Genomic DNA, 56,526 nt, shown 5'->3' on the forward strand with positions numbered 1-56,526 from the left:
CCCCCCCCCACCCCCCCCCGGCGCCCCACACAAACACAACCGCCTGATGGTAAAAGTTCTTATTCCATCTGGTGCCCTGGGGTTAAATTACGACCCCATCGCATTACAGCGCGGGATCGCGGCGCGCCCAGATATCATCGCAATAGACGGTGGCTCAACGGACAGCGGGCCCTCTTATCTAGGGCGCGGCGTTTCCAAATACGCACGCGCCTCGACCAAGCTCGAATGGGCGAGGCTCATGGCCGCACGTACCCAAGCAAACGTCCCACTGGTAATCGGAACCGCCGGAACCTGCGGCACCGATACCGCCGTCGATTGGATGTTCGAAATCACCCGTGAAATCGCAATCGAACAAGGTATACTCGTCAAGGTCGCGCTTTTGCGCAGCTCTCAAACCCCGGTCGACATCGCCGACCAATATGATGCCGGACAGGTCACCCCCTTGGCAGGCGCACCGGGCATCACATCAAATGATATCCGCACATGTTCGAATATTGTCGCGCTGGCCGGCGCCGAACACATCGCAGCGGCGCTTGAAACTGGGGCAGATATCGTCATCGCCGGGCGCGCCACCGACACCGCCATCATCGCCGCCCTGCCTTTGATGCACGGATGCCACGCAGGGGCCGCATGGCACGGCGCCAAAATAGGTGAATGCGGGGCGCTCTGTGCGACCAACCCGCAATCCGGGGTCGTCATGATCGATTTCGACACATCGGGGTTTACCGTCGCGCCGCTCGCAGATGGGGCGCACGCCACACCGCACACCGTTTCGGCGCATATGCTCTATGAAAACTCCGACCCCTTTATCCTGTATGAACCCGGCGGGCATCTTGACGTAACAGGTGCAACCTACACAGCGCTCGATGACACATCCGTACGGGTCGAAGGGTCAACATGGGTCCCGTCAGACAGCTATACCGTCAAGCTCGAAGGCGCGCGCCCGGTTGGTGCGCGGACGGTCGTGATGGCGTTGCTCCGTGATCCGCGTTACGTCGCACAGGCCGATGCATGGGCCCAAGATATCGTCGCGAAATGCACGGCCAAAATCATCGACCGTTTGGGGCTGGCGGCACAGGACTTCACGCTCGAACTTCGGTTGATCGGGCACTCCGCCAGTTTTGGCGCGCTTGAGACGAAAACAGCACAGCCCGTAGAGATTGGGGTGATTGGGATCATCACCGCCCCGACCCAAGATCAAGCCGCCGAAATCGGCAAGCTGCTGAACCCCTATTTGTTGCACCATCCTTTGACCCAAGAAGAAGAGCAACCCACCTTTGCCTTTCTGTTTTCGCCGCCCGAAATGCACCACGGCACGATCTACGAATTCACGCTGAACCACGTGCTGCATCTTGATGATCCGATGCAGGCGTTCCAGCTCGAGGTGATCGATGTCGGTTGAATTGCGCACCCTCGTCACCAAGGTCCGCTGCAAAAATGCGGGCCCGTTCTGGCTAACGGTCGATATCTTCTGCGGCACGCCCCAAGCATATGCCCGCGTGGTCCGTGGCCTGCACACCGCCCGGATCGCCACCGCGTTTGATGTCGAGGCGTGCACCATCAAGCGGTTCGATATCGCTGAGCTGAACGTCGTGAAATTCTCGCTGCCACGGCCAACTGTGCAAGGCGCCAAAAATGACCGCGATATGCATGGGGCCTCGTGGGCTGCACTTGTTGGTGAAATCCCAATATAACAGTTTTTTCACCATTTATGTGGTAATTTACCGGCTCACTGTTTCCCGGTTTGGGTGGACGTCGCCATGGTTCGGCCGCTCTGCCCCCCCGACCATCACCGGGATAGCAAGACACGGGGCTGCAGCATGCATTTATCCATCGTTGTTCCATGCATGAACGAAGAAGGCGCGATTGCACCCTTGGTCGACCGCCTGTGCGCTGTGATCGCCCCCTGGGCCCACAAGGCAGAAATCATCCTGGTCGATGACGGATCCACCGATGGAACCTGGGAAGCCATCGAGGACGTGCGCCTGTTTCACAAAATCGTCGTTGGGGTGCGGCTGTCCACCAATCGCGGTCATCAGATCGCATTGACCGCTGGCCTGCATGCCGCTCAAGGCGCGCGCATTCTGATGCTGGACGCTGACCTGCAAGACCCGCCAGAGCTGCTGGCCGACATGATGCATATGATGGATCAGGGGTACGATGTCGTCTACGGCCGCCGCATCGAACGTCAGGGCGAAACCTTGTTCAAACGCGCGACAGCGGCAATATTTTACCGCCTGCTCAACGCCCTGTCTGATGTCGATATCCCCCACAACACGGGTGATTTTCGTCTGGTGAACCGCACGACGCTTGATGCAGTTCTGGCGATGCCGGAACGCGCACGGTTCATTCGGGGTATGTTTGCGTGGGTCGGCTTCCGCCAAATCGGGATCGAATACACCCGTGCCCCCCGCACCAACGGCGAAACCAAATACCCCCTGCGCAAAATGTTGCGATTTGCCATGGACGCCATGACATCGTTTTCCACCAAACCGCTGCGATTGGCGACGCGCCTGTCATTTGCAAGCTTGGGCGTTGCGGGTTTGATGGCCGCGTATGTCGTGCGGTCGTTGATCTTGTTTCAGACGGTGCCGGGGTGGGCGTCGGTGGTACTCGCGGTGAGCTTCTTTTCCGGGGTGCAACTTTTGACCTTGGGCATTTTGGGCGAATACATCGGTAGACTGTATATGGAGGCCAAGAACCGCCCGCTGTATTTTGTCCAAGACGAACTGCGCGAGACCCCGCCCGCCAAATTGCGCGAATCAGCGTGACCCGTCTGTTGCGGTTTGCAGTCATCGGGGTCTGCACGGCCATACTGTATTCCGGGCTATACGTGGGTTTTCTGTCGCTTGGCATAACGCGCGGGCCCGCCAATGCTTTGGCCTTTGGGCTGGCTGTCTGCGCACAATATACCGGCCACGCCACCCTGACATTTCGCACGCCCCTGCGCGATACCCGGCAAATGGCCCGTTTCGGGATCACCGTCAGCTTTGGGTTTGTGACCTCTGCTATCATCACCGGTTGGCTGGGCCCCCGCCTTGGCATACCCGATTGGGCCGCAGTGGGCATCGCCGCCATAATACTACCGATCCAAAACTATATGTTCATGACCTTGTGGGTTTTCACCAGATCATTTTCAAAAGGCCCGCTATCGTGACCCACATCTACAACGATTCATTTTTTAACTACATAGATCACAGCGCCCGCCGTTCCGCACAGGTGCTCACCGCGCTGCTGTTTCCGCTTCTGCGGCCTGCCAGTGTGGTCGACATGGGGTGCGGGCGTGGCATTTGGCTGGATGCTTGGCAGCGCGCGGGCGCGGATACCATCCTTGGTGTCGATGGCGATTATGTCGACCCAAGCACGCTCGCCATAGCGCCCACCGCCTTTGTACCGTCCGATCTGACGATGCCGCTAGAGACCAGGCGCCGCTTTGATCTCGCACAAAGCCTTGAGGTTGGCGAACATCTGCCCGCTACAGCCGCCGCAACCTTGGTTGATAGCCTCACGCGCGCCTCTGATCGGGTCTTGTTTTCCGCAGCCGTCGTGGGCCAAGGCGGTGAACACCATATCAACGAACGCCCCCTTTCTTATTGGCAGGCCCTCTTCAAAGACCGCGGCTACAGCGCCTACGATTACCTACGCCCCCAATTGCGCCACAGACGAGACGTTGCGCCGTGGTATCGCTATAACACACTCCTTTACCTCAATGACGCCGGGCGCGCGGGAGTGTCCGCAGACGTTCTACGCCGAAATGTCCCCCCGGGGCATCAGGTGCCAAACGGCGGCGATGTGTTGTGGCGTCTACGTTGTGCTGTCGTGTCCCACCTGCCCCGCGCAACCGTGACCCGCATCGCGCAAATACGAGCCACCGCATTGGCCACCCGCTTTCGCGACCGTCCCGGCCCGGATGCGGCTTGACCCTTTGGAGATCACCGGCCGATCCTCATTTTCCTACGGGCGTCAGTGGCGCCTCCATCCTGCGTTTTGGGTCGCTTTGGCTGTGGCCACCGCGATGTGCCTGCCAAACCTCATAGATCCAATGATCCGCCATGATGACTATCCCGCGCTGTTGGGCCGGGCGGAGGATTTCTGGTCCAAGACCCTCCACGAAGGACGCTGGCTCAACTACCTCTGGCATCTGCGCAAGGTGCTCACCCCGGCATGGGTGAACCACGCCGTGTATCAAATTTGCTGGGTCATTTTCGCCAGCGTGCTGGCCATCGCAGCGGCACCCCCAGGGCGGCATCCGCTCATCGCGGCGCCCATGGCCGCCCTGATCGTCGTGGCCCCGCCCGCCGCACTAATATCATTGTGGTTCAACACGTTATTGCCGGGCTTAGCCCTCGTCGCGGTCTATGCGTTGGTCGTCCACCACGTATCCCAACGCACAGCACGATGGCTGCTGCCCGTGTTCATTCTGCCCACCTTCATGGCCTACACGACCTACCCCATCCTGTTGTTGGCCCTGTGTCTGGCGCGTACCGGCACCCGGTCGCTGCGTGATCTTGCAGGGCTACTTTGCGTTTTTACCATCAGTTTCGCGGCGGCTATTCTCGCGACGTACACGTTAAACTGGCACGTGCACGGCGTCTTTGGCATACCTCTGGCCGACTGGCGCAATGCGTCGCCCGCCCATGATCTAGGTGGCCTGTTGCACAACCTCAGCGCCGTGCGGGCGACTTTTGTCGACTTTGCCACCAAAATCAGCGTTGGGTCCCATAGCCTGATGGTCACCCATCTGGTGTGCTTTACCGGGGCCATAACCCTACTGGCCCGGCACGCGCGGCTGGAACTGGCCTATCTTGGCGCCGGGCTGCTGGTTGGCGTCGCGCTGACCATCCTGCAAGCTGCCAAACTAGGTGTTTTAGTGCCGACGCGCGCGCTATTGTTCATCTGGGTATTTTACGCGCTGATCATGATGCGTGGTGCTCAAATATTGATGCGCCGGGACGGTCCAATCCGCTATCTTGGCCTCATGGTCACGATCACGCTCGTCGTGATCTATGCAGGGATCAACCATGTCCGTTATGCTCAGTTTCATGAATGGCAAGCCCAGACACACAAGACCGCCGCACACCTAGCGACGCTTCCGGGGCCTGTGCATGTCCAAGGCAGCGCCACGCGCAACACCGTCGGGCAAAGCGCGGGAATACAGTCAGATTGGGCGCTATATTTCCGGCTGTTTCAGTTGGCAGGCCGCGACGTCGTATTGTGCCAAGAACACAACGCTGATTGCAACGGAGCGCCGGGGCCATCCCCCCGTACCGACTGGCACATCACCCAAACGGCAGGGAAAACTTGGCTGGTCATCCCTGATACAGACGCCCCCAACCCTTAGAAACGCAAACAAACGCCCCTGATAGGAGTGTTTGTCAAAGCTACATCTTCAAGGCGGTCAACGGGTTATCCTTTGCCCTTCCACGGCACCAAAATCCGCTCGGCCCATCGCATCAACATATCGATGCCAAAGCCAATCACGCCGATCAGGATGATCCCCATAATCACGATATCGGTGTTCTGGAATTTGGACGCAGTCATGATCATCATACCCGCGCCTTGTTCTGCCGCGACCAGTTCGGCGGCAACCACAGTGCCCCAGCACACCCCCATAGCAACCCGTGCACCGGTAAAGATTTCGGGCAGCGAATTCGGCACGATCACATGACGCATGATTTGCCACTTGCTCGCCCCTAGTGAATAGGCCGCGTGTACCTTGGATATTTTCACCCCGGACACACCAGACCGCGCGGCAATCGCCATGATCCACAGCGCCGCCAGAAACAGCAGGATAATCTTGCCCGCCTCGCCGATACCCGCCCAAATGATCACCAGCGGGATCAACGCAAGCGGCGGCACCGGTCGCATAAATTCAACAATCGGGTCAAACCATCCACGGAACCAATCGCTGAGCCCCATGGCATAGCCCAACGGAATACCCACCGCAGCACCAAGCAAAAAGCCCAGAACAACGCGGAACAACGAGTATCCCAAATGCTCGATCAGGGTGAAATTACGGAACCCTGAATCGACGATCTCAAGGCTGCGGGACCAGACGGCTTCGGGGGCAGGCAGGTACAGCGGTTCCATTTGCCAGCCACGCGTCGGCGCAAAATTTGGCGTGCCGCGATCACTGAGCGTGACCGACCCGCCATCGACCTTGACCCGGTCACCCGGTGCAATGCTTTGACCGTTGATCGCCACCACTTTCACACCGTCATCGCGCCCCAGTTCATCGTTGCGATCCACCCGGATCAACCCGGTGCGCCATTGCGCAATCGCCGCGCTGTCGTTTTTGGCAAACCCGTCGCCCGGATCGACCTGCGGGGCGTCGGTGTCTGTGTCGCGGGGGTGCACCACCACGGTGACCGTCGCGTCGTCGGCGTCTTGGCCGTCAGCCTGCGCGGTATATGTAAAGGTCGTGGTGCCCTCAAACGGCCCCGGCGCGTGCAAAAACCCCGGCAATAACGCGGAGCCCGTGAAGATCCCCCACATCAGGAAAATCGTGAGGATCGAAATCACCCCCGCTGCCCGGTTGGGCCGCACAGCGCTTTCATCGCCAAAGGTCACGGTTTTAAGCGAGGTATAATCAGAAGATCCCGCGCGTTGCACCACTTTGGTGACAATGAAAAAGGCCGCAATAAAGATGCCCACATAGATCAATAAGGGGATCATGCCGCGTCCTCCTTACCGCCCATAATTTCTTCTTCCATATCCCAGATCATATTCAGGATCTCTTCGCGTTTTGGCCCGAAATCGGGGTGTTTCTTGACCTCGCGCAAATCGGCATCGACGCCCAGATCTGCAAACGGCAAACGGTATTCTGTGTGAATGCGACCGGGACGCGGCGCCATGACGATCAGGCGTTCGCCCAGCAACAATGCCTCTTCGACCGAATGCGTGATCAGGATGATCGTCTTGCCGGTCTCTTTCCATAGCTTGAGCACCAGAGATTGCATCTTTTCGCGGGTCAATGCGTCCAACGCGCCCAAGGGTTCGTCCATCAAGATGACATCCGGATCGTTGGCCAAACACCGGGCCAGAGCCACGCGTTGCTGCATCCCGCCGGACAATTCGTACACGGCTTTTTCTTTGAAATCCTGTAGGCCGACCACGTCCAAAAGGTGGTTCACGATCTCGTCTTTTTCGGCCTTGGGCATGCCCTTCATCGACGGGCCAAAGCCTACGTTTTCGCGCACTGACATCCATTCAAACAACGCGCCCTGTTGGAACACCATGCCGCGTTCGGCATCAGGCCCGGTGACCTTGTTTCCATTCAACACCAGCTCGCCTGCGGTGGGCGCCAAAAAACCTGCAACAATGTTCAGCAACGTGGTTTTGCCGCATCCTGACGGGCCCAAAACGCTCAGTAACTCGCCCGCTTTGAGGTCAAGCGACACGTCCTGCAACGCCTGAACATGGTCCCCATTGGGCAGTTCAAAGCGCATCGATAAACCATGTATGGATAATCCGGTCATAAAATCCCCACCTGTTGTCCGCATATTGCGGGTGGATGGGCAGGGTTGGCCCCGCCTCGTGTCCTAAAACGTAAAACGGCGCGAGGGATCCCCGCGCCGTTTGTTACCGTCAGGAACCGCCTGCTGCGGTTTCGAGCGGGCCGATATTTACGGCGTCTTCGTAGCTGTCGAGCGCGCCGTCAATCGAGCCCGCTTCGACGAACACATCCGCCACGCCTTTCATGAAGGACGCCGCATTGCCACCCAGCCATGCATCAGAAAGCTGCTCTTCCACCGACGGGAATTCGAAGGTCGAAATCGACCCGCGCGCGGCTTCGATATCCATGCCCGACTGCTCTGCGATCACGGCCAGCATTTCTTCGCTTTCGTTGGCTTTCCATTCCGCGTTTGCAGCTGCGGTCACGGCCGCGAATTTGGCAACCGTGTCGCCATGTTCTGCAATATAGGACGCAGGGGCAGATGTGACGTCAAACACCAAAATGCCCAGCTCTTGCTTTTCCGCGCCGGTCAAAAGGATGTTGCCGTATTCTTTCATCCGCGACAGACCACCGCCCCAACCACAGGCGAAATCAACCGCGCCTTGGCTCAATGCTGCGGCACCTTCTGGTGGCGCCATGTCGACAACCTGCAGGGTGCTCAGATCAACGCCGAAGTGGTCCATTTGGCGCAAAAATCCGTAATGCGCGGCGGTTCCCAGTGGCACGGCCACTTTTTTGCCCGCCAATTCGCCTGCAGTCTCTTTATCGATTTCCAGATCGCCATGGACCACGCAGTTGTCATTGTCAGAATACGAAACAGCCACATCCAACACCTGAATGTCCTGCCCGCCGGACGTCGCGACCACGAAGGGTGGCACGCCTTGGCTGACAGAAATCTGCACGTCGCCGCTGGCCATGGCCGCCGACATCGCTGTCCCGGTTTCAAACGACACCCAGTTGACCTTCATGCCAAGCGCGTCATCATAGGCGCCCGATGCTTTGGCCGCGAGAAATGGCATTGGCCATTCCAAAAAATAGCCCACGGTGATTTCGCCGTGGCCATCGGCAGATACGCTCTGTGCACCCATCGCCATCACGGCGGCTGCTACAAAAGCACATGTTGTTGTCTTGATCATAATATTCTCCCGTTGATCATACGCTGACCTGTTTCAGGCCAGCCTTCTTTTGGTGCGCAACAGCTTATCGCTGTTTTTTAATCGCGGTGCACCTCAATACCCAATGTCAGTTTTGACACGCCTGCAAGTGCATTATTGATACAAAATCGCCATCCCGGTGAAACTGCACGAAATTACACCACAGGTTTGAGGTATCATTTCCCGATGACAAAAAGCTCATAAATCCAATCGCAGGTCGCTACATTCAGAAACGCCCCATGCGCTCTGTCCCTCGACCATAGAGATGCCCTTTTCCGAAAATCAAAGGTCCAGTTAGCGCAGCCCGATAAGTCCAAATAACCGCCAAACACGTGATTTTTGCGCCCCTTCGCCTCTAAGCTAGGGGAATCCGTCAAAAAACCAACATCTACCGAATATTGCACCCAATACCTGGCCTCACAAAAACCCGCATGAATGCTCACTTATATGGCACATGAAATTACCCATGATTTTAACGATTCACCGCGGAAGAATCTGGGAATATCCATAGTTTCATGGCGCTTCGGCAGATGTCGCCTGAAAAGGTAAACAGATTGGCATTATCTTTGTGTCAAAACTGGCCCTACTTTCAGTGCCCAAAATTCAGTCATGTCACCAAAACACGGCACGCTTTGCGTCCGGTTGCATCTGATTCTACGCCAACAGAAAGGCCAGACCTATGGACGGCAATTTCAACGACAACGACCTGAACCGCGTCATCGAAGCGGACCGCGCGCACATCTGGCATCACCTGACCCAGCACAAACCCCTTTTTAACGGCGCAGACCCCAAGATCATCATCGAGGGCAAAGGCATGCGTGTCTGGGACCAGCATGGCACCGAACATATCGATGCGGTGTCGGGCGGTGTCTGGACGGTCAATGTTGGCTATGGCCGCGAAACCATGGGCGACGCAGTGCGCGACGCTATTGTTAAGATGAACTTCTTTGGCGGTACGGTCGGCTCAATCCCCGGCGCGCTTTTCGCAGAAAAACTGCTGTCGAAGATGCCCGGTTTGGACCGCATTTATTATGCCAACTCCGGGTCAGAGGCGAACGAGAAGGCCTTCAAGATGGTCCGTCAGATCGCGCACAAACGCTATGGCGGCAAAAAGCACAAGATCCTGTACCGGGATCGCGACTACCACGGCACGACCATCGCCTGCCTGTCGGCTGGTGGCCAAGACGAACGCAACGCGCAATACGGGCCCTTTACGCCGGGCTTCATCCCCGTGCCGCACTGCCTAGAATATCGCAAACATGAACAAGACGGCGCGCCTGAGCAAAACTACGGCGAATGGGCCGCTAACCAGATCGAAGAAATCATCCTGCGCGAAGGCCCGGATACTGTCGGGGCGCTGTGCCTTGAACCGGTGACGGCAGGCGGTGGTGTGATTGTGCCGCCCGAAGGGTACTGGCCGCGTGTCGCAGAGATCTGCAAAAAATACGACATTTTGCTGCACATCGACGAGGTCGTATGTGGGGTGGGCCGTACTGGCGAATGGTTTGGATATCAACACTACGGCATCCAGCCCGACATGGTCAGCATGGCCAAAGGTGTGGCGTCCGGCTATGCGGCGATCTCGTGCTTGGCCACCACAAACGAAGTGTTCGACATGTTTATGGACGACACGTCAGACACCCTGAACTACTTCCGCGATATCTCGACGTTTGGCGGGTGCACCGCGGGGCCGGCCGCCGCGCTGGAAAACATGCGGATCATCGAAGACGAAAACCTGCTGGAAAATACCAACGCCATGGGCGCGTATATGCTGGACCAACTGCACGCGCTGCAGGATCGTCACAGCGTGATCGGGGATGTGCGCGGCAAAGGCCTGTTCTTGGGCGCCGAACTTGTCTCGGATCGTATGACCCGCGACCCTGCCGCCGAAAAAATGGTGCAGGCGGTTGTCGCCGATTGCATGAAACAGGCGGTGATCATCGGCGCGACCAACCGGTCGTTGGCGGGGAAAAACAACACTCTGTGCTTCTCGCCTGCGCTGATCGCGACCAAAGACGACATCGACCAAATTTTGAGCGCTGTTGACGGCGCGCTCACCCGCGTATTTGGCTAAGTTACCCATAAATTCAGGCGGGCCCTCATAGTATCTGAGGGCCCGTTGGGCGGGTCAGCCCGCAGGTGTCAGGACACAGGGGCAGTGATGCATATTTAGTGCGCACAACACCCCATCACGCGCGGTGCGCATACCTTCAGCCCCCCACACGGCCTTTCGTTACAGGTTTCTTTCTGCGATGGTGCGCATATCGCGGCGCCCACGCCCCCAAGCGAGGTGCAAACCAGCCCGTGCTGCGCACAGATCGGCACAGGTGTTTTCAGCGATAGCGCGGCCAGTACCGCGTGGCTTGCTTGTCAAAGCCAATAGCTAATGATACTGCCAGTTCCATTAATCGCCAAAAAACCGTAACGGACTGCGTAGATTGGACGAATGGATTTCGCAAATTTGCGGAAACCTAATGCCAGATTGCCATCGGTCTATATCCAGTTTAGGCTCACTGCATGGCATTGCCGGTCGAGACTTTCTTTCTGCATCCTGATGCTCAGGGGACGCTGCAATCGCAGATACAGCAGATGATTGCCCAAGGCATCCTGTCGGGGCGGTTTCAACGGGGCGAAAAACTGCCCTCAACGCGCAAGCTCGCCGCCCATCTCGGCGTTAGCAGGATCACCGTGACGATTGCCTACACCGAATTGCTGGCGAATGACTACCTGACCTCGCGTGGGCGCTCGGGGTATTTCGTTTCTGAAAACGCACCGGTGCCTCCGGCCTTTACACCCAGCGAGATGGGCCCCGACGCCGTTGATTGGACCCGCGCCATCGGTCAAAAATTCACCGGTGGCGATACTGTGCGCAAGCCCCCGGATTGGAGCAGCTACCGCCACCCCTTTATTTACGGACAAGCAGACCCCGCCCTGTTTGATCACGCCAACTGGCGGCTTTGCGCGCTTAAGGCGCTGGGGCAAAAAGACTTCACCGCGCTGACCACCGATTACTACGACCAAGACGACCCGCAGCTGATCGAATTTATCGCCCGCCACACCCTGCCGCGCCGTGGCATTTCGGCCCGCCCCGAACAGATCCTTATCACATTGGGCGCGCAGAATGCGCTGTGGCTGACGACGCAAGTGTTGCTAACGCAACGCAGGCGCGCAGCGCTCGAAGATCCGTGTTATCATGCGCTTAGAGACATATTGCGACAATCTCGCTGTCATGTGACCCCAGTGCGCGTAGACGCAGACGGCATGCCGCCCGATGCGATCCCGCCCGATACAGATGTCATTTTCACCACGCCGAGCCACCAATGCCCAACAACAGCCACGATGCCCATGCATCGCCGCCACGACCTGCTGGAACGTGCCGCGCAGATGGACGCATTGATCGTCGAAGACGACTATGAATTTGAGATGTCCTTCTTAAAAAACCCCTCTCCTGCGCTCAAAAGTCTAGATGCGGATGGGCGTGTGATCTATGTGGGCAGCTTTTCAAAGTCGTTGTTTCCGGGGCTGCGACTGGGATATTTGGTGGGGTCAGAACCGTTTATCCGCGAGGCCCGCGCCCTGCGTGCCAGCGTGTTGCGCCACCCTCCCGGACACATCCAACGGACGGCCGCGTATTTTCTGTCGTTGGGCCACCACGATGCGTTGATCCGGCGAATGGGGGCAGCGCTGCACGAAAGACGCGGGGTAATGGCCAAGGCGATCGCGGACCACAATCTGCAAATCGCAGGGCAAGGGGTCTATGGCGGGTCGTCCTTTTGGATGCGCGCGCCCGACACTATCAACACCCAACATCTGGCCCGGCGGCTGCAGTCCCGTGGCGTGCTGATCGAACCGGGGCACGCGTTCTTTTCCGGGCCGACACGCCCCAAAAACTACTATCGTCTAGCGTATTCTTCCTGCCCGACGCACCGGATCGAGAAGGGCGTGGATCTAATCACAGACGAAATGCGCGAAATGTCTCATCTGGGGTTAACCGAAGCCAACAACTGGCCCTAACCGCGCCGAGCTCAACGTTCTAAGTATCACGCAACAAGAATCATAACATCTCATCGAAGGACCCGACCCATGAAGATGACCACCGAAGAAGCTTTTGTAAAAACACTGCAATCGCACGGTATTGAACATGCCTTTGGTATTATCGGATCGGCGATGATGCCCATTTCCGATATTTTCCCCGACGCTGGCATCCAATTTTGGGACTGCGCGCACGAAGGGTCTGCCGGCATGATGTCGGATGGCTACACCCGCGCCACAGGCAAAATGTCGATGATGATCGCGCAAAACGGCCCCGGCATCACCAATTTTGTAACGGCTGTGAAGACCGCCTATTGGAACCACACGCCGCTGTTGTTGGTGACACCTCAGGCGGCAAACAAAACCATCGGTCAGGGTGGTTTTCAGGAAGTAGAACAGATGAAACTGTTCGAAGACATGGTGGCCTATCAAGAAGAGGTGCGCGACCCATCCCGCGTGGCCGAGGTGCTGGCCCGTGTGATTGCCAAGGCCAAGCGCCTGTCAGGCCCGGCGCAAATCAATATCCCGCGCGATTTCTGGACCCAAGTCGTGGATCTTGAGATCCCCGAGCCCATCGAATTCGAAGCCTCGCCCGGTGGTGAAACATCCGTGGCCAAGGCTGCTGAAATTTTGTCTGGCGCGAAAAACCCTGTCATCCTGAACGGCGCGGGCGTCGTTTTGTCCAAGGGCGGTATCGACGCGTCCAAGGTGTTGGCGGAACGTCTGGATGCGCCCGTGTGTGTCGGTTACCAACACAACGACGCCTTCCCCGGCAACCACCCGTTGTTTGCGGGGCCACTGGGGTACAACGGGTCTAAGGCCGGGATGCAGTTGATCAAAGACGCCGATGTGGTGTTGTGCCTTGGCACGCGGTTGAATCCGTTTTCGACGCTGCCGGGTTATGGCATCGAATATTGGCCAGCGGACGCCAAGATCATTCAGGTGGACATCAACCCAGACCGCATCGGCCTGACAAAAAAGGTCACCGTGGGTATTGTGGGGGATGCCGCCAAGGTCGCCAATGGCATCATCGCGCAACTGTCTGACACCGCAGGCGACGCCGGCCGCGCCGACCGCAAAGCCCGTATCGCACAGACCAAATCGGCCTGGGCGCAAGAGCTAACCTCGATGACCCATGAGGAAGACGACCCCGGCACCGACTGGAACGTGCGCGCCCGCGACGCCAAGCCCGACTGGATGAGCCCGCGCATGGCATGGCGTGCGATCCAATCTGCGCTGCCCGTTGAGGCGATCATTTCGTCCGACATCGGCAACAACTGTGCCATCGGCAACGCGTATCCTGCGTTCGAAGAGGGCCGCAAATACCTGGCACCTGGTCTGTTTGGCCCCTGTGGATACGGCCTGCCTGCCATCGTTGGTGCGAAAATCGGCCAGCCAGAGGTACCCGTTGTGGGCTTTGCCGGTGACGGCGCGTTTGGCATCGCGGTCAATGAATTGACGGCGATTGGGCGCGGCGAATGGCCCGCGATCACGCAGATCGTGTTCCGGAACTACCAGTGGGGCGCGGAAAAGCGGAATTCGACCTTGTGGTTCGATGACAATTTTGTCGGCACCGAACTGGATACCGAAGTGTCCTACGCGGGTATCGCCAATGCCTGTGGTCTCAAAGGTGTCGTGGCCCGCACCCAAGACGAGCTAACAGCGGCGTTGAACCAAGCGATCAAGGATCAGATGGAAAACGGCATCACCACTTTGATCGAGGCGATGATCAACCAAGAACTCGGCGACCCGTTCCGCCGTGATGCGATGAAAAAGCCCGTCGAAGTTGCTGGCATCAGCAAAGACGACATGCGTCCGCAGACTGTCTGATCTGGGTGTCTGACACGTCTGATATGAACGAAAAGGTCAGGCCATGACCGTGCTGCGCGCCCTCAAAGACCGCGCGGCGGCCCGGCCTGCCCATATTGTCCTCAGCGAAGGCCACGATCCCCGGATCGTGGCTGGTGCTGTTGCGGCTGTCACCGCGGGTATCGCGCGTATTACGCTGGTGGGGCCGCATGATGATGTCGCCGCCCAACTGGTGGCTGCGGGCCTGCCAAACCACCCCAACATCCGCATCGAAGACCCAACCACTTCGCCGCTGAGCCCTGATTTTGCGGCGGCCTTTCACGCTCTGCGCAAACACAAAGGTGTCACGCCCGAAATCGCAGAAACCCAGGTGCAAAACCCGCTGATCTTTGCGGCGCTCATGGTGCGCACGGGGCATGCGGATGGCACTCTTGGGGGCGCTGTCGCCACCACATCCGATACCGTGCGCGCAGCACTTCAGGTGATCGGCAAGGCCAAAGACGCACCGCTGGTGTCTAGTTTTTTCTTGATGGCGCTGCCGGAAAACCACGCGTCCGGGCGCGACGCGATGATCTTTGGCGACTGCGGGCTGGTTATCGACCCGTCGCCCCAAGACCTCGCGGCCATCGCGGCGGCATCGGCGCAATCATGTGCGCAATTGCTGGGCATCGAACCCCATGTCGCGTTGTTGTCGTTTTCGACCAGAGGCTCCGCGAAACACCCAGCCGTAGATAAGGTCAGCACCGCCACGGCACTGCTAAAAGCCCAACACCCCGAGATCAAAGCAGATGGCGAGCTGCAATTCGACGCGGCATTTGTGCCCGACGTGGCCGGCTCCAAGGCGCCGGGGTCGCCCACTGCGGGCCAAGCCAATGTGATGATATTTCCCAATCTTGATGCCGGGAATATCGGCTACAAAATTGCCCAACGCATCGGCGGGGCGCAGGCCATTGGCCCTGCCCTGCAAGGTCTGGCCAAACCTGCCAACGACCTTAGTCGGGGCTGCACTGCGCAAGACGTGACCAATATGATCGCCGTCACCGTGTTGCAGGCCCATACAACCGGATGACCCACCCGATCACCATCTGCCGCGCAGGCGGCCCAACGCGGAGACCCGCACGACCATGAGCCCCCTTACTGCCGCCGCTGATTTCATCGGCGCCGTTCCCAAACGCACACAAGAACTGTTTCCCGGCGTTATCGTCGCGGTGCTTGTTGCGATGACCGCACAATTTCTGGCCGAACATTACGAAGCCCCCGCCATGTTGATGGCCTTGCTGCTGGGGATCGCCGTCGCGTTTTTGGGTGACGAAGGCAAGACCGTCCCCGGCATAGGGTTCGCCGCCCGCAGCATCCTGCGCATTGGCATCGCCTTTTTGGGGGTGCGCATTTCCTTCGACCTGATGGCGGGGCTTGGACTGCCAGTTGTGTTGTTGGTCATCAGCGGTGTTTTGGCGACCATCGGGTTTGGCCTTTTGGTGGCGCGGTTTTTCGGTCACGGGTGGCGGTTCGCATTTTTGACCGCCGGGTCTGTGGCGATTTGCGGGGCCTCGGCCGCGATGGCCATCAGTGCCATTTTGCCCAAAGACGACAAATCCGAACAACGTCTGATCTTTACGGTGCTGGGCGTCACGGTTTTATCAACCGTCGCGATGATCGCTTATCCCATTTTGGTGACACGTTTGGGGTTGGATGAAACAGCCGGTGGTATCTTTTTGGGGGCCACCATCCACGATGTCGCACAGGTCGTCGGTGCGGGGTTCTCGATCTCGGAATATGCGGGCGATACGGCCACGTTGGTCAAGCTCATGCGGGTGTCGATGCTGGCACCGATCGTATTGATCGCCGCCTTGATCATCCGCAGCTACGCCGACGCGCCCGATGATGGCAAACGCCCCCCCTTGTTGCCGATGTTTGTGATCGGCTTTCTTGCCTTGGCGGGGCTGAATTCTCTGGGCTTGATTCCCACCGTGATCGCGGATTTCATGAGCCAAGCGTCCAAATGGCTGTTGCTGATAGCGATCTCTGCGGTCGGCATGAAAACAAATCTCAAGCGGGTGCTTGCCGTCGGTGGGCCGGCGATTGCGCTGCTTGTAATAGAAACCTTTTTTATCGCGGGGCTGATCCTTGCGGGACTTTATTATCTAGCCTGACCAAACAGGCGCACGGGGAGGCCAGATGACATTCCAGCAACCAACGCTCGACACTTCACCTCATGTATCCGACGAGGTGCGCAAGACCACCTGTTATATGTGCGCCTGCCGCTGTGGCATCAACGTACACATGAAAACAGACGCCGATGGCAACAAACAGGTCGCCTATATTGAGGGCAACAAGGACCACCCCGTCAATCAGGGTGTTCTATGTGCCAAAGGGTCGGCGGGCATCATGCAGGTCAACGCCCCGTCGCGATTGCGCAAACCTCTCAAGCGTGTGGGCGAACGCGGCGCCGGTGATTTCGAAGAAATCGAATGGGATGAGGCGTTGCAAATCGCCACCGATTGGCTGGAACCCGTGCGTCGGGACAACCCCGAAAAGCTGGCGTTTTTTACCGGTCGCGATCAGTCACAGTCTTTCACCTCTTTTTGGGCGCAAAATTTCGGCACCTGTAACTATGCGGCCCACGGTGGGTTTTGTTCGGTCAATATGGCCGCCGCAGGTATCTACACAATGGGCGGCGCGTTCTGGGAATTTGGCCAACCCGATTGGGACCACACCAAGTTGTTCATGCTGTTCGGGGTTGCCGAAGATCATGACAGCAACCCGATTAAAATGGGCATCGGCAAAATCAAGAAACGCGGTGCGCGGGTCATCGGGGTGAATCCCATTCGCACCGGGTATAACGCTGTGGCCGATGATTGGGTTGGCATCACACCGGGCACCGATGGGTTGTTCATTCTGGCGATGATCCACTGCCTGATGAAGGCGGGCAAGATCGACCTGACGTATCTGGCGCAATACACCAACGCGCCCGTGCTGGTGATCAACAACCCCGGCAAGGCCGACCATGGTCTGTTGATGCGTGATGAAAACGGCAAGGAATTGGTCGTTGATCGCGCCACCGGCAAGCTCACACCGTTTGACCAACCCGGCGTGAAACCCGACCTTGCCGCCACCTACGACAAAGACGGCCAAACCCATCGGCCGGTATTTCACCAGATGGCCGATATGTATCTGGATGATCAATACACACCAGAAAACGTGGCCGAACGGTGCGGGATCCCGGCCAAACGTATCCGTGCCATCGCCGCCGAACTGGCCCGCGTGGCCTTTGACGAAGCGTTTGAGCTTGATCAAAAGTGGACAGATTTCCGGGGCGAAACCCACGATAAAATGGTGGGGCGGCCGGTGTCGTTCCATTCCATGCGGGGGATATCGGCCCATGCGAACGGGTTTCAGACCTGCCGCGCGCTGCATACGCTGCAAATTATCCTTGGCACGGTCGAGGTGCCGGGCGGGTTCCGGTTTAAGCCGCCCTACCCCAAACCGGCCACCGCCCACCCCAAACCACACTGCAAGGTCACCTCTGATGCGCCGTTGGACGGGCCCCACCTGGGGTTTGTGCACGGGCCAGAAGACCTGATGCTAAAAGACGACGGTACGCCCGCGCGCATCGACAAGGCCTTTACCTGGGAAAACCCCATGTCCAGCCACGGGCTGATGCATATGGTGATCTCCAACGCCTATGCCGGCGACCCCTATAAGATCGACGTTTTGTTCATGTATATGGCCAATATGTCGTGGAATTCGTCGATGAACACGCGCGGTGTCATCGATATGCTGACCGACAAAGACGAGACCGGCGAATATGTGATCCCCAAGATCATCTATTCTGATGCCTATTCGTCCGAAATGGTCGCCTACGCCGATCTGATCCTACCCGACACGACGTATCTGGAACGGCACGATTGCATTTCCCTGCTCGACCGCCCCATCTGCGAGGCCGACGCCGCCGCCGATGCGATCCGTTGGCCGGTGATCGAACCCGACCGTGACGTCAAAGGGTTTCAGTCGGTGCTGTGCGATCTGGGGGCAAAACTGGGCCTACCGGGGTTTGTGAACGAAGATGGCAGCCAGAAATACGCCGACTATGGCGACTATATCGTGAACCACGAACGCAAGCCCGGCATTGGGCCGTTGGCCGGGTTCCGCGGTGAAAATGGCGACCAATCGGGCCGCGGGGCGGTGAACCCCAAGCAGCTTGATAAATATATCGAAAACGGTGGATTTTTCGTCGAACACATCCCCGAGGGGGCGAATTACTACAAACCTTGGAACGCCGCGTATCAGGATTGGGCCGTGGGGATGGGGATTTTCGACAGCCCGCAACCCTATCTGTTTTCGCTTTATGCCGAGCCCATGCGCAAATTCCAGCTGGCCGCCGAAGGCCACGGCGACCGCCAGCCCCCCGAACACCTGCGCGCCCAGATCCAAGAGAAAATGTCGCCGCTGCCGATCTGGTATTCTTGCGAGGCCGAAAACCACGCTGCCGATTACCCCATCACGGCGCTGACCCAGCGGCCGATGGCAATGTACCATTCTTGGGGGTCGCAAAACGCGTGGTTGCGGCAGTTGCATGGGCACAACCCACTGTATCTGCCCACGAAACTGATGTCAGAGCACGGTCTGGTTGATGGCGACTGGGCGCGTGTGACCTCACCACATGGCGAGATCACGGTGCCGGTGCTGGAAATGGCCGCGTTGAACGAAAACACCGTCTGGACATGGAACGCCATCGGCAAACGCAAAGGCGCGTGGGCGTTGGAAGAAGACGCGCCTGAGGCCACGCGTGGGTTCTTGCTCAACCACTTGATCCACGAATTGCTGCCCCCCAAAGGCGACGGTTTGCGGTGGGCCAATTCGGACCCGATCACCGGGCAGGCCGCGTGGTTTGACCTAAAAGTACGCATCGCCAAGGCCGCAGCCCCAGAGGAGGCGCAACCGGGCTTTGACCCGATCAAATCGCCTGTAGGGTCTGGCCCCAAAGATTTAACGTGGAAGGTAGGCAAATGACCGATTTCTCGTTTTATCATTCTGCAGCAAGGGCTTGCGTTGGCCAAACCAACCACGCGCACCCAGCCAACCAAGAGGGCCACCTATGACCACTCTGCCAGCTAAAACCGAAAAGAAACTCGGCCTTGTCATTGATCTGGACACTTGCGTGGGCTGCCACGCCTGCGTGATTTCCTGCAAAGGCTGGAACACCGAAAACTACGGCGCGCCGCTATCGGATCAAAACGCCTATGGCGCCGATAATTCGGGCACGTTTTTGAACCGGGTGCATAGTTTTGAGGTGCAACCAGACGACGGCGCGGCCCAGCTGATCCATTTTCCCAAGTCGTGCCTACATTGCGAAGACGCCCCCTGCGTGACCGTGTGCCCCACAGGCGCTAGCTACAAACGGGTCGAAGACGGCATCGTTTTGGTCAACGAAAGCGACTGCATCGGCTGTGGGTTATGCGCGTGGGCCTGCCCCTATGGCGCCCGCGAACTGGACCAAGCCGAAGGCGTGATGAAGAAATGCACGTTGTGTGTAGACCGGATCTACAACGAAAACCTACCCGAAGAAGACCGCCAGCCCGCCTGTGTGCGCACCTGCCCATCAAACGCGCGCCACTTTGGCGATTTGGGCGACCCTGACAGCGACGTCAGCAAACTGGTGGCCGAACGCGGCGGTATGGATCTGATGCCCGAACAAGGCACCAAACCCGTCAACAAATACCTACCGCCCCGCCCCAAGGACGCCATGCCCGAATTTGACGTGCTGGCCCCCTTCCTTGAACCCATCGCGCAAGAACCCAAGGGGTTTCTTGGGTGGCTCGATAAGACTTTGGAGAAACTTTAATGCACCCCGCACCTTCTGTTATTTTCTTCACCGCATTCAGCGGGTTGGGTTTTGGATTGCTGGTTTTTCTGGGGCTTGGGTTTCCCGGTGTGACCGGCTGGACGGCCTTTGCGTTCTTTGCGATCGCCTACATCATGGCCGTGGGCGGACTGATGGCGTCTACCTTCCATCTGGGGCGCCCTGAACGGGCCCTCAAGGCGTTTGCGCAGTGGCGTTCCAGCTGGCTCAGCCGCGAGGCATGGTGCGCGGTTGGCGCCCTTGTGACGATGGCTATTTATGGGGCCGGGCTGGTGTTTTTCGGCACGCGTCTGGGCTGGCTGGGGTGTATCGGCGCGCTGCTGTCCATAGCCACCGTTTTCACGACCTCTATGATTTACGCACAGCTCAAAACCATCCCCCGGTGGAACAGCGGCCTGACGCCGTTCACATTTCTGTCCATTTCCTTGGCGGGGGGCGCGATTTTGTCCAGCGAGGTCGGCGCGGCGGTTGTTATGTTGATCATCGCGGGTCTGGTGCAGCTGTTTGCGTGGTCCGAAGGGGACAAGGCCTTTGCGGAATCCGCCACCAACATGGACACGGCCACCGGTCTGGGCGACCGCGGACGCGTCCGCGCCTTTGAGCCACCGCACACGGGTACCAACTATCTGCTGCGCGAGTTCGTGCACCAAATCGGGCGCAAACACAGCCAGAAGCTGCGCATCATTGCCATGGTGTTGATGATCGTGCTGCCGTTTATTTTGCTGATCTTGCCGTTCTCGCATTTCTTTGCGCTGCTGGCCGTCCTGAGCCATATCGGCGGTGTCTTGACCTCGCGCTGGTTGTTTTTCGCACAAGCAGAGCACGTCGTGGGGCTGTACTACGGCGAACGTTAACGACTGGCACATATCAAAAAAGGCGCGGGTCGAAACCTGCGCCTTTTTACGTTTCAGTCTTTGAGATTGCTTAGTTCAAAAGCCCGGCGTGACGCAGCCCCGCATCAACAAGCGCCCGCGTGTCATCAGACAGCGCAACCAACGGCAAGCGGATCTCGTCAGAACACAGGCCCAACTGCGACATCGCGTATTTAACGCCAACAAGGCCGGGTTCGGTAAAGATCGCCTTGTGCAGCGGCATCAACCGGTCCTGAATAGACAGCGCGGTGGCATAGTCGCCCGCCAAACAGGCCGCCTGCATATCGCTCAGCAACTTGGGCGCCACATTCGCCGTCACCGAAATACAGCCCACGCCGCCTTGTGCGTTGAACCCATGCGCCGTCGCGTCTTCGCCAGACAGCTGCACAAAATCGGGCCCGCAGGTCAGACGTTGGTCGCAAACCCGCGCCAGATCGCCCGTGGCATCTTTGACGCCAACAATCCGGGGCAGTTTTGCCAGCTCGCCCATGGTTTCAGGCGTCATATCCACGACAGACCGGCCCGGGATATTATAGATGACAATCGGCAGTTCGGCACAATCATGCAGCGCGGTGAAATGCGCCAACAGCCCCGCTTGCGTCGGTTTATTATAGTACGGCGTGACCACAAGTGCGGCATCCGCACCGACCTTTTCAGCGTGACGCACAAGGCGCATCGCCTCGACCGTGTTGTTGGACCCGGCACCGGCAATTACGGGCACGCGACCTGCAGCGGCCTTAACCACCTCTTCCACGACCACCTCATGTTCGCGATGGGTCAGCGTGGGGCTTTCGCCGGTGGTCCCGACGGGCACCAAGCCGCTACAGCCTTCAGCAATGTGCCATTCCACAAGTTTCTTCAGTGTCTCCAGATCCAGCTCGCCGTTCCTGAACGGCGTGATGAGGGCAGGCATCGAGCCTTTAAACATGTACACGCTCCTTTTTTCGTTTTTTGGCCGGCAAATGGCCCGAGATTAATAGTCTGTAAGCGGTATCGTGATTTGCTGTGTGACGACCACGCTATATGTATGCCTCTAGACCTCAAACACTGGGAATTGCAAGTGATCAGACGCTGGCTGACGACCCTGTTCATGATTTTCGCGCTTGTGTCGCCCGCAATGGCGGACCGGCCGCGCCCGCTCGCCCATGCCATAGAGGCCATGCGCAAAGGCGAATGGAACACCGCCGCCAAAATTGCCGCACGCGATGGCGACGTTGCGGCCGACATCATCGAATGGTCGCGGTTGCGCGCAGGTGCGGGATCGTTTGAAGAGGTCACCGCCTTCCTGGCGCGCCGCCCAGATTGGCCCGGCGAACGATATCTGCGCAAACAATCCGAACGGGCCGTGCTGTCGCAGGTTGATTCGCAGGTTTTGGCGTTTTTCGCGACCACCCAAGCACAAACCCCCGAGGGTGCGTTGCGCCACGTCGAAGCATTGATGCGAAGCGGCGCCGACAGCAAAGCGACCGAGGTGCTCGTCAACGCCTGGCAAGACATGACCATGGGCAGCACCGCACAGGCGTTGTTTTTAGCCACCCATGGCGACAGGTTAACCCCGTATCATTCGGTCCGGTTGGACAATATGCTTTGGTCCGGCGCATTCGAGAATGCAAAACGCATGTATAGTCTGGTGTCCAAGGCGGACATCGCCGCAGCCAACGCGCGCATGGCGCTGCGCCACCGTGCCGCTGGCGTCGACACCTTGATATCGCGCATACCGTCCAGCCACGCCAACAGCGGTGGGGTGCAATACGAACGTTTCATGTGGCGGGTCGCCAAAGGACGTTGGGCGGACGCCAAAGAGTTATTAGTCGCAACATCAACCAGCACGGATGCCTTGGGCAAACCCGAAGCCTGGGCCAACCGGCGCCGCTCTATGGCGCGCGACGAAATGCGCGATGGTCTGGCAGAGCGCGCGTACGTAATTGCGTCTCGGCATTTTCTGGCATCGGGCTCCAATTACGCGGATCTAGAGTGGCTTGCGGGGTATATTGCCCTGCGCAAACTCAACGAACCGGAGACGGCCCTGCAGCATTTCCGAAATCATGATGCAGCTGTGCGGTCCCCTATATCCAAGGGACGATCAGGCTACTGGCAAGGTCGTGCATTGGAGGCAATGGGCGATGTGGCTGGCGCCGATCAAGCGTATACTGCCGCCGCGCAACACCAAACATCCTATTACGGCCTTCTGGCGGCCGACCGGGCCGATCTGCCGTTTGATACCGCGCTGGCGGCGGAAGCGACCGAAGGTAACTGGCGTACTTCTGCTCTTGCAACCGATTCGGTTTTTGTGGCGGGGATGCTTTTGCAGGCATCCGGCCAGCGGGATCTGGCAGAACGGTTTTGGACGCATCTCGCCGAATCGCTCGACCATGAAACCGCGGCTCTTTTGGCAGAAGCCGCCCTCGAAGTAGAAGAGCATCATATCGCGGTTATGATCGGGAAAAGAACCGCGCGCCGTGCTGTTGTGGTTCCACGTGGGTACTACCCCGTGCATCCACTGGCCACCCGCCGGTTGCCAATGGCCCCCGAGATGTTGCTGGCCATCGCCCGGCGCGAAAGCGAATTTGACCCCGGTGTGCAAAGTGGCGCAGGCGCCCGTGGGTTGATGCAGATTATGCCCGCCACTGGCCGCGAAGTAGCCGCATCTATCGGACGGTCAAAATCGTTTAGTGCAGACCGCCTCATCAACGATCCGGCCTATAATGCCGAATTGGGCGCCGCGTATTTGTCCACCCTCGCGGGCCGTTTTCGCGGAAACGTTGTGATGATGTCGGCCGCTTACAACGCAGGCCCAAGCCGCCCTGACCGATGGATGATCAGGTTTGGCGATCCCCGCAAAGGCGACATAGACATCGTGGATTGGGTGGAACACATACCTTTCCGGGAAACTCGCAACTACGTTATGCGTGTCACAGAAAGCCTGCCCATCTACCGCGCCCGTCTTGGCAAAGATCCTATGCCCAACACCTTTGCAGAAGAGCTCACTGGGTCAACGCTGTTGTCGTTCGCGCCACAAAGTGAATAGCCCCGCCGTAACAATAACCGCCACCCCGAGCGCCACATTTAGGCGAATACTTTCGCCAAAGACAACAACGCCCAATGTTGATGCAAACACCAACTGGAAATATGCAAACGGCTGCACAGCACTTGCTTCGGCCACTTCATAGCAGCGAATGAGTAACCAATGCCCTGCTACGCCGCTGACGCATAAGACACCCATCCAGATCCAGTCGCTCCAGATCATTGGCTCCCAAAACCATATGCCAATGACCGTCATGACGCAGGCACCCGCCGTGCCCGTCCAGAAAAAACTGGTTGCGGTTGCGTCTTGGCGCGCAGCGTATCGCGTCAACAAACCATAAAGCGCGAACATCAGCGCGGCCACCAACGGGATCATGGCATAGGGGTCAAACACCGATACGCCCGGCTGCAAAATGATCATCACGCCAACAAATCCAACGCCAATCGCAAGCCAGCGACGCCAGCCTACGTTTTCGCCAAGAACCGGGCCGGACAAAGCCGCAACCAACAAAGGATAGCAGGCAAAAACCGCGTGACTTTCCACCAACCCAAGGTAGGTGAACCCAGTCACCATAACGCAAACTTCGAGCGCCAACAAAACGCCACGGAAGCTCTGCAAAAGCGGCTGCCGGGTCTGCGCTGCCGCCCGGACACCCCCTGCATTGCGCCGCGCAATCGCAATCACGAACGCGGCAAAAAACCAATACCGCACCATGACGACAAGATAGACGTTATAGGCCCCCGCCAAATGGCGTGAAATCCCGTCTTGAAACGCGAAAACAATGGTGGTCAGCACCATTAACCCCACGCCCAATCGGACATTGTTAGATTGTGTCATGCCCGCAACGTTCCGATCGTCATATGGCGTTTGCGTCCGAAACCCGGCACCCGCTGCACATCGAACCCGGCCGCATCCAATGACCGGCGCACCCCGCCTGCGGCCGAATATGTCGCACAGGTTCCGCCTGTGGCCGTGTGTCGACCGACCTCATCCATCAACGCACTCGACCATAGTTCGGGGTTCTTGGCCGGTGAAAAGCCATCAAGGTACCAGGCATTTGCGCGCCCTTGCCATGCGGGCAAGCTGGTTCGGGCGTCACCGATCACCACTTCTAACGACACATTTTGCACTGGTGAAAACGCCCCACCATCAACGCTCCAGTGATCAACCAAGCTGTCGCGGAGGTCTCCCAACACATGAAAAGGCGCCAGCGCACGCGCCATTTCTGCGCCCGTCATTGGGAAGGCTTCGAAACTGGTAAACCGCAACGGCCCGCGCACACCCGCCTGTTGCCACACCTGCAACGTCGTCAGAAAATTCAACCCCGTGCCAAACCCCAACTCGGCGATGTGAAACCCATCGCAGAACCGTTCTGGCAATTGGTTACCCTGCAAAAATACGTGCCGTGTTTCTTCCATTCCGTCTTCAAGACTGAAATAGGGATCGTCAAAACGATCCGACACTGGCACCCCATCCGGGTTCCATGACACATCCGCCGTCTGGTTCTGCACAGCTAAGCCTTGTAGGGTAATGACCAATTGGCGCGACATTGGGGGAGACGCAAGCCTTTGGCAATGGCCGATATAACGATCCGTGGGGCGGGCATCTTTGGCCTGTCCATCGCGTGGGTTTGTGCGCAACGAGGTGCGCGGGTGGCCGTGATTGATCCCGGCGGCCCTGCGGCAGGCAGCAGCGGTGGTTTGGTCGGGGCGCTGGCCCCGCATGTCCCCGAAAACTGGAACGCAAAGAAGGCGTTCCAATTCGAGAGCCTTTTGATGTCACCGCAATTTTGGGCCGAAGTCGAAGACGCAGGCGGCGCGCAGGCCGGGTATATCCGGTCGGGTCGCGTGCAGCCGGTGCTTGACCTGCGCAGCCTTGAGCGCGCCCACCAGCGCACCCACACAGCCGCAGACCTGTGGCGGGATCACGCAGAATGGTCCGTGCAGACCGCGCAAGACACCCCATGGCAGCCGCATTCGCCCACAGGCTGGATAATCAAAGATACGCTCAGCGCGCATCTGCACCCGCAACAGGCTTGCGCCGCACTGGTTGCTGCGCTTGCGTCAAAAGGGGTCACGGTTCAGTCAGACGGTGCAGATACCGGCGCGGTCGTTTGGGCCACCGGGGTCGCGGGTCTGGCCGCGTTAACGCAGGGGCACCATCGGCAGGTCGGCAACGGGGTCAAAGGTCAGGCCGCATTGCTGGATTACGATGCACGCGGGGCGGCACAGATTTTTGCAGACGGTGTGCATATTATCCCCCATCTTGATGGGACGGTGGCGATTGGGTCTACATCTGAGCGCGATTTTGCAGACCCCGCATCGACGGATCATCAACTAGAAGACGTCATCGCCAAGGCGCGCACGGTTGTGCCGGTGCTTTGCGATGCGCCGGTGCTCAAACGGTGGGCCGGGGTGCGCCCACGCAGCCGCAGTCGCGCGCCAATGTTGGGCGCATGGCCCGATCGTCCGGGACATTTCATCGCAAACGGTGGGTTCAAAATCGGCTTTGGCATGGCGCCCAAAACCGCCCATGTTATGGCCGATTTGGTCTTGGACAGGCGCGATGCGATCCCCGCAGGGTTTGAGGTCGCCGCGTCACTATAGTGACATCGTGCCCAAAACGGCCTGTGGTTTAGCGGTCAACTGCGGTGCGCAACGCAGCCATCAACGCGGTCAAATCGCGCAAATAGGCCTCTGCGGTCAGGTGGCCTTCGGCGTCAAATTGGTTGCTGCTATCGGCCAGATGCACTTCGGGGCCCTGCAGAATGACCGGACGAAACGGCTGCATGAACCCTCGTAGCACCATTTGCGCCCGCTCGCCGCCTGCGCGCCCTGCCGCAGCCGACATAACTGCGACCGGTTTACCCGACCACGGGCGGGTGCCTGTACGGCTGACCCAGTCCAATGCGTTTTTCAACACACCTGACGGGCCCTTGTTGTATTCGGGCGTCGAAATCACCACCGCATCGGCTGCCGCAATCTGATCACACAGTGTTTGCACAGCACCGGGGACACCAGTCGCGGCCTCTTGGTCGCCGTCATACAGGGGCAACCGCAGGTCGCCCAACACAAGGTCGCACTCTCCGAACAGCCGCGCGGCCTCGCGCACCAGCATCGTGTTCGTTGCATCTTGCCGCAGCGATCCCGATATGCCGAGAAGTGTATAGGCTGCCATGGCGGCTCTCCTTTGGGTCAGTTGCTTTTGCGCATTTGACCTAGCCTTACCATGCTACAGCCCTGTGGCAAGGCCACAGAGCTGCATCTATTTTCACCAATACGACCCGTTAGTTGGTCGGCACAATGACGATCTCGACCCGGCGGTTTTGGGCCTTGCCAGACGCGTTTAGATTGCTTGCAATGGGTTGATTTTCACCCCGTCCAAAGGTCTGTAGCCGCGCATTGGGCACACCTGCGTTCAGCAACACAGAGGCAACCGCATTGGCACGCCGTTCCGACAGTTGTTGGTTGTAGGCGGCATCGCCGTCGCTATCGGTGTGGCCGATCACCTGAACCGTCGATTGCGGGTATTTGTTTAGGCTGCTGGCCACCGCATACAGATCGTTTTGCAGATCCGACCTGACGGCAAAGCTGCCGGTTGCAAAGACAATGCTCTGCGGCAGGTTCAGGATCAGACGGTCGCCGGTATTGGTGATACCAACATCGCTGTCCAAATCACGCCGCAACTCGGCTTCTTGTTGATCAAGGTTATACCCAATGCCAGCCCCCAAGGCCCCACCGATCACGGCACCTACCAACGCGCCATCGCTACGGTTGCCATCGCCGCGCGACAAAGCCCCCGCAAGAGCACCGGCCCCTGCACCAATCAACGCACCCCGTTGTGTTTTGGACGTATTCGTCCCCAGCTGGTTAGGGTCGGTACAGGCGGCGAGCCCAAGAGCACCCGAAAGCGCGAGGATTACCGGAATTTTTACAAATGTCATATCGTACTGCTTTCAATGATTGCGGCCCCGTTCGGGCGGGGCGTCTTGGTGTGAACTCCGTATACATGGCGTCGGTTCCCCCACAAACCAAGGGGAAAAGCCATCGGCAATACCCCGCCACCCCGACGCCACGCTTATGTTTCGGTGTGTGCTGCCTCATAGGCCAACATGGTGCGTTTCATTGGCAACCCCCAATGATACCCGCCCAATCCCCCCGATTTTCGCAAAGCCCGGTGGCAGGGAATAAGCCAACTGATCGGGTTGCGCCCAACGGCCGTGCCCACGGCACGCACGGCCGCCGGTTTGCCGATGGCTTGGGCGATTTCAGAATAGGTTGTGACGTGGCCGGTGGGCACGGTCAGCAAGGCCTCCCAGACGTTGATCTGAAACGGCGCACCAATCAGGAACATGGGCGCCTTGTCCAAGGTGCCATCCCCCGCGCCAAACGCGTGCAACACCCACGCGCGCAGCATCGTTTCGTCTTTGACGAAATCGGCCTTGGGCCACCGTGACATCATATCCTGCAAGGCGGCGTCTTCGCCCATTTCGGCAGAAAACCCCATGCCGCAGATCCCCCTTGCGGTGCCCATGACGATCGCCGGGCCAAAGGGGCTGTCGAACCACCCCCAAAAAATCGTCAACCCCGCACCGCTGCGGGCAAATTCCCCCGGACTCATGGCTTCCCACCGCAAGAACAAGTCGTGCAACCGCCCGCTGCCGGACAGCCCAACGGCATGGGATGCATCCAACGTCGTAAACCTGTCACGCAGCAGCGATTTCGCGTGCCCCAACGTCAGATATTGCTGATACCGCTTGGGCGAAATCCCCGCCCACCGCGAAAACAGTCGCTGGAAATGCGCCGTGCTCATGCCCATGTCGGCGGCCAGTTGGTCAAGCGTCAGAGGGTCGTCTGCGGCATCGATAAGATCAATCGCGCGGCGCACGATCTGATAGTGGTACGCCGTTTCGGTCTGGTCGGGGTTTGGGAGGTTCTGTGTCATGGCACCAATGCTATGCAATTGCGGCTGCGCGTGCGACCCGAAACATGCGTGTTCGGCCAGGCGGGCCATGTTGACGGCCTTGCCCACGCGTCCAAAAAGCCCCATACCATCGCCATGGTAAAACAGCTCGGTTATCACACCATCCGCGAGATTTTCACGCGCTTTCAAGAGGCAGATCCAGAACCCAAGGGGGAGCTGGATCACGTCAACGTTTATACGCTGGTGGTGGCTGTGGCGCTCAGCGCGCAGGCGACTGATGCGGGCGTCAACAAAGCCACGCGCAAATTGTTTCAGATCGCAGACACCCCGCAAAAGATGCTGGATCTGGGGATTGAGGGCGTCACCGAACATATCAAAACCATCGGGTTGTTTCGCCAAAAGGCCAAGAACGTGATCAAGCTCAGCCAGATCTTGGTCGATGATTACGACGGCGTTGTCCCCAACAGCCGCGCCGCCTTGCAAGGGTTGCCCGGTGTCGGGCGCAAGACGGCTAACGTGGTGTTAAACATGTGGTGGCAATATCCGGCACAGGCTGTGGACACACATATCTTTCGTCTTGGCAATCGCACCGGCATCGCGCCCGGCAAAACCGTCGAGGCCGTTGAACGCGCCATCGAAGACCATATTCCCGCTGATTTTCAGCTTCATGCCCATCATTGGATGATTTTACACGGGCGCTATCATTGCAAGGCACGCAAACCGATATGCCCCACATGCATCATCCACGACCTTTGCCCCTTTGAGGAAAAAACCACATGAAAACCTACCAGCTTGTTGGCATCGGAAACGCCGTTGTTGATGTGATCACCCATGCCGATGACAATTTTCTGGACCTGATGGGGATCGAAAAAGGCATCATGCAACTGGTGCCGCGCGACCGGTCAGAAACGCTTTATGCCGCGATGCAGGACCGTTTGCAGACCCCCGGCGGCGCGGTCGCAAACACGGTAGCGGGCGTAGGTGCGTTGGGGTTGCAAACTGCGTTTATCGGCCGGGTCCGCGATGACGCATTGGGCCAGTTTTACGCCAGCGCCATGACAGACAACGGCATCGATTTTGCCAACCCGCCCGTCGCGGACGGCGAAGACCCCACATCGCGCAGCATGATTTTCGTGGCGCCCGATGGCGAACGGTCGATGAACACCTATTTGGGCATTTCTACCGGGCTAACGTCGGCAGACGTGTCGCCCGACGTCACAGCCAACGCGCGGATCATGTTCCTGGAAGGCTATCTGTTTGACCACGACGCGGGCAAAAGTGCATTTCGCGAAGCCGCCCGTGCGACCAAGGCAGGGGGCGGCATTGCGGGCATCGCCATTTCTGACCCCTTCTGCGTAGAACGCCACCGCGATGATTTTCTGTCACTGATCGAAAACGACCTTGATTACGTCATCGGCAACGAACACGAGATCGCCTCCCTGTTCCAAACCGATTTTGAGACCGCTCTGGCCAAAACAGCCGAAATTTGCCCTCTCGTTATCGCCACCAGATCCAAGGATGGGGTTAGCGTCGTAGGCGACGGCAAGCGCGTCGATATGCCCGTCACGCAGGTAACCCCCGTAGACGCCACAGGCGCGGGCGACCAGTTTGCCGCCGGGTTCCTATACGGATTGGCCACCGGCCGTGACCTAGAAATCTGCGCGAAAATGGGCAACCTCTGCGCCGCCGAAGTCATCAGCCATGTGGGCCCCCGCCCACAGATCGACATGATGCAGGTGTTTAAAAACGAAGGCCTCGTATGACGATGTTGGCGGATGGGATGCACGATGTGCCCCGTGGCAAATTGGCCACGGTTGTCACCCACCTCGAAATGACATCCCACGTGCAAACCACACCGCGCGCGTTGCCCGAAGGTGTTACCTTTCGGCGCGTTCAGCCTGACGTGGCTTGGTACCGCGATGTTTACAAACGCGTCGGTGGGCTTGATTGGTTGTGGTTTGGGCGGCTGACGGTCGACGATGACGCGCTCGGGGCGATCCTGACGGATCCGGGAACGGAATTTTATACGCTGTCAAAAGACGGCCAAGACCACGCCCTGCTCGAACTCGACTTTCGCACACCGGGGGAATGTGAACTGATGTATTTCGGCCTCACGGCCAGCTTGATCGGCACCGGATGTGGGCGCGCCCTGATGAACGAGGCCGTCGCGCACGCATGGTCCAAACCGATCACGCGGTTCCATCTGCGCACCTGCACCTTCGACAGCCCGCAGGCCTTGAGGTTCTACCAGCGCAGCGGGTTCACAATCGTCAAACACGCCATTGAAATCGCAGATGATCCGCGTAAATTGGGTCTTTTGCCAGAAACCGCCGCCCCGCATGTGCCCTTGCTGCGGGGTTAAAGAAGATCGCGGAATTCGGCCATCACGGCCGCATAGACATCGCGTTTGAACGGCACGATATTTTCGACCAAAGCATCGGCGCTCAGCCACCGCCAATGCGAAAATTCGGGGTGTTCGGTGGCGATGTTGACCTGGCTATCGTCACCGTCAAACCGCATCAGGAACCATTTTTGTTCTTGCCCACGATAGCGCCCCTTCCACAGCTTGGGTACCAAATCATGCGGCAATTCATAGGGTAGCCACTGCGCGCTTTCGGCCTCTATGCGCACCAAATCAGCCGTGACGCCGGTTTCTTCCCACAGCTCGCGCAGGGCGGCCGCGCGCGGGGCCTCGCCTTTGTCGACCCCTCCCTGAGGCATCTGCCAAGCGTCATATTCGCTATCGCGCCGTTGCCCGACAAACACCTGCCCGTGCGCATTCACCAACATCACACCCACACAAGGCCGGTAGGGCAGTTTTTCGATGTCTTCTGGGGTCATCCGAGCCGTTTCTCCATCTTTGCACGCGCCAAGGTTTCGCCGTGACGTTCCACCGTTTCATGATGGATAACCAAAAACCCCATCGCCCGAAAGGCCGGTTGTGCCATCAAACTCGCGTGGGTCGACAAGACCTGATCCCCCTGCGATCTGGCCTGACGGTCGATGTGTTCATAAAGCTGGCGGAAAATCCCCTGCCCGCGATATTGCAGCCGCATGAACGCAAGATCGATATACCCACCTGCCATGATGCTCATGAAACCTGCCGCATTGCCGTCCCGTTCGGCCATGGCAATGTGGTGCCCCGCCAACCGGTCCCGCCACAGGTCGCCCGATGGCGGCGCGGCCACCCAAGCGGCCCGTTGCGCATCCGTATAGGGGCTGGGCCCCTCGTGGATCGCCGCATAAAACACTCGGCCCAATGTGTCGGCGTCCTGCGGCCCTGCCCATCTGATCATGCAGCCCCCTTGCGCCTATATGACGCCGCGTTTGACGTGACAGCCAATACCTGATCGTGTGATCTCGTGCCAACCATATCCGGGGGGAAAATCTTATGGCTGACTATCCGCATCTTCTGGCACCGCTTGATCTGGGCTTTACCACGCTGAAAAACCGCGTGCTGATGGGGTCGATGCACACCGGTCTGGAAGAAACCCACGACTGGGCGCGGGTGGCTGAATTTTATGCAGCACGGGCGCGGGGGCAGGTCGCGTTGATGGTCACCGGCGGGATTGGCCCCAACCTCGAAGGGTCCGTCCTACCCGGAGCGGCGATGATGGTCAGCGACCAAGATGTCGCCAATCACCGCGTGGTCACGCAGGCGGTGCATGCCGAAGGCGGCAAGATCGCGATGCAAATCTTGCATGCGGGGCGCTATGCGTATGGGCCTAAATGCGTGGCCCCCTCTGCGGTGAAATCCCCCATTTCGCCGTTTGCGCCCACTTCGTTAGATGCCGCCGGGATCGAAACGCAGATCGCCGATATTGTCACCTGCGCCCAACGTGCCCGCGAGGCAGGCTATGACGGCGTCGAAATCATGGGATCCGAAGGGTATTTCCTGAACCAATTCCTCGTCACCCACACCAACAAGCGCACCGACGATTGGGGCGGGTCCTATCAAAACCGGATGCGATTGCCCGTCGAGGTTGTGCGCCGGGTGCGCGCGGCTGTGGGTCCCGATTTCATCCTGATCTACCGGTTATCGATGATCGATCTGGTGCCCAACGGGTCCACCCATGACGAGGTCGTGCAACTGGCGCAGGCGGTTGAACACGCAGGCGCCACCATCATCAACACCGGCATCGGCTGGCACGAAGCGCGCATCCCCACCATCGCAACATCGGTTCCACGCGCGGCGTTTGCCTGGGTCACCAAGAAACTGATGGGGCAGGTGGCAATCCCGGTGATCACCTCCAACCGGATCAACACCCCCGACGTCGCCGAAGGTGTGTTGGCGGACGGATGCGCCGATATGGTGTCAATGGCGCGCCCGATGTTGGCTGACGCTGATTTTGTGGCCAAGGCAATGCGCGGGGCATCTGACCAAATCGCCCCCTGTATTGCGTGCAATCAGGCCTGTCTGGACCACACCTTTGGCGGCAAGATTTCCACATGTTTGGTGAACCCCCGCGCCTGTTACGAAACCGAGCTACAGATCACGCCCACCACCACCCCGAAAAACATCGCCGTTGTCGGGGCGGGGCCTGCCGGGTTGTCGGCCGCGATGACCGCTGCAGACCGTGGGCACAAAGTGACCCTGTTTGATCAATCGGACGAGATCGGCGGTCAGTTGAACATGGCCAAACAGGTCCCCGGCAAAGAGGAATTTCACGGCCTTGTCGCGTGGTACCGCACCATGGTGGCCGCCGATAAAATCACGCTGCGGCTGGGCCAACGCGTCACCGCCAGCGACCTGACCTCATATAACGAGGTGATCCTCGCAACCGGGGTCACCCCGCGTGATCCGGGTATCCCCGGCCAAGACGGCGCCCATGTCCTGAGCTATATTGATGTGCTGCGCGGCAAGGCCCCGGTTGGACCCCGTGTGGCGGTGGTGGGTGCGGGTGGTATCGGGTTTGATGTGGCCGAATACCTTGTGCACGCAGGCACCAGCCCCACCGAAAGCATACCAGATTGGATGCGCGAATGGGGCGTGGCCGACCCCGCCGACCACCGCGCAGGGCTGGCCCCCGAAGGCCCACAACCCAATGCGCCCGCCCGACAGGTCACGCTGTTGCAACGCAAGGCCGAAAAACCCGGCAAGCGTCTGGGCAAAACAACCGGCTGGATCCACCGCGCCGTCCTGTCCATGAAGGGCGTGAAAATGATAGGTGGGGTCAGCTACGAGCGTATCGAAGACGCCGGGATCATGGTGTCATATGGCGATGCACGCGAAAACCCGACGCTGATCCCAGCCGATACGATTGTGCTCTGTGCTGGGCAATTGCCCGAACGCGGCCTTGTCGAGGCGTTGGCCGCGCAGGGCACGCCGTGTCATGTTATCGGCGGCGCAGATGTGGCCGCTGAACTGGACGCGAAACGGGCGATTAATCAGGGCACCCGCCTTGCCGCCACGTTGTGACCACACAGGATGCGCCCTGCATTTGGGCGTTTCCACATGCAAAACGATCCGCCCAAATAACGCGATACTGTCTCACCCCTGCCCCGTTCTTGCCCAATTTGCCCGGCATTACATAAGCCAACAGCATATTGATATAAGGGATGGCGATGGACCGCCTCACAGAAATGGAAGCCTTCGCCACGGTCGTGGATCAGGGCGGCTTTACCGACGCAGCCCGCAAAATGGGGATCTCAAAATCCGCCGTCTCCAAGCACGTGTCCTCTCTTGAGGCGCGTCTGGGTGTGCGGCTGTTGAACCGCACAACACGGCGTGTGAACCCCACGGAAATCGGTCTGGCCTACTATGATCGCGCCCGCCGTGTGCTGAACGACGCGGGCGAGGCCGACGCGCTTGTGACCTCTATGCAGACGGCGCCCTCGGGGCTTTTGCGAATATCGGTGGCGACCGATTTTGGGGTCAACCACCTGTCCCCGGTCCTAAGCGATTTCTTGACGGATTTCCCGGATATCACCGTGAATATGGTCCTGAACAATCGCTACGTAGAGCTCATTTCCGAAGGGTTCGATATGGCCATTCGCATCGGCGAGTTAGAAGACAGTTCGCTACGCGCGCGCAAGCTTACGGAAACCACCAAACGTATGATCGCCAGCCCCGCGTATTTCGAAAAATACGGGCGGCCACAGAAAATCGACGATCTGAATGATCACAAGCTGCTGCATTATTCCAACCAATCCTCAGGGAATGTCTGGAAGCTGACCGCGCCATCGGGCGAGAAACGCCAAGTGCGCACCGCAGGTTGGCTCAGCGTCAATGACGGGCAATCCCTTCTAAACGCGGCGATTTCCGGCCTGGGGATCGCGTATTTGCCCAGCTTTCTGTATGCTGAAGCCATGGAAAAGGGGCTGATCGAAGACGCCATTCCTGACCTGCCGGTTGAGACCCAAGGGATCTATGCCGTCTACCCGCCGGGGCGTTTCACACAGCCCAAAGTGCGCGCGTTCATTGATTTTCTGGTGCATGTTTTCGCCGACAAAGGGCCGTCTGACTGGTAACATCCCGCCGCGGACCGGCCTATTGCGTGCCCAACACCACCGCTTCGACCCGGCGGTTGCGGTCGCGCCCGTCGGGGGTGGCATTCGTTGTGAGCGGCGCAAGGTAGCCCACGCCTTCGGCATCAAGACGCGTGGCGTTGATCCCGTATTCGTCGACCAGACGTGACTTTACCGCCTGCGCACGGGCCCGCGACACACCAATGTTGGGCGCAAGCCCGCCCACCGTGTCTGTGTGCCCGACCAACGCGATCCGTAGATCTGGGCGATCTGTCAACAGCGCGGCCAGTCGCGCCAGCGTCGCAAACGGTCCCGGCCCCAGCGTCGTTGTGCCCGTCGCGAAATCCAGATCATACAGCGCCAAATAGCCGTCCACCAACGGATCAGCCTGCGTGTTGCCCGAGGGGGCGGGTTGTGTGGCCGGTGCCACAACAACCGGCGGCCTAACCGACGTGCCCGCATGGATCACCTGCACATATGCAGAGGCGGTTGTTGTGCTGGCCAAAACGGTTACCGCTTCGGTTGGGGCGTCTTGCGGGCCTTTGAAGGCGGTCAAATACCGATAGGCCCCGATGTTGACGTACATATTTGGCCCCGGCAGCACCTCAACCGCAAACCGGAAATCGAACCCCCCGCAAGAGGCCTCACCGCATTCAAACGCGACCCGGTAACCCAACGCTTCGATTTGGTCGCGCAAAGGGGCCATCACTTGCAGAGGCGTCAGGCCACGCGCACCCAGCCGCCAAGCCCGCCGCGTCACGGCCCCCTCAAGGGTCAGCCCAGGCACCGCGCCATCAACGAACCCACCAACAGGCGCATCAAAGCTATCCAGCTTTGTGGCGCGTTCCACGGTCATCTGCCCGCCGGATGGCAATGCCAGATCAAGCGCCCAAGCACCCCCAGCCGCCCACGACAGCACCGCGATAAGGAACATTGCCCGCGCGGTCATCTGGCCTGCGCGTGGTAGTCGTCGTTGGGTCGCATGGCCGTGGCGCTGGCCACGCGGTTGGTCATGTTGAAAAACCCCGCCACATTCGCGATGTCCCAGATGTCGTGGTCGGTGAACCCTGCGTCGCGCAACGCCGCGCGGTGGGGGTCTTCTATGGTGGCGCTTGCGGTTGTCATCTGTGCGGCGAAATCCAGCATCGCCCGTTGGCGCGCGTCCAGATCCGCCACGCGGTAGTTCATCACCAAGGTCTCGCCCAATTGCGGGTCGCCTGACAACGCACGCACCGCGGCCCCATGAGCAACCAGACAGTAGAAACATTTGTTGATCGACGACACGACAACTGCGATCATCTCGCGGTCTAGTTTGCTAAGACCCGACGGCGCCAACATCAGGTTGTTATACATCGCCGTGAACGCATCCAGTTTATCAATATCAAACGCATAGGCGCGCAAGACATTGGGGACCATGCCTAATTTGTCCTGGCAGACGTCGAAATATGTCTGTGTGGGCGCAGGCAGCGGGTCGACCATTGGCAGGTTCAAAGCGGTGGGCAGGGCGGTATCAACCATCTTGGAGTGTCTCCAGTGCGGCTTTTTGGCGGTAATGGTACTGCCCCACCACCTCAAAGCCCAGTGAGGAATAGAGCTGGTTGGCACCGTGATTGGCTTGGGTACACAGCACCGCAATATGACGCGCACCCTGACCCTGCGCCCAATGCGCCGCCGCCCGCATGATCCAGCGCGCTACACCTTGGCGGCGCTGGCTGGCCAGAACCTCGACGGCATGCACCATACATATATCGGTATGCAGGGCCGCAAATCCAACCCCTGCGGGTTTTTCGTTCCAGCGGGCCAAAATACCGGTTTTCTGCGCCGCGCGGTCCATCACGGCCAAACGCGCAGGCCCAATGCCCCCCGCCGCCCAGATTTCGCGCATGATGGCCAGCGGTTCCCAGACGCAAAACGCCGTCACCGGTGGAATGGCCACATCCGTCAACGCGGTCACAGGGGCGATATACAGGTTCACCGGATCGACGATATCATAGCCACGCGCGGCCAATGCTGTATCCAAGTCGGTCTGATCCGGGCGCAGGGTAAACAGCAGGCCTTGGCCCCGTGCGCGCATGGCCGCTTCGGCCTGTGGGATGTCGGCGGCCGTCGCACCTGCCAGTGCTGACGCCGCAGAGACGCGCTTGCCGCCGCCCTGCCCGTCACGCAACAACCACGGGCCGTTTTCGCAATATCCAGCCGCAGGCCAGGTTGCATCCACCGCCGCAAAGAGCGCCGGTACCGTCATGCCGGAAAGATCGCGGCCAGTTGGTCGTGGGCCCGGCGCACCAAATCGGCATCAACCCCGCGAATGACGATATTGGCCCCATAGCCACCGTCCTTTTGGGTGAACGGATAGGACCCCATGCTCAACATCGGGTACTCTGCGGCCAGCGCCCCCAGCGGCCCTGCGATCTCGCCCTCACCCCGTTCGATCCGCAGGGTTTCAGACACCAACGGTGCCCCCCCGGCCAGCGTGGGCAGCACGCTTTCTACCATCGCAACAAACACCGATGGAACACCCGCCATCACATGCACGTTTTCCACCGTAAAGCCGGGCGCACCCGACACCGGATTGTCGATCAACGTGGCCCCTGCGGGAATGCGCGCCATACGCAGGCGCGCGGCGTTCATTTCCGTGCCGGCGGCGTCATAACGGGCCTGCAAAATCGCGCGGGCATCATCGCGCACGTCAATCGCGACGCCAAACGCGGCGGCGATACAATCGGCGGTGATATCGTCATGGGTGGGGCCAATCCCGCCGCTGGTGAACACAACGTCATAGGCACCCGACAACGTCTGCACGGCGGCGATGATGGCGTCTTTGTCGTCGCTGACCACGCGGACCTCGGTCAGGTCGATCCCGGCGTTGGTCAGTTGGCCCGCCAGATGGTACATATTGGCGTCGCGGGTGCGCCCCGATAAGATCTCGTCTCCGATGACCAACATGGCGGCGGTAGGATTGGACATTGCGTGGCTTTCCTTGCGTCTCGGTTGAGCGCAGGTATAGACGCGGGGTCATGCGCTTTCAAACCGAACTTGTCCCCGCCCGCCTGACCCGCCGCTACAAACGGTTTCTGGCCGATTGTGTGTTAGACAGTACCGGGGCCGAGATCACCGCCCATTGCGCCAACCCCGGATCGATGATGGGTTTGGCCGAACCCGGCACGCGGGTGTGGCTGGAACCCAACGACGATCCCAAAAAGAAACTAAAATACGGCTGGCGGTTGGTCGAAGACGACGCGGGGCATTTCACTGGTGTGGATACCGCATTGCCCAACAGGCTGATGCGGGCGGCGTTAGAACAACAGGCCGTGCCAGAGCTGACCGCCTATAAAACCGTCCGCCCCGAGGTCAAATACGGCGAAAACAGCCGGATCGATTTCCTGTTGCAGCAAGACAGCCTGCCCGACGTCTACGTCGAGGTCAAAAGCGTCACCCTATCGCGCCAGCCGGGCCTTGCGGAATTCCCCGACAGCGTCACCGCGCGCGGGGCGAAACATTTGCACGAACTGACCCGCATGGTGCAGGCAGGCCACCGGGCCGTCATGTTCTATCTGCTGCAACGCACAGATTGCGACCGCTTTGCGCTTGCGGGCGATATCGACCCGGCCTATGCCGCCGCCTATCGCGCCGCCTGCAACGAAGGCGTTGAAACTTTGTGTTATCGCACCAATATCTGTCCCACGGGCATCACGCTTGCGGATACCGTTATTCACCTACCCTGAACGCCCTCTGGCCCTTGGGGATCATGCGCGGTACAAGCGCGTCAAACAGTCACGACGGAGCACTTTCGTGGACGAAGATCATCGCGGCCGCCACACCAAAGACGGCATACGTATTTACGACCCGGCCGATTTCGCAGGTATGCATGCCGCGGGAGCGTTGGCCGCACGCATCCTTGACGATGTCGCACCCCTAGTTTTTGTGGGCCAAACCACAACGGCCATTGATGCCGCGATCACCCAGATGGTCGAAGACGCAGGCGCGACCTCGGCCACCATCGGCTACAAGGGCTACAAACACGCCAGCTGTATTTCGGTGAACCACGTGGTGTGTCACGGCATCCCCAGCGACAAGCGCCTCAAGGATGGCGACATCCTGAACATCGACGTGACCGTGATCGTGGATGGATGGTTTGGCGACACAAGCCGCATGTATGTGGCGGGCAAATTGCCGCGCAAAGCCGAACGTCTGATCCAAGTCACCCACGACGCGCTGATGCTGGGCATCGAGGCGGTGAAACCCGGCAACACCTTTGGTGACATCGGCCACGCCATCCAGACCTATGCAGAGGCCCACCGCATGTCGGTTGTGCGCGATTTCTGCGGCCACGGGTTGGGGCGGGTGTTTCATGCGCCGCCCAACGTCTTGCACTACGGGCGTCCGGGCACGGCTGCTGTGCTGGAAGAGGGCATGTTTTTCACCATCGAACCCATGGTGAACCTGGGCCGCCCCGAAACCAAAACCCTCGCCGATGACTGGACAGCCGTGACCCGCGACAAGTCGCTGTCAGCGCAGTTTGAACATTCCATTGGGGTGACGGCGACCGGTGCCGAGATCTTCACCCTATCCCCCGGCGGTCGGTATCACCCGACCTATCCCGCAGAATAATCAGGGCTGTTTGATACAGCCCCGACACGGACCGCCGTGTCAAACAGCCGTCTGCGCCAGCAACGTCACATGGGTATCGCCATAGCGGCGGTGGTCCAGCAGGGTAAACCCGTCTGGCGGCTGCATGGGGCGGGTCTCTTCCCAGACGACAAACGCCTCGGCGGTCAACCACCCCCCGGCTTGCGCCACGGCCAGCGCCTTTTGCCCCATATCCTTGCCATAAGGAGGATCAAGAAAGACCAGATCGAAGGGCGCGGTTTGGCACGGCGGCAACCGCAGTGCGTCCCGTTTTATGATGTCAGTCTGCGGCTCGGCCCGTAGTTTTGCGATGTTCTGACGGATCAGCCCCAGCGCCACGCGGCCGTCATCGACCAGACAGACGTGTTCTGCCCCCCGCGACAGCGCCTCTAGGCCCAACGCGCCTGTGCCCGCAAACAGATCCAACACGCGCGCGTTCTCCAGCACGTCGTGATGGGTCAGCACGCTGAACAGGCTCTCGCGGACGCGGTCAGTTGTGGGGCGCAAATGCGCGGCGGTGTCGCCCTTGCCAACGCTGGCCAGCGCCGTGCCGCGATACTGCCCCGCGATGATCCTCACGCCTTGAGCAACGGTTTAAGGTCGGTCTCTGGGTCGGCGACCATGGCCGGATCGGCGGTTTTGCCCGCCTCGATCAGGCGTTTGCCGATCATATAGGCGCGCGGGTCGTTCATTGCGTCCACCGCCAGCAACGCGCCATCACGGTAGTACCAAAACGACGCCGTCTGCCCCGCGCCAATGCGGCTGACCACGTCCGTATAGCCGGTATTTAGACCTGCGATCTGCAATTTGACGTCATATTGGTCAGACCAAAACCACGGCTTTGCGATGTAGTCTTTGCCCGCGCCCATGATGTTTTCGGCAACTACCTCGGCCTGATCAATCGCGTTGGGCACGCTTTCCAGCCGGATCCGCCCGCCTTGATAGGGAAAGGACGTGCAATCGCCCGCCGCCCAGATGTGCGGATCAGAGGTGCGGCCCTGCGCATCCACCGCGATGCCATTGTTCAACGCGACACCTGCCGCCTCGGCCAGTGCCGTGGCAGGCGCGATACCCACACCGGCGATCACAAAATCAACGTCTAGTTCGCGGCCATCGCTCAAGACCGCGCCGCTGACGGCCCCCGTGCCTGTCAGACGTTGCAGACCGACCCCCTCGAGGATCGTGACACCCTTGTCTGAATGCAGCGCCCGGAAATAATCGCTGGTTTGGGGGGCTGCGACCCGTTGCAGGATGCGGTCGGACATTTCCACCAATGTGACCTCAAGACCCAGCTTGGCCGCGACCGATGCGGCCTCTAGCCCGATGTACCCGCCGCCCACGATGAGCACGCGTTTTCCCGGCGTAAACCGCGGGGCCATTGTATCGACATCCAGCAAATCGCGGACGACAAAGACACCGTCCAGATCCCCACCAATGCTGGCAGGCAGGCGGTTTGGCACCGACCCGGTGGTCAGCACCAGATCATCATAGCGCAGCACATCATCGCCCACGGTCACGGTCTGCGCGTCTGCATCAATGGCCGACACCGCCGCGCCCAACCGCAAGGTCACGTCATTGTCGGTGTAAAATGTCTCTGGCCGCAGAAACATGCGCTCTAACGTCATCTCTTGCATCAAGTAGGCCTTGGACAAGGGCGGGCGTTGATAGGGCGGTACCGTTTCGGCACCCACCAGCGTGATGCGGTCGGTACATCCGCTGTTGCGCAACTTGGCCACACAAGACGACCCTGCCTGCCCTGCCCCGATAACGATAATATGGCGCATGTCGCCCCCTACCTGCACTGAATTTTCTGGTCTCAGACCCGGCTGCACCCTATATCCACGGCAAGAACAAACGCAATTGCTAGAAAGGCGTAGCACATGACGATCTCACAGGGCGATCAACTTCCCCAAGCAACTTTGATAGAACTTGGTGCCGAGGGGCCTGCGCAGGTGTCTTTGGCGGATAAAACCAAGGGCCGCAAGGTCGTGATCTTTGCGGTACCCGGCGCTTATACGCCTACGTGCCATTCCGCGCATGTGCCCAGTTTCATCCGCACCAAAGGTGATTTCGACGCAAAAGGCGTGGATGAGATCATCTGCGTGTCGGTCAATGACCCGTTTGTGATGAAATCATGGGGCGAGGCCACGGGCGCAACCGAGGCAGGCATCACCATGTTGGGCGACGCGGACAGCAGCTTTACCAAGGCCATCGGCATGGATTTTGACGCCCCACCGGCAGGCCTGATGGCGCGCTCCAAACGGTACGCTATGTTGGTCGAAGACGGCACAGTCACATTGTTGCAGCCCGAAGAAAGCCCCGGCACCTGCGAAGTATCCGCGGGCGAAGCCCTGCTGGCAAACATGTAAACGACAGGGCCCGGCGGGTTGCCGGCCGGGCCCATTTGATCACGCCACGTTGGCCTGCACAATGGTGCGCGTCGGGAATGGGATATCGATCCCACCGGTGTCCAACGCCTCTTTGACGGCGCGTTTAATGTCGGCCTGATACACAAAGAATTCAGGCGCATCGACCCAGACACGCACCAGAAAATCAACCGAACTTTCGCCCAGATTATTGACCTGAATGAACGGTTCGGGCACGGGCTTTGACCGCGGATCAGCCATGATTGTATCGCGGATAATGCGTTCAGCATCGGCGAGGTTCACACCGTAGCCTACGCCAAAGGTCCATTCGGCGCGGCGTTTGTCGTTGGTCGAATAGTTGGTGATCACATTGCCCCAGACCTCAGAGTTGGGGATGATCACCTGAACGTTGCTGACATCTGCCAGTTCGGTGAAATTCAAGGTGATCGCTTTGATTGTGCCCATCTTGCCGCCGACCTCGACGAAATCGCCCAGTTTGATAGGCCGGAACAAGATCAGCATCACGCCCGCCGCCACATTCGACAGCGTGCCCTGCAACGCCAGACCAATGGCCAGACCCGCCGCACCAATAACCGCGACCACAGATGTGGTCTGCACACCAAAGGTGTTGAGCACGAACAAAACCGTGAACCCCAGCACCACGTACCGCACAATGGACGACAGGAAATCAAACAACATATCATCGAGATGTTTGTTCCGGCGGCCAAGGTTGCGCACCCGGCGCTGCAACCACGCAGATACGACCCAGCCGATCACCAAGATGCCGATGGCCGCCAATGCAGACCCCGCCGCACCCACAAGAAAATCAAGCGTCAGAAGATCCGCGAGGGTTTTGCCCTGCCAGATTTCAGTTTGTAGTAGGTTTTGCATTGTTTACTCCGACAACCCGTCCATTTTGCGCGCCAGCTTTGCGTCGAGCGTGCTCAGACCGCCAACGTCATGGGTGCTTAGCACCACGTTGACCGTTTTGTAGACGTTGTGCCATTCGGGGTGGTGGTCCCATTTTTCGGCCCAGATTGCGACGCGTGTCATCCAGCCAAAGGCCTCTATGAAATTCCTGAATTCGTAGGTCTTGGTGATGGCGTCGCGCCCCTCGAGCATCTGCCACCCGGCCGCAAAAAGCGGGTCTAACAGGGGCCCACGGGTTTCCGCGCTCAGTCTTTCTGTCATTCTTGTTCCTCAACTTCGGCCCGCTTGAAGGGGCCGTATTCCGTTAGCACGCTGATCTCTTCGTCAACCGCATCGCGTTCGGCCTTGAGGTAGGCGCCGATGGCATCGGCAAAGCCCGCGTCATTCACCCAATGCAACGACCAAGTCGGGCGGGGCAAATACCCGCGCGCCAGTTTGTGTTCGCCTTGTGCGCCGGCTTCGACCCGCAACAGACCCTGTGCAATCGCGATATCAATCGCGCGGTAGTAACATAGCTCAAAGTGCAGGCAAGGATGATGCTCTGTGCAGCCCCAATACCGGCCATATAGCGCCTCTGCCCCAATGAAATTCAGCGCCCCGGCGACCCAACACCCGTCACGTTCAGCCAAAACCAGCGCGATATCATCGCGCAACTGGTCCTGCGCAATGTCGAAAAACGGCCGCGTCAGGTACGGGGTGCCCCATTTGCGCGCGCCGGTGTCTTGGTAGAACCGCCAGAAGGCATCCCAATGTTCCGGCTGCAAATCATCGCCGGTAAAGGTGTGGATGGTACCGCCAAACGCCTGCGCCTTCTGACGTTCTTTGCGGATGTTTTTGCGTTTGCGCGAACTGAGGCTGGCAAGGAACCCGTCAAAATCCGCATACCCGTCGTTGAGCCAGTGGAACTGTTGGGTTTTGCGCTGCATCAGGCCCATTTCAGCACCGCGTGCGGCCTCTGCTTGGGTGCAAAACGTCAGGTGCAGCGACGACAGGTTGTTGTTATCGGCCAGCTGCACGGCGCCTTGGATCAATGCGGCAGGTCCTGTTTCTTCAAACCCCGGACGCGCCAACAACCGCCGCCCTGTTGCGGGCGTATGCGGCACTGCCATCTGCAGTTTGGGGTAATACCGCCCGCCTGCGCGTTCGTAGGCATGGGCCCAATTGTGGTCAAAGATATATTCGCCCTGACTGTGCGATTTGGCGTACATCGGCGCGACGGCAATCAACTGGCCCTCCGCCCGTGCCGTCAGGTATTGTGGCTGCCACCCTGTGCCCGGCCCAACCGACCCGCTGTCTTCGAGCGCACGCAGGAACCGGTACGTCGTGAACGGATCCACCGGGCGCGCACCACCGGCGGCTTCGGGGCAGGCGCATGCGTCCCAATCGCTGGCGTCAATGTCGCGCAGCGACGGCAGTATCGTAATTTCGATGTCGTGTTCGTGCATATCCCGTCACCTCTGCTTGCCACCTTACCTGTAGCCCCGCCGCGCAGGATCAAGCCGAATGCGGCGCCAGATATTGTTCAAACGTGATATTTTGCGCAACCTCACGGGCTTGTGCTTCGTCTGCGGGCGATTTCACCGTCCAGCACAAAATGTCAGCGCCTTGCGCCTTCAGTTCGGCCACACGGGGGCGCCCCAGATCACGCCAGTTGTGGCTGATAAAACTACACCCTGCGCTGTCGTAATACGGGATGGTCCGCAAATGGCCGCGCAGGTCTTCGGGCAACGCCCAATGATCAGCGCTGTAGGCGTCACTGACCATCCCACGGGGCACATCCGGGCAAAGTTCTGCCATACGCATCACCGTATGTGGGTTGAACGACATCACAGCGACAGGCCCGTCGTACCCGCGCAACGCGGCGGCCACGGCGGCGTCTAGCGCGCCGATATTGGTGCCCATGGCCCCATCTTGATCCTTGATTTCGATCAGCAGGGGCACCTGCCCATCAACCAACGATAGGATTTCCGCAAGATCCGGGATCCCCTCATCACCGCCCCGCAGCGGCACATCCGACAACGCACGCGCTGTCAGATCCCGCACGGGCCCCGTGGCTTTGGCCAGACGTTCCAATGCGTAGTCATGGAACACCATGGCCTGTGCATCGGCGCTCATTTGTAGGTCGATCTCTATGCCGTAGCCTGCGGCAATCGCAGCCCGCACCGCCGCGCGGCTGTTTTCGGGCCGCCCGTCGGTGACATCATGAAGCGCACGATGGGCTAAGGGCGTCGTCAAGAAGACATCAGAAAGCCGTGGTGTCATTTCAGTTCGAAAATGCCTTCGATTTCGACCGCAACACCCAATGGCAATGATGCCGCAGATACCGCAGACCGGGCGTGCGCGCCCACGTCACCCAAGGCGTCTACCAAAAAGTCGGATGCGCCGTTGATCACTTTGGGCTGGTCGGTGAAATCTGCCGTAGAATTCACAAAGCCGGTCAATTTGACCACCCGTGCCAGCCCATCGATATCGCCACCACACGCAGCTTTGACTTGCGCCAACAGGCCAATCGCACATAGCTTGGCCGCTGCCGCGCCTGCGTCAACATCCATGTCCGCACCCAGTTTGCCAATAACCAACCCGTCGGGCCCTGCCGAGATCTGACCCGACACATAAAGCGTGCTGCCCATCCGCACAAACGGCACATAGTTGGCAGCAGGTGCAGGTGCGTCGGGCAACGTAACACCCATATCGGTGAGGCGAGAAGCGATCGTCATAGGGCTGTCCTTTTGGATGGATCTGCGAAGAAATTCTTGCAGGTATTCCGGCGGAGTATGCCCAACCAATACCATACTACAAGCACCAAGATGCCCAAAATTCGGCCCTTCATGTGCGCACACTGTGCCCTGCGACAGTGATCAGTGTATTTACGCACTTTAATGTGTTAAGTTTTTGTAAATATGCATCACGGGTTGAATTTACATTTTTCCGGTCACATGTCAGAACAGGTCGCCAGAGGTTGGACTATAAAGCCCAAAGACCACCAAGTTTACGCGACCTTTCGTGCGGAAATCACGAAAATACCACAATACCGCCCTTTGGGCATCACGCCGTACCGCTAACGATATCACAATGTTCATTCACAGGATGATGCCCGTGCCCGCTTTTCAAAACTCCAAGGCTGTTGCCCGGCCATGTCTCGCTCTTATGACCGCCCTTGCGCTTGGCGCCTGTGCGACATCCCAGGACGTCGCCACGCGTGCGAATGGGGTCAATGACCCCTACGAGACGCAAAACCGGAAGGTGCATGGCTTTAACAAAGGTCTGGATAAAAACATCGTCCGGCCAGTGTCTCAGGCCTATGGCGTTGTGCCTGTCGAAGTCCGTAACACTGTAAACAATTTCTCCGAGAACCTGTCGATGCCCGGCGTTGCGGTCAACAGCTTGCTTCAGGGCGACTTGCGCGGCACCGGTCTGGCGACGGTTCGCTTTGTGATGAACACCACGCTGGGACTGGGCGGTTTCTTTGACCCCGCCACCGAATTGCATATCCCCGCACACACAACAGATTTTGGCGAAACGCTGGCTGTTTGGGGGACTGGCGAAGGCGCCTATGTCGAATTGCCCGTGTTTGGCCCATCGACCCAACGTGATACGGTCGGGCTGGTTGTGGACTTTTTCACCAACCCGCTGACCCTGAATACCCTTGATGGCGACGCACGGCGCATCCCGCCCACCGCTGCGGGCGCGGCCGCTGTGAACGACCGTGAAAAGTTCACAGACACCATCGATTCTGTTTTGTACGACAGTGCAGACAGCTACGCACAATCCCGCTCGATCTACCTGCAAAACCGTCGGTTTGAATTAGGTGACGGACAAGAAGCTGAGATCGATCCCTTTTCAGCAGACCCATACGAGGATCCCTATGCCCAGTAATCTCACCCGCCGAGATACCTTTCTGAGTGCCGCAGCTTTCTCTTTGATCGCTGCAAGCCCTGCCGCTGCGCTAACCGAAAACGGCGCACGGCAACTGGTTGACAAGGTCGTGACAGACATCGACCGCGTCATCACTTCAGGAAAATCAGACACCGCAATCCTGCGTGAATTCGAAAAGCTGTTCGTACGTTACGCAGACGTGAAAATCATGGCGCAATATGCGTTGGGTGCCGATGGCCGGTCCGCCAGCGCGTCGCAAAAGCGCGCCTTCAACGATGCGTTCACATCGTATATTGCGCGCAAATACGGCAAGCAATTCCGCGAATTCATCGGTGGCCGCATCGAAGTGAAATCTGCCCGCCCGATCAAAGCCGGGTATGAAGTTCACACCCGCGCGTTTTTGGGTGGCGAAGGCCCGTTCGAAGTCGCGTTCCACGTGTCGGACAAATCCGGCAGCGACAAGCTCTTCAACATCTATATTGAAGGCGTGAACCTGCTGTTGACCGAACGCGGTGAGATTGGCGCGCTGTTGGACCGCCGCGGCGGCAACATCAACGCGATGATCGCAGACCTTAAAAAGGCAGGCTGACCTACCGGTCACTGCCACTCTGGTTCGGCTGACGCGTGCGGTTGCCCGCGTCGCCGCCCAGAATATCACGCAACAGCCCTTCTAACAAACCAACGGCGCCACCGCTTTGCGGCTGTGGTTCGCGCTGCTCGCTGGTGTTTGATGGCATCATCAACGGCAGGGGCGCATGCGGCACGCCTTCGTGCACGCGCATCATGGTTTCGCGCCAGATATCCGCAGGCAGGCCCGCACCCGTGACCCCGGTGAGCGGGGTATTGTCATCATACCCCATCCAAACACCCGCAACGTAATCCGCAGAAAACCCAACAAACCACGCATCCCGTGCAGCCTGTGTTGTGCCCGTCTTGCCAGCCAGTTGCCGCCCGTCAAATTGCGCGCGCTTGCCGGTGCCTTCGAACACGACCTTTTCCATCATATAAATCAACTGCCGTGCGGCTTTTTCCTGCACCACGCGTTCGCCGATACCGCCGCCGGTGCCCATCAATGGGGCATCATCGCCCAACAGGCGCAGTTCGATCAAACCATAAGGTTCCACCGAAGACCCCCCGTTAAGGATCCCCGCATAGGCGCCTGTCATCTCTATCAAGGTGCTTTCTGACGCGCCCAAGGCCAGTGCCGGACCCGCCGCCAGATCGCTCTCTAGGCCGAAATCGCTGGCGACCTGACGCACCAGATCACGGCCCACAGATTCCGACACTTTGACCGCCGGGATGTTCAGGCTATCGCGCAACGCTTGGGTCAGGCTGACCGTGCCGTAAAAACGGTTGGTGTAGTTGCGCGGCGACCACGGCCCCGAACCGGGGATGTCTATCGTCAGCGGTTCATCCGTGATGGTGTCATTGGGCGAATACCCCAGATCAAGCGCCGCCGCGTAAACGAACGGTTTGAACGCCGACCCAGTCTGGCGTTTGGCCTGTACCGCGCGGTTGAACGCCCCCGCGACTTTGGTCTGGCGTCCGCCGACCATCGCACGCACGGCCCCATCCGCAGACATCACGACAATCGCCGCCTGCGCCTTGCTGCCCGGTCGGATTTTGTTCTCAAAGACCCAATCCATCGCGGCATCTGCGGCGCGTTGAATACGTTGGTCCAGCGTGGTTTTGATGATCACATCTTCGGTTGTCTTGCGGGTGAAAAACTCGGGCCCGGATGACATCACCCAATCGGCGAAATATCCCCCCGCGCGCGCCTCGGCTGCTTGCGACAGGCGTGCCGGGGTGTTTTGGGCCTGCCTAGCTTCGGCGTCGCTCAGGTAGCCTTGTTCATTCATCAACCGCACGATGGTCGCGGCGCGGTTTTGCGACCGCGCGAGGTCATTTGTTGGGGCAAACCGCGTGGGCGCGACCAACAAGCCTGCCAACATTGCCGCCTCCGCCGCGGTCACGTTGGCCGCGGATTTCCCGAAATACCGCTGACTGGCGGCCTCAAATCCACGCGCGCCTGCCCCTAAAAACGTCCGGTTCATATAGACGGTCAAGATCTCGTCTTTGGAATATTTGGCCTCCATGGCCAACGCATACAGCGCCTCAGAGGCTTTGCGTTTGATCGTCCCCTGACGGCAATCGCCCTCGTATTCGGCCTCTGTTTGGATGGTCGGATCGTAGGGCGTGCCCAGACACAACAATTTCGCCGTCTGCTGCGTAATCGTGGACCCGCCGTGCCCAGACAACGGCCCCCGGCCCTCGCTGAGGTTAATCCGCACCGCGCTGGCAATCCCACGTGGGCTTAGGCCGAAATGCCGGTAAAATCGTTTGTCTTCGGTCGCAACAATCGCATTTCGCAGGTGCGGCGAAACCGTATCGGTGGTGATTGCCCCGCCAAATTGATCGCCCCGCCAGGCGAACACCTGACCGTCCTGATCCAGCAAGGTCACCGACCCACGCGCGCGCCCATCCAACAGATCCGTCACATCTGGCAATGTGGTGTAATAATAGCCAACGAACAGGCCAAGCACGACTGACGTGGCAAGGCCCACCCGCCACGTGATGCCCCAGATCAAACGTACGCACCACCGGATCAGGCGCTGAATCAGCCCAACCAGCCCCCCACGACGGCGCGCAGTGGTTTTGCGACGCGCGGTTTTGCGCGGCTTGGCCTTGGGTTTTGCCTTGGCTTTGCGTGCTGTTTTTGACGGCGCAGCATAGCGCTTGTCCGCGACCAACGGCCGCTTGCGTTTACGTGAATCACTCATGACGAACCTGCCCGGCTCACTATTGTTTTGTGGTACTGTAGCCTGTTCATGCCCGATTGTTGAGGTGCTTCGGTACAGCACGGACTTTATTATTTGCCTATATTTTATGCATTTGTGATTATATGCCCACCATATGGGCATATTTACCGCGTTCTGCCTAGCAATTGGCCGCGAAAACTTCCAACTGCACCAGTCTGTGACGTCTTCTACGGGCGTAAAGTCTGCAGCCAAGGCTGCCTAATGAAGGGGACACGAGGTGAAACTCATCATTGCAACAATCAAGCCGTTCAAGCTGGAGGAAGTGCGTGAGGCACTGACTGAGGCCGGTGTACGCGGCATGATGGTGACCGAAATCAAGGGCTTTGGCTCTCAATCCGGCCACACCGAAATCTACCGCGGCGCAGAATACGCCGTGAACTTTGTACCAAAGGTCAAAATCGAGATCGTCGTAGCAGAAAGCGTTGTCGATCAGGTGGTGGATACCATCACCAAGACGGCGCAAACCGGCAAAATCGGCGACGGCAAAATCTTTGTCCTCAGCGTCGATCAGGCTGTGCGTGTGCGCACCGGCGAAACCAACGAAGACGCGCTCTGATCACCGCGCATCAACCAGGGATACTACACTCATGAAGCTTCTTACTTATCTTGCCCCAGCTGCTGCGCTCGTTGCGCTGCCAAGCCTTGGGTTGGCTCAGGAAGGTCCGACACCCGGCGTGAATGCGTCGACTGATTCGGTCTTTATTTTTAACTCACTGCTGTTTTTGATCGGTGGTTTTCTGGTGTTCTGGATGGCGGCAGGGTTCGCCATGCTTGAGGCGGGTCTTGTCCGCTCCAAGAACGTCACGATGCAGCTGACCAAAAACATGGCGCTCTTTTCACTGGCCGCGATCTTTTACTACCTGATCGGCTATAACCTGATGTACCCACTGGGCACATGGGCAATGGACGGCGTGCTGTCCGGCGTCTGGGGTCCGGCCGTTCTCGAAGCCGTTGGCGTGACCGCCGATGCAGCCGACGACTACGGCTATGCCTCTACCGGTTCCGACTTCTTCTTCCAGCTGATGTTCTGTGCGGCGACCGCATCTATCGTGTCTGGCGCATTGGCAGAACGCATCAAACTGTGGCCCTTCCTGGCCTTTGTGATCGTCCTGACAGCTGTGATTTACCCGCTGCAAGCCTCCTGGAAATGGGGCGGTGGCTTCCTTGACGAAATGGGCTTCCTCGACTTTGCGGGCTCGACTGTTGTGCACTCTGTGGGTGGCTGGGCTGCTCTGGCAGGCGCGCTGATCCTGGGGCCACGTATCGGCAAATACAAAGACGGCCGCGTGAACCCGATGCCCGGCTCCAACCTTGCGTTGGCCACATTGGGCACGTTCATCCTGTGGCTGGGTTGGTTTGGCTTTAACGGTGGCTCGCAATTGGCGATGGGCACCGTGGGCGATGTCGCTGATATCTCGCGTATCTTTGCTAACACCAATGCCGCTGCTGCGGGCGGGTCTGTTGCCGCGTTGATCCTGACGCAGGTACTGTACAAGAAACCTGACCTCACCATGATCCTGAACGGCGCGTTGGCCGGTCTGGTCTCTATCACAGCCGAGCCGCTGACCCCAACATTGGGTTCTGCCACGCTGATCGGTGCCGTGGGTGGTGTGATCGTTGTCTTCGCCGTGCCGTTCCTCGACAAGCTGAAAATCGACGATGTCGTTGGTGCGATCCCAGTTCACCTGTTTGCCGGCATCTGGGGCACAATCGCCGTGGTCTTCACCAACTCTGATGCCGCACTTGGCGTACAGCTTTATTCCATCGCTGTGGTTGGTATCTTCACGCTGGTGGCGTCGGGTGTGCTTTGGTTCATCCTCAAGGCGACCGTGGGTATCCGCGTCAGCGAAGAGGCCGAAATCAACGGTCTCGACACTGCGGAACTGGGCATGGAAGCCTACCCGGATTTCACCAAAGGCTAAGCTTTCCGAACACTTAAAACAAAAAGCCCGGGCGATTAATTTCGCCCGGGCTTTGTCGTTTCTGGCCTTGAAAGGCCGATGTCAGTGGGTGTCGTTAAACGCCCGCGTCAATGATCGCTTGGGCCAAAATAGGCACCGTCTGCGCGTTCAACCCCGCGATGTTCATGCGGCTATCGCCCACCATGTATATCGCGTGCTTTTCGCGCATCTCGATCACCTTGTCTTGGGTGGTGCCCAGCCGCGAAAACATACCGCGGTGCTGCGCCAGAAAACCAAACCGGTCGGACCCGGACAAGCGTTGCAGTTCGGCGGCCAACTGGCTGCGTAGGTCCAGCATATTACCGCGCACCTCTTCCAGTTCGGCCATCCAATCGGCCCGCAAGGCATCATCCGTCAAGATCATGGTCACCAACCGGGCCCCGTGATCGGGCGGAAAGGAAAAATTCTGGCGGTTCAAAAACGCCAGCGTGTCTTGGTGCAATTTGCGCGCCTGCGTGCTTTGGCTCACCACCATCAACACGCCTGTGCGTTCGCGGTAGATGCCAAAGTTCTTGGAACAACTGGCCGCGATCAGACATTCTGGCACCGAAGATGCCACCAAACGGGTCGCCGCTGCGTCTTCGTCCAACCCATCGCCAAAGCCCTGATACGCGATGTCGATCATCGGCACCGCGCCGGTTTCCAACAACACATCGATCACCGCCTGCCACTGGGTCAAGTTCAGGTTGGCACCCGTCGGATTGTGGCAACAGCCGTGCAACAACACCACATCGCCCGATTTGGCGGTTTTCAGATCGGCAATCATGCCGTCAAAATCAACACCACGGGTTTCTTCATCGAAATACCGATAGTTCACCACGTCGACATTCAGATAACCCAGAATAGACAGGTGGTTGGGCCACGTCGGGTCAGATACAAACACCCGCGCATCGGGGCGTGCCATCTGGACCAGTTCAAACGCCTGACGCACAGCGCCCGTGCCACCCGGCGTCGCCACAGACGCGACCGCATCACGGGCGACCGCAGTGCCCAGCACCAGATTGATCATCGCATCAGAAAACGCAGGATCACCGGCAAGCCCGGTGTACACTTTGGTGTCTTGCACGTCCCACAGCTGTTTTTCCGCGGTTTTCACGGCGCGCATAATCGGCGTCAACCCGGTGGCGTCTTTGTAGACGCCCACCCCAAGATCGACCTTTGTCTGGCGTGGGTCGTCGCGGTACATCTGCACAAGGGCAAGGATACTGTCGGGGGGGCGGGCAGTTAAGGCTTCGAACATCAAGCTTCTCCAGTAGCAACAGGTACAGTGGGGAACATGCCCCATTCGGTCCAGGATCCGTCATACAGCGACCATTGGTGGTGCCCCATACGTTCCAGCGCCAACGTCAGGACGGTGGCGGTCACGCCCGACCCGCATGACGTGATAATCGGTTTGTTCAAATCCACGCCAGCGGCTTCAAAAATGGCACGGCACGCATCGGGGGTTTTCATCGTCTGATCTTTGTTCAGCAGGTCAGTGTAGGGCACATTGCGCGCGCCCGGAATATGGCCAACGCGCATGCCTTCACGCGGCTCGGGCGCCTCTCCGCGAAACCGCAACGCGGCGCGGGCGTCTACAATCACGTGGTCTTGCAGTTTAGACGCCGCAGACACTTGCGTCACGTCCCGCACCAGATGGTTTTGCAAACGCACGGTCATATGGCGGTCACGGATCACAGGGGGCATATCGTCCACCGCGTGCCCTTGGCTTTGCCATTTTGGCAACCCGCCATCCAGGACCGCGACGTTCTCTTGCCCCATCAGGCGGAACATCCACCAGACACGCGCCGCAGAAAACAGCCCAGCGCCATCATAAACCACAATCTGGTGACCATCCCCCACACCCATGGCCCGCAAACGTGACATGAATTTTTCAACCGGGGGGGCCATATGCGGCAAATCAGACCGGTGGTCGGATATATCGTCAATATCAAAGAAGCGCGCGCCAGGGATGTGGGCGGCGGCGTATTCTGCTTTGGCGTCACGCCCAGCGCTCGGCAAGTACCAAGAGCCATCCAAGATCCGCAGATCGGGGTCCTTGAGGTGTTGTGCCAGCCACGCCGCAGACACCAATGTTTTTGGATCATCAGACATAAGAAACTCCCTGCACTGCAACGACGTCTGGGTAACGGGCACAGCCCATGCTGGCAAGCCTACAGATGTCAGTGGCGCGCTATATAGAGCGGCCTGCCTGGTCAGCCGTGGTCTTTCAACAGGCGTGACTTTTGCCGCGACCAATCCCGTTTGGCGGCGGTTTCACGTTTGTCGTGCAGTTTTTTACCCTTGGCGACGCCCACCTTGATCTTGGCCATCCCGCGATGGTTGAAGTACAGCACCAGCGGCACCAGGGTCATACCCTTGCGTTGCGTTTCGTTCCAGAAATCGGCCAGTTGCTTGCGCGACACCAACAGTTTGCGGCGGCGGCGTTCTTCGTGCTGAAACGTTTTGGCTTGTTTGTAGGGCGCGATGTAGCTGTTGACCAACCACAGTTCTCCGTCTTCGACGGCGGCATAGCTTTCGGCGATATTTGCACCACCACTGCGCAGGGATTTCACCTCGGAGCCTTCAAGAATGATCCCACATTCCACATCTTCTTCGATCGCGTAATCAAACCGCGCACGTCGGTTTTCAGCAACCACCTTGTAGTTGGGGTCGGATTTTGAGGAAGAGTTCACCTGTGCCATAGGCGGACATCTAATCTGTGTCAGCGCGCCGCGCAAGCACGCGCGTGGCTCTGGCCCAAATCCCTGCGGGGATGGTATTAGGCCGCCGGGCAAAAACGGTGTATACAGATCCTATCCGCCATGGCCTGGGAGACCTTGATGTTTAACCCAACAGCAACGCTTGCGTCCTCTTTTGGCGACCACCTGTCTGATACGTTTTTGCAGTATTACGCCGGGCGCGAACCGGAATACGCCGCCTATCTCAACGGCTGTGCCACAATGGTTCTGGAACGACTGGCCAATTCTGACGCGCTATATCACAATGCAGAACACACGATTATGGTGACCCTTGTGGGGCAGCAAATCATCCGTGGGCGGCTGGTCACCAAAGCGGTTCAGCCGCGCGATTGGCTGCATTACATTGTCGCGCTCTTGCTACATGACGTGGGCTACATGCGCGATATCTGTCAGGGCGACCAACCCGGCAAGGTCGTCATCCGGCCAGACGGCACCACCATAACCCCACCGCGCGGCGCGTCAGACGCCTATCTGGCCCCCTATCACGTGGATCGCGGCATGATGTACGCGCGCCAGCGGTTTGCGGACTCTCCTATTATCGACGAAGAGCGCATCGCCGCGGCCATCGATTACACCCGGTTCCCGGTGCCCCAAGATGCACGGTTCGCCTCAACCACCAGCGAACCGGCGCTGGTGCGGGCCGCTGATCTGATCGGCCAGATGGCTGACCCGTTTTACCACCGCAAAATCGGCGCGCTCTATCAGGAATTCGCAGAGACGGGCATGGCGCAACAGCTTGGCTACACCAGTGCCGTCGACCTTATGGAGCAGTTTCCTGATTTCTTCTGGGCGCAGGTGCAACCCCTGATTGGCCCCGCGCTTGCGCATCTGGAACACACGATGGAAGGTAAACAATGGGTCGCACAGCTGTATAACCACATCTTTCAGGTGCATCATCGCACCAGCATGCTGGGCCCGTTCGTCGGATAAAGATCACCCACCCAACTTGGCGTGCACCTCATCTAGGTCAATTTCAGACAGGGGCATTTTGTTGCCCGGATCCTGCCGGTCATAGCGAAACAGTTCAAAATCCTGTTTGTACATTTCATAGACCAAATGCATCGATAGATCGTCAAAATAATCGGCAACCGGGTGCGCACGTTTGGGGCCGTGGCCCTCGCTTTCATTAAAGCGCGGTACTTGATCCAGCTCGATGGGGGTCGGCGTGTCTGTGGTGTTCAAGACATCCTGCATGCCCTCGTTGAAGTTTTCGGTCCATAGGATTTTGTCGTAGGTCCCGCCGTTGATGATAAACGTGCCCACGTGACTGGATATAGCCGACCAGTGGATGTCAGGATCCATCGGTTTGCGAAATGCAACCGTGTCCCGCGCGAACAACAAAAACCGCCGGAACGATGCGATCTGGTCAAATTCCCCCTGCCCGTCGTCGCCGCCGACCTCAATCCCGTATTTCTGCACCAGCATAGGGACCAGATTACCCCTGTACCGCACGCCATTGCGCTGAATGCCGCAAATTTTGTCGAAAAACGAGCTTAGGATACGGGTATAGGGGTTGCGCACACAGGTGAACGAAAGCGATTTATGCTGGCGCACGTTTTCTGTGATCGGGCCTTTGCTGTTGTCCAGCGCCCATTTGTACAG

Annotated in this window: 56 protein-coding genes (1 of these 56 only partly in view); 29 read left to right on the forward strand and 27 right to left on the reverse strand. The window is 58.9% G+C overall.

Annotation, left to right across the window (positions count from 1 at the left end):
- From ABJH13_RS04380 to ABJH13_RS04405, 6 genes are all read left to right on the forward strand, one after another.
- The coding region (locus ABJH13_RS04380; RefSeq protein WP_348404998.1) for an acyclic terpene utilization AtuA family protein at nucleotides 1-1,402 on the forward strand (1,402 nt) is incomplete at its 5' end.
- Nucleotides 1,392-1,694 carry a DUF4387 family protein gene (locus tag ABJH13_RS04385; protein WP_348404999.1) on the forward strand — a complete coding sequence of 101 codons (303 nt, stop codon included), beginning with the start codon at nucleotides 1,392-1,394 and terminating at the stop codon, nucleotides 1,692-1,694. The genes ABJH13_RS04380 and ABJH13_RS04385, both read left to right, overlap by 11 nt.
- A 126-nt stretch (nucleotides 1,695-1,820) precedes the next feature.
- Nucleotides 1,821-2,771 carry a glycosyltransferase family 2 protein gene (locus ABJH13_RS04390; RefSeq protein ID WP_348405000.1) on the forward strand — a complete coding sequence of 317 codons (951 nt, stop codon included), beginning with the start codon at nucleotides 1,821-1,823 and terminating at the stop codon, nucleotides 2,769-2,771.
- Nucleotides 2,768-3,157: a GtrA family protein gene (locus ABJH13_RS04395; RefSeq protein WP_348405001.1), complete on the forward strand. Its 390-nt coding sequence runs from the start codon at nucleotides 2,768-2,770 to the stop codon at nucleotides 3,155-3,157. The genes ABJH13_RS04390 and ABJH13_RS04395 overlap by 4 nt, the downstream gene beginning before the upstream one ends.
- The gene (locus ABJH13_RS04400; RefSeq protein WP_348405002.1) at nucleotides 3,154-3,921 is read left to right on the forward strand and encodes a methyltransferase domain-containing protein; all 768 of its coding nucleotides are present in this window, start codon (nucleotides 3,154-3,156) and stop codon (nucleotides 3,919-3,921) included. The genes ABJH13_RS04395 and ABJH13_RS04400 overlap by 4 nt, the downstream gene beginning before the upstream one ends.
- A complete protein-coding gene (locus ABJH13_RS04405; protein ID WP_348405003.1) occupies nucleotides 3,911-5,341 on the forward strand; it encodes a hypothetical protein in 1,431 nt (476 codons plus the stop codon). The genes ABJH13_RS04400 and ABJH13_RS04405 overlap by 11 nt, the downstream gene beginning before the upstream one ends.
- Nucleotides 5,342-5,406: 65 nt before the next feature.
- On the opposite strand, the gene ABJH13_RS04410 is transcribed toward ABJH13_RS04405, so the two are convergent.
- The 3 genes from ABJH13_RS04410 to ABJH13_RS04420 all read right to left on the reverse strand — a co-directional run bounded on the left by ABJH13_RS04410 (nucleotide 5,407) and on the right by ABJH13_RS04420 (nucleotide 8,592).
- On the reverse strand, nucleotides 5,407-6,675 hold the full coding sequence (locus ABJH13_RS04410; RefSeq protein WP_348405004.1) for an ABC transporter permease: 1,269 nt from the start codon (nucleotides 6,673-6,675) through the stop codon (nucleotides 5,407-5,409).
- On the reverse strand, nucleotides 6,672-7,478 hold the full coding sequence (locus ABJH13_RS04415; RefSeq protein ID WP_348405005.1) for an ABC transporter ATP-binding protein: 807 nt from the start codon (nucleotides 7,476-7,478) through the stop codon (nucleotides 6,672-6,674). Before ABJH13_RS04415 ends, ABJH13_RS04410 begins: the two co-directional genes overlap by 4 nt.
- 109 nt (nucleotides 7,479-7,587) lie before the next feature.
- A complete protein-coding gene (locus tag ABJH13_RS04420) occupies nucleotides 7,588-8,592 on the reverse strand; it encodes an ABC transporter substrate-binding protein (RefSeq protein ID WP_348405006.1) in 1,005 nt (334 codons plus the stop codon).
- Nucleotides 8,593-9,289: 697 nt separating this feature from the next.
- On the opposite strand from ABJH13_RS04420, the gene ABJH13_RS04425 reads away from it, so the two are divergent.
- The 8 genes from ABJH13_RS04425 (at nucleotide 9,290) to ABJH13_RS04460 (ending at nucleotide 21,168) form a co-directional block, all read left to right on the forward strand.
- Complete coding sequence (locus ABJH13_RS04425; RefSeq protein WP_348405007.1) at nucleotides 9,290-10,684, forward strand: aminotransferase class III-fold pyridoxal phosphate-dependent enzyme; 1,395 nt, start codon at nucleotides 9,290-9,292, stop codon at nucleotides 10,682-10,684.
- 443 nt (nucleotides 10,685-11,127) lie between these two features.
- Nucleotides 11,128-12,624 (forward strand): PLP-dependent aminotransferase family protein, encoded by a 1,497-nt coding sequence (locus ABJH13_RS04430; RefSeq protein WP_348405008.1) that lies wholly within the window; start codon nucleotides 11,128-11,130, stop codon nucleotides 12,622-12,624.
- 69 nt (nucleotides 12,625-12,693) lie between these two features.
- The gene (xsc, locus tag ABJH13_RS04435) at nucleotides 12,694-14,472 is read left to right on the forward strand and encodes a sulfoacetaldehyde acetyltransferase (RefSeq protein ID WP_348405009.1); all 1,779 of its coding nucleotides are present in this window, start codon (nucleotides 12,694-12,696) and stop codon (nucleotides 14,470-14,472) included.
- A 43-nt stretch (nucleotides 14,473-14,515) separates the two neighbouring features.
- Complete coding sequence (pta, locus tag ABJH13_RS04440) at nucleotides 14,516-15,520, forward strand: phosphate acetyltransferase (RefSeq protein ID WP_348405010.1); 1,005 nt, start codon at nucleotides 14,516-14,518, stop codon at nucleotides 15,518-15,520.
- A gap of 55 nt (nucleotides 15,521-15,575) precedes the next feature.
- Complete coding sequence (locus ABJH13_RS04445) at nucleotides 15,576-16,604, forward strand: putative sulfate exporter family transporter (RefSeq protein WP_348405011.1); 1,029 nt, start codon at nucleotides 15,576-15,578, stop codon at nucleotides 16,602-16,604.
- A gap of 25 nt (nucleotides 16,605-16,629) precedes the next feature.
- The gene (locus ABJH13_RS04450) at nucleotides 16,630-19,464 is read left to right on the forward strand and encodes a molybdopterin oxidoreductase family protein (RefSeq protein WP_348405012.1); all 2,835 of its coding nucleotides are present in this window, start codon (nucleotides 16,630-16,632) and stop codon (nucleotides 19,462-19,464) included.
- Between the two features lie 85 nt (nucleotides 19,465-19,549).
- Entirely contained in the window at nucleotides 19,550-20,296 is a 747-nt protein-coding gene (locus tag ABJH13_RS04455; RefSeq protein WP_348405013.1) for a 4Fe-4S dicluster domain-containing protein, read from the forward strand.
- Complete coding sequence (locus ABJH13_RS04460) at nucleotides 20,296-21,168, forward strand: DmsC/YnfH family molybdoenzyme membrane anchor subunit (protein ID WP_348405014.1); 873 nt, start codon at nucleotides 20,296-20,298, stop codon at nucleotides 21,166-21,168. Before ABJH13_RS04455 ends, ABJH13_RS04460 begins: the two co-directional genes overlap by 1 nt.
- A 70-nt stretch (nucleotides 21,169-21,238) precedes the next feature.
- On the opposite strand, the gene dapA is transcribed toward ABJH13_RS04460, so the two are convergent.
- Entirely contained in the window at nucleotides 21,239-22,114 is an 876-nt protein-coding gene (gene dapA / locus ABJH13_RS04465) for a 4-hydroxy-tetrahydrodipicolinate synthase (RefSeq protein WP_348405015.1), read from the reverse strand.
- Between the two features lie 132 nt (nucleotides 22,115-22,246).
- Between dapA and ABJH13_RS04470 the strand changes: the two genes are divergently transcribed.
- The gene (locus ABJH13_RS04470; protein WP_348405016.1) at nucleotides 22,247-24,214 is read left to right on the forward strand and encodes a lytic transglycosylase domain-containing protein; all 1,968 of its coding nucleotides are present in this window, start codon (nucleotides 22,247-22,249) and stop codon (nucleotides 24,212-24,214) included.
- Here ABJH13_RS04470 and ABJH13_RS04475 read toward each other — a convergent pair.
- Together ABJH13_RS04475 and mnmD are read right to left on the reverse strand one after the other, a co-directional pair.
- Complete coding sequence (locus ABJH13_RS04475; protein WP_348405017.1) at nucleotides 24,179-25,048, reverse strand: DMT family transporter; 870 nt, start codon at nucleotides 25,046-25,048, stop codon at nucleotides 24,179-24,181. The genes ABJH13_RS04470 and ABJH13_RS04475 overlap by 36 nt on opposite strands.
- Nucleotides 25,045-25,722 (reverse strand): tRNA (5-methylaminomethyl-2-thiouridine)(34)-methyltransferase MnmD, encoded by a 678-nt coding sequence (gene mnmD / locus ABJH13_RS04480; protein WP_348405018.1) that lies wholly within the window; start codon nucleotides 25,720-25,722, stop codon nucleotides 25,045-25,047. Before mnmD ends, ABJH13_RS04475 begins: the two co-directional genes overlap by 4 nt.
- A 63-nt stretch (nucleotides 25,723-25,785) precedes the next feature.
- Here mnmD and ABJH13_RS04485 point away from each other — a divergent pair, with 63 nt between their 5' ends.
- Nucleotides 25,786-26,817 carry an FAD-binding oxidoreductase gene (locus ABJH13_RS04485; RefSeq protein ID WP_348405019.1) on the forward strand — a complete coding sequence of 344 codons (1,032 nt, stop codon included), beginning with the start codon at nucleotides 25,786-25,788 and terminating at the stop codon, nucleotides 26,815-26,817.
- A 28-nt stretch (nucleotides 26,818-26,845) separates the two neighbouring features.
- On the opposite strand, the gene ABJH13_RS04490 is transcribed toward ABJH13_RS04485, so the two are convergent.
- The 3 genes from ABJH13_RS04490 to ABJH13_RS04500 form a co-directional block, all read right to left on the reverse strand.
- Nucleotides 26,846-27,388 (reverse strand): NAD(P)H-dependent oxidoreductase, encoded by a 543-nt coding sequence (locus ABJH13_RS04490; protein ID WP_348405020.1) that lies wholly within the window; start codon nucleotides 27,386-27,388, stop codon nucleotides 26,846-26,848.
- A 109-nt stretch (nucleotides 27,389-27,497) separates the two neighbouring features.
- Entirely contained in the window at nucleotides 27,498-28,154 is a 657-nt protein-coding gene (locus ABJH13_RS04495; RefSeq protein ID WP_348405021.1) for an OmpA family protein, read from the reverse strand.
- 134 nt (nucleotides 28,155-28,288) lie between these two features.
- Nucleotides 28,289-29,155: a bifunctional helix-turn-helix domain-containing protein/methylated-DNA--[protein]-cysteine S-methyltransferase gene (locus ABJH13_RS04500; RefSeq protein WP_348405022.1), complete on the reverse strand. Its 867-nt coding sequence runs from the start codon at nucleotides 29,153-29,155 to the stop codon at nucleotides 28,289-28,291.
- A gap of 114 nt (nucleotides 29,156-29,269) precedes the next feature.
- Between ABJH13_RS04500 and nth the strand changes: the two genes are divergently transcribed.
- The 3 genes from nth to ABJH13_RS04515 are packed head-to-tail and all read left to right on the forward strand — an operon-like array spanning nucleotide 29,270 to nucleotide 31,496.
- Nucleotides 29,270-29,914, forward strand: coding sequence for an endonuclease III (gene nth, locus ABJH13_RS04505; RefSeq protein WP_348405059.1), 645 nt, complete (start codon nucleotides 29,270-29,272; stop codon nucleotides 29,912-29,914).
- A complete protein-coding gene (locus ABJH13_RS04510) occupies nucleotides 29,911-30,897 on the forward strand; it encodes an adenosine kinase (RefSeq protein WP_348405023.1) in 987 nt (328 codons plus the stop codon). Before nth ends, ABJH13_RS04510 begins: the two co-directional genes overlap by 4 nt.
- Nucleotides 30,898-30,899: 2 nt before the next feature.
- Entirely contained in the window at nucleotides 30,900-31,496 is a 597-nt protein-coding gene (locus tag ABJH13_RS04515; RefSeq protein WP_348405060.1) for a GNAT family N-acetyltransferase, read from the forward strand.
- On the opposite strand, the gene ABJH13_RS04520 is transcribed toward ABJH13_RS04515, so the two are convergent.
- Both ABJH13_RS04520 and ABJH13_RS04525 read right to left on the reverse strand, forming a co-directional pair.
- On the reverse strand, nucleotides 31,493-31,975 hold the full coding sequence (locus ABJH13_RS04520; protein ID WP_348405024.1) for an RNA pyrophosphohydrolase: 483 nt from the start codon (nucleotides 31,973-31,975) through the stop codon (nucleotides 31,493-31,495). The genes ABJH13_RS04515 and ABJH13_RS04520 overlap by 4 nt on opposite strands.
- A complete protein-coding gene (locus ABJH13_RS04525; protein ID WP_348405025.1) occupies nucleotides 31,972-32,430 on the reverse strand; it encodes a GNAT family N-acetyltransferase in 459 nt (152 codons plus the stop codon). The genes ABJH13_RS04520 and ABJH13_RS04525 overlap by 4 nt, the downstream gene beginning before the upstream one ends.
- Before the next feature lie 95 nt (nucleotides 32,431-32,525).
- Here ABJH13_RS04525 and ABJH13_RS04530 point away from each other — a divergent pair, with 95 nt between their 5' ends.
- Nucleotides 32,526-34,553: an NADPH-dependent 2,4-dienoyl-CoA reductase gene (locus ABJH13_RS04530; protein ID WP_348405026.1), complete on the forward strand. Its 2,028-nt coding sequence runs from the start codon at nucleotides 32,526-32,528 to the stop codon at nucleotides 34,551-34,553.
- Nucleotides 34,554-34,699: 146 nt separating this feature from the next.
- The gene (locus ABJH13_RS04535) at nucleotides 34,700-35,605 is read left to right on the forward strand and encodes a LysR family transcriptional regulator (RefSeq protein WP_348405027.1); all 906 of its coding nucleotides are present in this window, start codon (nucleotides 34,700-34,702) and stop codon (nucleotides 35,603-35,605) included.
- A 19-nt stretch (nucleotides 35,606-35,624) separates the two neighbouring features.
- Here ABJH13_RS04535 and ABJH13_RS04540 read toward each other — a convergent pair whose 3' ends face one another.
- The 4 genes from ABJH13_RS04540 to ABJH13_RS04555 are packed head-to-tail and all read right to left on the reverse strand — an operon-like array spanning nucleotide 35,625 to nucleotide 38,569.
- The gene (locus ABJH13_RS04540; protein WP_348405028.1) at nucleotides 35,625-36,551 is read right to left on the reverse strand and encodes an OmpA family protein; all 927 of its coding nucleotides are present in this window, start codon (nucleotides 36,549-36,551) and stop codon (nucleotides 35,625-35,627) included.
- Complete coding sequence (locus ABJH13_RS04545; RefSeq protein ID WP_348405029.1) at nucleotides 36,548-37,120, reverse strand: peroxidase-related enzyme; 573 nt, start codon at nucleotides 37,118-37,120, stop codon at nucleotides 36,548-36,550. The genes ABJH13_RS04540 and ABJH13_RS04545 overlap by 4 nt, the downstream gene beginning before the upstream one ends.
- Entirely contained in the window at nucleotides 37,113-37,847 is a 735-nt protein-coding gene (locus ABJH13_RS04550; RefSeq protein ID WP_348405030.1) for a GNAT family N-acetyltransferase, read from the reverse strand. The genes ABJH13_RS04545 and ABJH13_RS04550 overlap by 8 nt, the downstream gene beginning before the upstream one ends.
- On the reverse strand, nucleotides 37,844-38,569 hold the full coding sequence (locus ABJH13_RS04555) for a molybdopterin-binding protein (protein WP_348405031.1): 726 nt from the start codon (nucleotides 38,567-38,569) through the stop codon (nucleotides 37,844-37,846). The genes ABJH13_RS04550 and ABJH13_RS04555 overlap by 4 nt, the downstream gene beginning before the upstream one ends.
- Before the next feature lie 50 nt (nucleotides 38,570-38,619).
- On the opposite strand from ABJH13_RS04555, the gene sfsA reads away from it, so the two are divergent.
- Nucleotides 38,620-39,327, forward strand: a complete 708-nt coding sequence (gene sfsA / locus ABJH13_RS04560; RefSeq protein ID WP_348405032.1) for a DNA/RNA nuclease SfsA — start codon at nucleotides 38,620-38,622, stop codon at nucleotides 39,325-39,327.
- A 67-nt stretch (nucleotides 39,328-39,394) separates the two neighbouring features.
- A complete protein-coding gene (map, locus tag ABJH13_RS04565) occupies nucleotides 39,395-40,213 on the forward strand; it encodes a type I methionyl aminopeptidase (protein ID WP_348405033.1) in 819 nt (272 codons plus the stop codon).
- 39 nt (nucleotides 40,214-40,252) lie between these two features.
- Here the strand turns inward: map and rsmD are convergent, their stop codons facing one another.
- Nucleotides 40,253-40,810 (reverse strand): 16S rRNA (guanine(966)-N(2))-methyltransferase RsmD, encoded by a 558-nt coding sequence (gene rsmD / locus ABJH13_RS04570; RefSeq protein ID WP_348405034.1) that lies wholly within the window; start codon nucleotides 40,808-40,810, stop codon nucleotides 40,253-40,255.
- On the reverse strand, nucleotides 40,807-42,015 hold the full coding sequence (locus ABJH13_RS04575) for an FAD-dependent oxidoreductase (protein WP_348405035.1): 1,209 nt from the start codon (nucleotides 42,013-42,015) through the stop codon (nucleotides 40,807-40,809). The genes rsmD and ABJH13_RS04575 overlap by 4 nt, the downstream gene beginning before the upstream one ends.
- 96 nt (nucleotides 42,016-42,111) lie before the next feature.
- Between ABJH13_RS04575 and ABJH13_RS04580 the strand changes: the two genes are divergently transcribed.
- A complete protein-coding gene (locus tag ABJH13_RS04580; protein WP_348405036.1) occupies nucleotides 42,112-42,600 on the forward strand; it encodes a peroxiredoxin in 489 nt (162 codons plus the stop codon).
- Between the two features lie 39 nt (nucleotides 42,601-42,639).
- Here ABJH13_RS04580 and ABJH13_RS04585 read toward each other — a convergent pair whose 3' ends face one another.
- Genes ABJH13_RS04585 through ABJH13_RS04605 form a run of 5 tightly spaced genes read right to left on the reverse strand, consistent with a single transcriptional unit; the run spans nucleotide 42,640 to nucleotide 46,244 of the window.
- Nucleotides 42,640-43,488, reverse strand: a complete 849-nt coding sequence (locus ABJH13_RS04585) for a mechanosensitive ion channel domain-containing protein (RefSeq protein WP_348405037.1) — start codon at nucleotides 43,486-43,488, stop codon at nucleotides 42,640-42,642.
- A 3-nt stretch (nucleotides 43,489-43,491) separates the two neighbouring features.
- A complete protein-coding gene (locus ABJH13_RS04590; RefSeq protein ID WP_348405038.1) occupies nucleotides 43,492-43,788 on the reverse strand; it encodes a 4a-hydroxytetrahydrobiopterin dehydratase in 297 nt (98 codons plus the stop codon).
- Nucleotides 43,785-44,972, reverse strand: coding sequence for a GNAT family N-acetyltransferase (locus tag ABJH13_RS04595; protein ID WP_348405039.1), 1,188 nt, complete (start codon nucleotides 44,970-44,972; stop codon nucleotides 43,785-43,787). Before ABJH13_RS04595 ends, ABJH13_RS04590 begins: the two co-directional genes overlap by 4 nt.
- Before the next feature lie 49 nt (nucleotides 44,973-45,021).
- Nucleotides 45,022-45,789, reverse strand: coding sequence for a glycerophosphodiester phosphodiesterase family protein (locus ABJH13_RS04600; protein WP_348405040.1), 768 nt, complete (start codon nucleotides 45,787-45,789; stop codon nucleotides 45,022-45,024).
- Nucleotides 45,786-46,244 carry a RidA family protein gene (locus ABJH13_RS04605; protein WP_348405041.1) on the reverse strand — a complete coding sequence of 153 codons (459 nt, stop codon included), beginning with the start codon at nucleotides 46,242-46,244 and terminating at the stop codon, nucleotides 45,786-45,788. The genes ABJH13_RS04600 and ABJH13_RS04605 overlap by 4 nt, the downstream gene beginning before the upstream one ends.
- 379 nt (nucleotides 46,245-46,623) lie before the next feature.
- Between ABJH13_RS04605 and ABJH13_RS04610 the strand changes: the two genes are divergently transcribed.
- Nucleotides 46,624-47,403, forward strand: a complete 780-nt coding sequence (locus ABJH13_RS04610; protein WP_348405042.1) for a VacJ family lipoprotein — start codon at nucleotides 46,624-46,626, stop codon at nucleotides 47,401-47,403.
- The gene (locus ABJH13_RS04615; protein ID WP_348405043.1) at nucleotides 47,393-47,992 is read left to right on the forward strand and encodes an ABC transporter substrate-binding protein; all 600 of its coding nucleotides are present in this window, start codon (nucleotides 47,393-47,395) and stop codon (nucleotides 47,990-47,992) included. The genes ABJH13_RS04610 and ABJH13_RS04615 overlap by 11 nt, the downstream gene beginning before the upstream one ends.
- Nucleotide 47,993: 1 nt before the next feature.
- Here ABJH13_RS04615 and ABJH13_RS04620 read toward each other — a convergent pair whose 3' ends face one another.
- Nucleotides 47,994-50,183, reverse strand: a complete 2,190-nt coding sequence (locus ABJH13_RS04620) for a PBP1A family penicillin-binding protein (RefSeq protein ID WP_348405044.1) — start codon at nucleotides 50,181-50,183, stop codon at nucleotides 47,994-47,996.
- A 256-nt stretch (nucleotides 50,184-50,439) separates the two neighbouring features.
- Between ABJH13_RS04620 and ABJH13_RS04625 the strand changes: the two genes are divergently transcribed.
- Complete coding sequence (locus tag ABJH13_RS04625) at nucleotides 50,440-50,778, forward strand: P-II family nitrogen regulator (RefSeq protein WP_195821407.1); 339 nt, start codon at nucleotides 50,440-50,442, stop codon at nucleotides 50,776-50,778.
- Nucleotides 50,779-50,809: 31 nt separating this feature from the next.
- A complete protein-coding gene (locus ABJH13_RS04630; RefSeq protein ID WP_348405045.1) occupies nucleotides 50,810-52,144 on the forward strand; it encodes an ammonium transporter in 1,335 nt (444 codons plus the stop codon).
- A 94-nt stretch (nucleotides 52,145-52,238) separates the two neighbouring features.
- On the opposite strand, the gene ABJH13_RS04635 is transcribed toward ABJH13_RS04630, so the two are convergent.
- The 3 genes from ABJH13_RS04635 to smpB all read right to left on the reverse strand — a co-directional run bounded on the left by ABJH13_RS04635 (nucleotide 52,239) and on the right by smpB (nucleotide 54,867).
- Nucleotides 52,239-53,423, reverse strand: coding sequence for an amino acid aminotransferase (locus ABJH13_RS04635; protein ID WP_348405046.1), 1,185 nt, complete (start codon nucleotides 53,421-53,423; stop codon nucleotides 52,239-52,241).
- Nucleotides 53,423-54,277 carry a 3-mercaptopyruvate sulfurtransferase gene (gene sseA, locus ABJH13_RS04640; protein WP_348405047.1) on the reverse strand — a complete coding sequence of 285 codons (855 nt, stop codon included), beginning with the start codon at nucleotides 54,275-54,277 and terminating at the stop codon, nucleotides 53,423-53,425. The genes ABJH13_RS04635 and sseA overlap by 1 nt, the downstream gene beginning before the upstream one ends.
- Before the next feature lie 101 nt (nucleotides 54,278-54,378).
- Nucleotides 54,379-54,867 (reverse strand): SsrA-binding protein SmpB, encoded by a 489-nt coding sequence (gene smpB, locus ABJH13_RS04645; RefSeq protein WP_348405048.1) that lies wholly within the window; start codon nucleotides 54,865-54,867, stop codon nucleotides 54,379-54,381.
- A gap of 138 nt (nucleotides 54,868-55,005) precedes the next feature.
- Here smpB and ABJH13_RS04650 point away from each other — a divergent pair, with 138 nt between their 5' ends.
- A complete protein-coding gene (locus ABJH13_RS04650) occupies nucleotides 55,006-55,854 on the forward strand; it encodes a hypothetical protein (RefSeq protein WP_348405049.1) in 849 nt (282 codons plus the stop codon).
- Nucleotides 55,855-55,857: 3 nt separating this feature from the next.
- Here the strand turns inward: ABJH13_RS04650 and ABJH13_RS04655 are convergent, their stop codons facing one another.
- On the reverse strand, nucleotides 55,858-56,526 hold the 3' portion of the coding sequence (locus tag ABJH13_RS04655; protein ID WP_348405050.1) for a sulfotransferase family protein. Its footprint extends 150 nt past the window's final position; the window shows 669 of its 819 coding nt (coding positions 151-819); its start codon lies off the right edge, out of view — the gene reads right to left on this strand; its stop codon occupies nucleotides 55,858-55,860.

Origin of the sequence: Roseobacter sp. (genome assembly GCF_039970775.1) — a bacterium.
GTDB lineage: Bacteria > Pseudomonadota > Alphaproteobacteria > Rhodobacterales > Rhodobacteraceae > Roseobacter.

Bases quoted from the DNA above. Each gene is read 5' to 3' on its own strand.
- ABJH13_RS04550 (WP_348405030.1), bottom strand. From the start codon at position 37,847: ATGACGGTACCGGCGCTCTTTGCGGCGGTGGATGCAACCTGGCCTGCG.
- ABJH13_RS04425 (WP_348405007.1), top strand. From the start codon at position 9,290: ATGGACGGCAATTTCAACGACAACGACCTGAACCGCGTCATCGAAGCG.
- ABJH13_RS04615 (WP_348405043.1), top strand. From the start codon at position 47,393: ATGCCCAGTAATCTCACCCGCCGAGATACCTTTCTGAGTGCCGCAGCT.
- ABJH13_RS04445 (WP_348405011.1), top strand. From the start codon at position 15,576: ATGAGCCCCCTTACTGCCGCCGCTGATTTCATCGGCGCCGTTCCCAAA.
- ABJH13_RS04415 (WP_348405005.1), bottom strand. From the start codon at position 7,478: ATGACCGGATTATCCATACATGGTTTATCGATGCGCTTTGAACTGCCC.
- ABJH13_RS04515 (WP_348405060.1), top strand. From the start codon at position 30,900: ATGTTGGCGGATGGGATGCACGATGTGCCCCGTGGCAAATTGGCCACG.
- ABJH13_RS04620 (WP_348405044.1), bottom strand. From the start codon at position 50,183: ATGAGTGATTCACGTAAACGCAAGCGGCCGTTGGTCGCGGACAAGCGC.
- ABJH13_RS04545 (WP_348405029.1), bottom strand. From the start codon at position 37,120: ATGGTTGATACCGCCCTGCCCACCGCTTTGAACCTGCCAATGGTCGAC.
- ABJH13_RS04495 (WP_348405021.1), bottom strand. From the start codon at position 28,154: ATGACATTTGTAAAAATTCCGGTAATCCTCGCGCTTTCGGGTGCTCTT.
- ABJH13_RS04490 (WP_348405020.1), bottom strand. From the start codon at position 27,388: ATGGCAGCCTATACACTTCTCGGCATATCGGGATCGCTGCGGCAAGAT.
- sfsA (WP_348405032.1), top strand. From the start codon at position 38,620: ATGCGCTTTCAAACCGAACTTGTCCCCGCCCGCCTGACCCGCCGCTAC.
- ABJH13_RS04600 (WP_348405040.1), bottom strand. From the start codon at position 45,789: ATGACACCACGGCTTTCTGATGTCTTCTTGACGACGCCCTTAGCCCAT.
- ABJH13_RS04475 (WP_348405017.1), bottom strand. From the start codon at position 25,048: ATGACACAATCTAACAATGTCCGATTGGGCGTGGGGTTAATGGTGCTG.
- ABJH13_RS04485 (WP_348405019.1), top strand. From the start codon at position 25,786: ATGGCCGATATAACGATCCGTGGGGCGGGCATCTTTGGCCTGTCCATC.
- sseA (WP_348405047.1), bottom strand. From the start codon at position 54,277: ATGTCTGATGATCCAAAAACATTGGTGTCTGCGGCGTGGCTGGCACAA.
- pta (WP_348405010.1), top strand. From the start codon at position 14,516: ATGACCGTGCTGCGCGCCCTCAAAGACCGCGCGGCGGCCCGGCCTGCC.
- ABJH13_RS04630 (WP_348405045.1), top strand. From the start codon at position 50,810: ATGAAGCTTCTTACTTATCTTGCCCCAGCTGCTGCGCTCGTTGCGCTG.
- xsc (WP_348405009.1), top strand. From the start codon at position 12,694: ATGAAGATGACCACCGAAGAAGCTTTTGTAAAAACACTGCAATCGCAC.
- ABJH13_RS04585 (WP_348405037.1), bottom strand. From the start codon at position 43,488: ATGCAAAACCTACTACAAACTGAAATCTGGCAGGGCAAAACCCTCGCG.
- ABJH13_RS04530 (WP_348405026.1), top strand. From the start codon at position 32,526: ATGGCTGACTATCCGCATCTTCTGGCACCGCTTGATCTGGGCTTTACC.
- ABJH13_RS04405 (WP_348405003.1), top strand. From the start codon at position 3,911: ATGCGGCTTGACCCTTTGGAGATCACCGGCCGATCCTCATTTTCCTAC.
- ABJH13_RS04540 (WP_348405028.1), bottom strand. From the start codon at position 36,551: ATGACCGCGCGGGCAATGTTCCTTATCGCGGTGCTGTCGTGGGCGGCT.
- ABJH13_RS04430 (WP_348405008.1), top strand. From the start codon at position 11,128: ATGGCATTGCCGGTCGAGACTTTCTTTCTGCATCCTGATGCTCAGGGG.
- smpB (WP_348405048.1), bottom strand. From the start codon at position 54,867: ATGGCACAGGTGAACTCTTCCTCAAAATCCGACCCCAACTACAAGGTG.
- nth (WP_348405059.1), top strand. From the start codon at position 29,270: ATGGTAAAACAGCTCGGTTATCACACCATCCGCGAGATTTTCACGCGC.
- ABJH13_RS04390 (WP_348405000.1), top strand. From the start codon at position 1,821: ATGCATTTATCCATCGTTGTTCCATGCATGAACGAAGAAGGCGCGATT.
- ABJH13_RS04410 (WP_348405004.1), bottom strand. From the start codon at position 6,675: ATGATCCCCTTATTGATCTATGTGGGCATCTTTATTGCGGCCTTTTTC.
- ABJH13_RS04520 (WP_348405024.1), bottom strand. From the start codon at position 31,975: ATGACCCCAGAAGACATCGAAAAACTGCCCTACCGGCCTTGTGTGGGT.
- ABJH13_RS04450 (WP_348405012.1), top strand. From the start codon at position 16,630: ATGACATTCCAGCAACCAACGCTCGACACTTCACCTCATGTATCCGAC.
- ABJH13_RS04635 (WP_348405046.1), bottom strand. From the start codon at position 53,423: ATGTTCGAAGCCTTAACTGCCCGCCCCCCCGACAGTATCCTTGCCCTT.
- ABJH13_RS04535 (WP_348405027.1), top strand. From the start codon at position 34,700: ATGGACCGCCTCACAGAAATGGAAGCCTTCGCCACGGTCGTGGATCAG.
- ABJH13_RS04595 (WP_348405039.1), bottom strand. From the start codon at position 44,972: ATGCACGAACACGACATCGAAATTACGATACTGCCGTCGCTGCGCGAC.
- ABJH13_RS04555 (WP_348405031.1), bottom strand. From the start codon at position 38,569: ATGTCCAATCCTACCGCCGCCATGTTGGTCATCGGAGACGAGATCTTA.
- ABJH13_RS04460 (WP_348405014.1), top strand. From the start codon at position 20,296: ATGCACCCCGCACCTTCTGTTATTTTCTTCACCGCATTCAGCGGGTTG.
- ABJH13_RS04385 (WP_348404999.1), top strand. From the start codon at position 1,392: ATGTCGGTTGAATTGCGCACCCTCGTCACCAAGGTCCGCTGCAAAAAT.
- dapA (WP_348405015.1), bottom strand. From the start codon at position 22,114: ATGTTTAAAGGCTCGATGCCTGCCCTCATCACGCCGTTCAGGAACGGC.
- ABJH13_RS04605 (WP_348405041.1), bottom strand. From the start codon at position 46,244: ATGACGATCGCTTCTCGCCTCACCGATATGGGTGTTACGTTGCCCGAC.
- ABJH13_RS04510 (WP_348405023.1), top strand. From the start codon at position 29,911: ATGAAAACCTACCAGCTTGTTGGCATCGGAAACGCCGTTGTTGATGTG.
- ABJH13_RS04455 (WP_348405013.1), top strand. From the start codon at position 19,550: ATGACCACTCTGCCAGCTAAAACCGAAAAGAAACTCGGCCTTGTCATT.
- ABJH13_RS04525 (WP_348405025.1), bottom strand. From the start codon at position 32,430: ATGATCAGATGGGCAGGGCCGCAGGACGCCGACACATTGGGCCGAGTG.
- ABJH13_RS04580 (WP_348405036.1), top strand. From the start codon at position 42,112: ATGACGATCTCACAGGGCGATCAACTTCCCCAAGCAACTTTGATAGAA.
- ABJH13_RS04420 (WP_348405006.1), bottom strand. From the start codon at position 8,592: ATGATCAAGACAACAACATGTGCTTTTGTAGCAGCCGCCGTGATGGCG.
- ABJH13_RS04500 (WP_348405022.1), bottom strand. From the start codon at position 29,155: ATGACACAGAACCTCCCAAACCCCGACCAGACCGAAACGGCGTACCAC.
- ABJH13_RS04590 (WP_348405038.1), bottom strand. From the start codon at position 43,788: ATGACAGAAAGACTGAGCGCGGAAACCCGTGGGCCCCTGTTAGACCCG.
- ABJH13_RS04650 (WP_348405049.1), top strand. From the start codon at position 55,006: ATGTTTAACCCAACAGCAACGCTTGCGTCCTCTTTTGGCGACCACCTG.
- ABJH13_RS04575 (WP_348405035.1), bottom strand. From the start codon at position 42,015: ATGCGCCATATTATCGTTATCGGGGCAGGGCAGGCAGGGTCGTCTTGT.